The 57,671-nt window shown below is 47.0% G+C and carries 54 protein-coding genes (2 of these 54 only partly in view); 35 read left to right on the top strand and 19 right to left on the bottom strand.

All coding sequences use genetic code 11. The features are described from left to right. From Q1A23_RS07815 to Q1A23_RS07805, 3 genes are all read left to right on the top strand, one after another. A protein-coding gene (locus tag Q1A23_RS07815) for an outer membrane beta-barrel protein (RefSeq protein WP_299821728.1) crosses the window boundary here: on the top strand, positions 1 to 214 show its 3' portion. It extends 2,585 nt beyond the left edge of the window; the window shows 214 of its 2,799 coding nt (coding positions 2,586–2,799); its start codon lies beyond the left edge, outside the window; its stop codon occupies positions 212 to 214. Between the two features lie 118 nt (positions 215 to 332). Beyond that, entirely contained in the window at positions 333 to 1,469 is a 1,137-nt protein-coding gene (locus tag Q1A23_RS07810) for a helix-turn-helix domain-containing protein (RefSeq protein ID WP_299821727.1), read from the top strand. 96 nt (positions 1,470 to 1,565) lie between these two features. After that, positions 1,566 to 2,732, top strand: a complete 1,167-nt coding sequence (locus Q1A23_RS07805; protein ID WP_299821726.1) for an acyltransferase — start codon at positions 1,566 to 1,568, stop codon at positions 2,730 to 2,732. A 127-nt stretch (positions 2,733 to 2,859) separates the two neighbouring features. On the opposite strand, the gene Q1A23_RS07800 is transcribed toward Q1A23_RS07805, so the two are convergent. Together Q1A23_RS07800 and Q1A23_RS07795 are read right to left on the bottom strand one after the other, a co-directional pair. Beyond that, a complete protein-coding gene (locus Q1A23_RS07800; RefSeq protein WP_299821725.1) occupies positions 2,860 to 3,960 on the bottom strand; it encodes a DUF5694 domain-containing protein in 1,101 nt (366 codons plus the stop codon). Positions 3,961 to 4,115: 155 nt separating this feature from the next. Beyond that, the gene (locus tag Q1A23_RS07795) at positions 4,116 to 6,578 is read right to left on the bottom strand and encodes an outer membrane beta-barrel family protein (RefSeq protein WP_299821724.1); all 2,463 of its coding nucleotides are present in this window, start codon (positions 6,576 to 6,578) and stop codon (positions 4,116 to 4,118) included. Positions 6,579 to 6,792: 214 nt separating this feature from the next. Between Q1A23_RS07795 and Q1A23_RS07790 the strand changes: the two genes are divergently transcribed. Both Q1A23_RS07790 and Q1A23_RS07785 read left to right on the top strand, forming a co-directional pair. After that, the gene (locus Q1A23_RS07790; protein WP_299821723.1) at positions 6,793 to 7,806 is read left to right on the top strand and encodes a histidine kinase; all 1,014 of its coding nucleotides are present in this window, start codon (positions 6,793 to 6,795) and stop codon (positions 7,804 to 7,806) included. 58 nt (positions 7,807 to 7,864) lie between these two features. Then, entirely contained in the window at positions 7,865 to 8,614 is a 750-nt protein-coding gene (locus tag Q1A23_RS07785; RefSeq protein WP_299821722.1) for a LytTR family DNA-binding domain-containing protein, read from the top strand. 3 nt (positions 8,615 to 8,617) lie between these two features. Here the strand turns inward: Q1A23_RS07785 and Q1A23_RS07780 are convergent, their stop codons facing one another. The 3 genes from Q1A23_RS07780 to Q1A23_RS07770 all read right to left on the bottom strand — a co-directional run bounded on the left by Q1A23_RS07780 (position 8,618) and on the right by Q1A23_RS07770 (position 11,838). Next, entirely contained in the window at positions 8,618 to 9,574 is a 957-nt protein-coding gene (locus Q1A23_RS07780) for a multidrug resistance efflux transporter family protein (protein WP_299821721.1), read from the bottom strand. A 57-nt stretch (positions 9,575 to 9,631) separates the two neighbouring features. Then, the gene (locus tag Q1A23_RS07775; RefSeq protein WP_299821720.1) at positions 9,632 to 10,504 is read right to left on the bottom strand and encodes a helix-turn-helix transcriptional regulator; all 873 of its coding nucleotides are present in this window, start codon (positions 10,502 to 10,504) and stop codon (positions 9,632 to 9,634) included. Between the two features lie 224 nt (positions 10,505 to 10,728). Then, a complete protein-coding gene (locus Q1A23_RS07770) occupies positions 10,729 to 11,838 on the bottom strand; it encodes an AI-2E family transporter (RefSeq protein WP_299821719.1) in 1,110 nt (369 codons plus the stop codon). 132 nt (positions 11,839 to 11,970) lie between these two features. Here Q1A23_RS07770 and Q1A23_RS07765 point away from each other — a divergent pair, with 132 nt between their 5' ends. The 3 genes from Q1A23_RS07765 to rmuC all read left to right on the top strand — a co-directional run bounded on the left by Q1A23_RS07765 (position 11,971) and on the right by rmuC (position 16,393). Continuing rightward, positions 11,971 to 13,353, top strand: coding sequence for a DEAD/DEAH box helicase (locus tag Q1A23_RS07765; RefSeq protein WP_299821718.1), 1,383 nt, complete (start codon positions 11,971 to 11,973; stop codon positions 13,351 to 13,353). A 44-nt stretch (positions 13,354 to 13,397) separates the two neighbouring features. After that, positions 13,398 to 14,393 (top strand): zinc dependent phospholipase C family protein, encoded by a 996-nt coding sequence (locus Q1A23_RS07760; protein WP_299821717.1) that lies wholly within the window; start codon positions 13,398 to 13,400, stop codon positions 14,391 to 14,393. Positions 14,394 to 15,049: 656 nt separating this feature from the next. Next, entirely contained in the window at positions 15,050 to 16,393 is a 1,344-nt protein-coding gene (gene rmuC / locus Q1A23_RS07755) for a DNA recombination protein RmuC (RefSeq protein WP_299821716.1), read from the top strand. Positions 16,394 to 16,561: 168 nt separating this feature from the next. Here rmuC and Q1A23_RS07750 read toward each other — a convergent pair whose 3' ends face one another. Both Q1A23_RS07750 and Q1A23_RS07745 read right to left on the bottom strand, forming a co-directional pair. Then, positions 16,562 to 17,836 carry an APC family permease gene (locus tag Q1A23_RS07750; protein WP_299821715.1) on the bottom strand — a complete coding sequence of 425 codons (1,275 nt, stop codon included), beginning with the start codon at positions 17,834 to 17,836 and terminating at the stop codon, positions 16,562 to 16,564. 10 nt (positions 17,837 to 17,846) lie between these two features. Next, the gene (locus Q1A23_RS07745; protein WP_299821714.1) at positions 17,847 to 18,278 is read right to left on the bottom strand and encodes a DoxX family protein; all 432 of its coding nucleotides are present in this window, start codon (positions 18,276 to 18,278) and stop codon (positions 17,847 to 17,849) included. Between the two features lie 412 nt (positions 18,279 to 18,690). On the opposite strand from Q1A23_RS07745, the gene Q1A23_RS07740 reads away from it, so the two are divergent. Continuing rightward, a complete protein-coding gene (locus Q1A23_RS07740; RefSeq protein ID WP_299821713.1) occupies positions 18,691 to 20,520 on the top strand; it encodes a M2 family metallopeptidase in 1,830 nt (609 codons plus the stop codon). A 328-nt stretch (positions 20,521 to 20,848) separates the two neighbouring features. Here the strand turns inward: Q1A23_RS07740 and Q1A23_RS07735 are convergent, their stop codons facing one another. The 3 genes from Q1A23_RS07735 to Q1A23_RS07725 form a co-directional block, all read right to left on the bottom strand. Next, positions 20,849 to 23,176 (bottom strand): ABC transporter permease, encoded by a 2,328-nt coding sequence (locus tag Q1A23_RS07735; RefSeq protein ID WP_299821712.1) that lies wholly within the window; start codon positions 23,174 to 23,176, stop codon positions 20,849 to 20,851. Positions 23,177 to 23,613: 437 nt separating this feature from the next. Continuing rightward, entirely contained in the window at positions 23,614 to 24,207 is a 594-nt protein-coding gene (locus Q1A23_RS07730) for a hypothetical protein (protein WP_299821710.1), read from the bottom strand. 226 nt (positions 24,208 to 24,433) lie between these two features. Beyond that, on the bottom strand, positions 24,434 to 25,675 hold the full coding sequence (locus Q1A23_RS07725) for a pyridoxal phosphate-dependent aminotransferase (protein ID WP_299821708.1): 1,242 nt from the start codon (positions 25,673 to 25,675) through the stop codon (positions 24,434 to 24,436). A gap of 523 nt (positions 25,676 to 26,198) precedes the next feature. On the opposite strand from Q1A23_RS07725, the gene Q1A23_RS07720 reads away from it, so the two are divergent. The 6 genes from Q1A23_RS07720 to Q1A23_RS07695 all read left to right on the top strand — a co-directional run bounded on the left by Q1A23_RS07720 (position 26,199) and on the right by Q1A23_RS07695 (position 31,860). Next, the gene (locus Q1A23_RS07720; RefSeq protein WP_299821706.1) at positions 26,199 to 26,894 is read left to right on the top strand and encodes an NAD-dependent deacylase; all 696 of its coding nucleotides are present in this window, start codon (positions 26,199 to 26,201) and stop codon (positions 26,892 to 26,894) included. Positions 26,895 to 27,198: 304 nt separating this feature from the next. Continuing rightward, the gene (locus Q1A23_RS07715; RefSeq protein WP_299821705.1) at positions 27,199 to 29,472 is read left to right on the top strand and encodes a TonB-dependent receptor; all 2,274 of its coding nucleotides are present in this window, start codon (positions 27,199 to 27,201) and stop codon (positions 29,470 to 29,472) included. Positions 29,473 to 29,514: 42 nt separating this feature from the next. Further along, positions 29,515 to 30,054 (top strand): alpha/beta hydrolase, encoded by a 540-nt coding sequence (locus Q1A23_RS07710; protein WP_299821703.1) that lies wholly within the window; start codon positions 29,515 to 29,517, stop codon positions 30,052 to 30,054. 60 nt (positions 30,055 to 30,114) lie between these two features. Continuing rightward, complete coding sequence (locus tag Q1A23_RS07705; RefSeq protein ID WP_299821701.1) at positions 30,115 to 30,726, top strand: trimeric intracellular cation channel family protein; 612 nt, start codon at positions 30,115 to 30,117, stop codon at positions 30,724 to 30,726. Positions 30,727 to 30,805: 79 nt separating this feature from the next. After that, on the top strand, positions 30,806 to 31,252 hold the full coding sequence (locus Q1A23_RS07700) for an RDD family protein (protein WP_299821699.1): 447 nt from the start codon (positions 30,806 to 30,808) through the stop codon (positions 31,250 to 31,252). Positions 31,253 to 31,398: 146 nt separating this feature from the next. Continuing rightward, positions 31,399 to 31,860 (top strand): DoxX family protein, encoded by a 462-nt coding sequence (locus Q1A23_RS07695; RefSeq protein ID WP_299821697.1) that lies wholly within the window; start codon positions 31,399 to 31,401, stop codon positions 31,858 to 31,860. A gap of 208 nt (positions 31,861 to 32,068) precedes the next feature. Here the strand turns inward: Q1A23_RS07695 and Q1A23_RS07690 are convergent, their stop codons facing one another. Continuing rightward, positions 32,069 to 33,154: an o-succinylbenzoate synthase gene (locus Q1A23_RS07690; RefSeq protein ID WP_299821695.1), complete on the bottom strand. Its 1,086-nt coding sequence runs from the start codon at positions 33,152 to 33,154 to the stop codon at positions 32,069 to 32,071. Positions 33,155 to 33,398: 244 nt separating this feature from the next. Here Q1A23_RS07690 and egtB point away from each other — a divergent pair, with 244 nt between their 5' ends. From egtB to Q1A23_RS07665, 5 genes are all read left to right on the top strand, one after another. After that, on the top strand, positions 33,399 to 34,667 hold the full coding sequence (gene egtB, locus Q1A23_RS07685; RefSeq protein WP_299821693.1) for an ergothioneine biosynthesis protein EgtB: 1,269 nt from the start codon (positions 33,399 to 33,401) through the stop codon (positions 34,665 to 34,667). Positions 34,668 to 34,671: 4 nt separating this feature from the next. Further along, the gene (egtD, locus tag Q1A23_RS07680) at positions 34,672 to 35,679 is read left to right on the top strand and encodes an L-histidine N(alpha)-methyltransferase (protein ID WP_299821691.1); all 1,008 of its coding nucleotides are present in this window, start codon (positions 34,672 to 34,674) and stop codon (positions 35,677 to 35,679) included. Positions 35,680 to 35,739: 60 nt separating this feature from the next. Continuing rightward, positions 35,740 to 36,861 (top strand): aminotransferase class I/II-fold pyridoxal phosphate-dependent enzyme, encoded by a 1,122-nt coding sequence (locus tag Q1A23_RS07675; RefSeq protein WP_299821689.1) that lies wholly within the window; start codon positions 35,740 to 35,742, stop codon positions 36,859 to 36,861. A gap of 127 nt (positions 36,862 to 36,988) precedes the next feature. Beyond that, on the top strand, positions 36,989 to 38,338 hold the full coding sequence (locus Q1A23_RS07670) for an MATE family efflux transporter (RefSeq protein ID WP_299821687.1): 1,350 nt from the start codon (positions 36,989 to 36,991) through the stop codon (positions 38,336 to 38,338). 69 nt (positions 38,339 to 38,407) lie between these two features. Continuing rightward, positions 38,408 to 38,995, top strand: coding sequence for a DUF922 domain-containing protein (locus tag Q1A23_RS07665; protein WP_299821685.1), 588 nt, complete (start codon positions 38,408 to 38,410; stop codon positions 38,993 to 38,995). An 81-nt stretch (positions 38,996 to 39,076) separates the two neighbouring features. Here Q1A23_RS07665 and Q1A23_RS07660 read toward each other — a convergent pair whose 3' ends face one another. Continuing rightward, positions 39,077 to 40,606 carry an FAD-dependent oxidoreductase gene (locus Q1A23_RS07660; RefSeq protein ID WP_299821683.1) on the bottom strand — a complete coding sequence of 510 codons (1,530 nt, stop codon included), beginning with the start codon at positions 40,604 to 40,606 and terminating at the stop codon, positions 39,077 to 39,079. A 308-nt stretch (positions 40,607 to 40,914) separates the two neighbouring features. Between Q1A23_RS07660 and Q1A23_RS07655 the strand changes: the two genes are divergently transcribed. After that, complete coding sequence (locus Q1A23_RS07655; protein ID WP_299821681.1) at positions 40,915 to 41,250, top strand: tRNA-binding protein; 336 nt, start codon at positions 40,915 to 40,917, stop codon at positions 41,248 to 41,250. 6 nt (positions 41,251 to 41,256) lie between these two features. On the opposite strand, the gene Q1A23_RS07650 is transcribed toward Q1A23_RS07655, so the two are convergent. Beyond that, positions 41,257 to 41,607: a DUF4296 domain-containing protein gene (locus tag Q1A23_RS07650; RefSeq protein WP_299821680.1), complete on the bottom strand. Its 351-nt coding sequence runs from the start codon at positions 41,605 to 41,607 to the stop codon at positions 41,257 to 41,259. Between the two features lie 58 nt (positions 41,608 to 41,665). Between Q1A23_RS07650 and Q1A23_RS07645 the strand changes: the two genes are divergently transcribed. From Q1A23_RS07645 to Q1A23_RS07615, 7 genes are all read left to right on the top strand, one after another. Beyond that, positions 41,666 to 42,547, top strand: a complete 882-nt coding sequence (locus Q1A23_RS07645) for a DUF58 domain-containing protein (RefSeq protein WP_299821678.1) — start codon at positions 41,666 to 41,668, stop codon at positions 42,545 to 42,547. Beyond that, positions 42,540 to 43,454, top strand: coding sequence for a hypothetical protein (locus Q1A23_RS07640; RefSeq protein WP_299821676.1), 915 nt, complete (start codon positions 42,540 to 42,542; stop codon positions 43,452 to 43,454). Before Q1A23_RS07645 ends, Q1A23_RS07640 begins: the two co-directional genes overlap by 8 nt. Next, on the top strand, positions 43,435 to 44,487 hold the full coding sequence (locus Q1A23_RS07635) for a VWA domain-containing protein (protein WP_299821674.1): 1,053 nt from the start codon (positions 43,435 to 43,437) through the stop codon (positions 44,485 to 44,487). Before Q1A23_RS07640 ends, Q1A23_RS07635 begins: the two co-directional genes overlap by 20 nt. Positions 44,488 to 44,611: 124 nt before the next feature. Next, entirely contained in the window at positions 44,612 to 45,295 is a 684-nt protein-coding gene (locus tag Q1A23_RS07630) for a YggS family pyridoxal phosphate-dependent enzyme (RefSeq protein WP_299821672.1), read from the top strand. A 79-nt stretch (positions 45,296 to 45,374) separates the two neighbouring features. Next, the gene (locus tag Q1A23_RS07625) at positions 45,375 to 46,289 is read left to right on the top strand and encodes a glycerophosphodiester phosphodiesterase family protein (RefSeq protein ID WP_299821671.1); all 915 of its coding nucleotides are present in this window, start codon (positions 45,375 to 45,377) and stop codon (positions 46,287 to 46,289) included. Between the two features lie 116 nt (positions 46,290 to 46,405). Next, entirely contained in the window at positions 46,406 to 46,858 is a 453-nt protein-coding gene (locus Q1A23_RS07620; protein WP_299821669.1) for a DUF2750 domain-containing protein, read from the top strand. A gap of 15 nt (positions 46,859 to 46,873) precedes the next feature. After that, complete coding sequence (locus Q1A23_RS07615; RefSeq protein WP_299821667.1) at positions 46,874 to 47,251, top strand: DUF423 domain-containing protein; 378 nt, start codon at positions 46,874 to 46,876, stop codon at positions 47,249 to 47,251. Between the two features lie 97 nt (positions 47,252 to 47,348). On the opposite strand, the gene Q1A23_RS07610 is transcribed toward Q1A23_RS07615, so the two are convergent. The 3 genes from Q1A23_RS07610 to Q1A23_RS07600 all read right to left on the bottom strand — a co-directional run bounded on the left by Q1A23_RS07610 (position 47,349) and on the right by Q1A23_RS07600 (position 49,975). Then, entirely contained in the window at positions 47,349 to 47,795 is a 447-nt protein-coding gene (locus tag Q1A23_RS07610; RefSeq protein WP_299821665.1) for a DUF1573 domain-containing protein, read from the bottom strand. An 80-nt stretch (positions 47,796 to 47,875) separates the two neighbouring features. After that, positions 47,876 to 49,282 (bottom strand): AAA family ATPase, encoded by a 1,407-nt coding sequence (locus Q1A23_RS07605; RefSeq protein ID WP_299821663.1) that lies wholly within the window; start codon positions 49,280 to 49,282, stop codon positions 47,876 to 47,878. A gap of 222 nt (positions 49,283 to 49,504) precedes the next feature. Continuing rightward, the gene (locus Q1A23_RS07600) at positions 49,505 to 49,975 is read right to left on the bottom strand and encodes a PaaI family thioesterase (RefSeq protein WP_299821661.1); all 471 of its coding nucleotides are present in this window, start codon (positions 49,973 to 49,975) and stop codon (positions 49,505 to 49,507) included. A 37-nt stretch (positions 49,976 to 50,012) separates the two neighbouring features. Here Q1A23_RS07600 and Q1A23_RS07595 point away from each other — a divergent pair, with 37 nt between their 5' ends. The 3 genes from Q1A23_RS07595 (at position 50,013) to coaD (ending at position 52,042) form a co-directional block, all read left to right on the top strand. Next, complete coding sequence (locus tag Q1A23_RS07595; RefSeq protein WP_299821659.1) at positions 50,013 to 50,504, top strand: NUDIX hydrolase; 492 nt, start codon at positions 50,013 to 50,015, stop codon at positions 50,502 to 50,504. An 82-nt stretch (positions 50,505 to 50,586) separates the two neighbouring features. Then, positions 50,587 to 51,474: a DUF3822 family protein gene (locus Q1A23_RS07590; protein WP_299821658.1), complete on the top strand. Its 888-nt coding sequence runs from the start codon at positions 50,587 to 50,589 to the stop codon at positions 51,472 to 51,474. 88 nt (positions 51,475 to 51,562) lie between these two features. After that, positions 51,563 to 52,042, top strand: a complete 480-nt coding sequence (gene coaD, locus Q1A23_RS07585; RefSeq protein WP_299821656.1) for a pantetheine-phosphate adenylyltransferase — start codon at positions 51,563 to 51,565, stop codon at positions 52,040 to 52,042. Here coaD and Q1A23_RS07580 read toward each other — a convergent pair. After that, positions 51,996 to 52,679: an NUDIX domain-containing protein gene (locus Q1A23_RS07580; protein WP_299821654.1), complete on the bottom strand. Its 684-nt coding sequence runs from the start codon at positions 52,677 to 52,679 to the stop codon at positions 51,996 to 51,998. The two genes, coaD and Q1A23_RS07580, sit on opposite strands and share 47 nt — an antisense overlap. 108 nt (positions 52,680 to 52,787) lie before the next feature. On the opposite strand from Q1A23_RS07580, the gene pyrE reads away from it, so the two are divergent. Continuing rightward, positions 52,788 to 53,426 carry an orotate phosphoribosyltransferase gene (gene pyrE, locus Q1A23_RS07575; RefSeq protein ID WP_299821651.1) on the top strand — a complete coding sequence of 213 codons (639 nt, stop codon included), beginning with the start codon at positions 52,788 to 52,790 and terminating at the stop codon, positions 53,424 to 53,426. 447 nt (positions 53,427 to 53,873) lie between these two features. Next, entirely contained in the window at positions 53,874 to 54,371 is a 498-nt protein-coding gene (locus Q1A23_RS07570; RefSeq protein WP_299821649.1) for a metallophosphoesterase family protein, read from the top strand. 108 nt (positions 54,372 to 54,479) lie between these two features. Here the strand turns inward: Q1A23_RS07570 and Q1A23_RS07565 are convergent, their stop codons facing one another. After that, on the bottom strand, positions 54,480 to 54,668 hold the full coding sequence (locus Q1A23_RS07565) for a hypothetical protein (RefSeq protein ID WP_187065478.1): 189 nt from the start codon (positions 54,666 to 54,668) through the stop codon (positions 54,480 to 54,482). 79 nt (positions 54,669 to 54,747) lie between these two features. On the opposite strand from Q1A23_RS07565, the gene Q1A23_RS07560 reads away from it, so the two are divergent. After that, a complete protein-coding gene (locus Q1A23_RS07560) occupies positions 54,748 to 55,791 on the top strand; it encodes a GntG family PLP-dependent aldolase (RefSeq protein WP_299821647.1) in 1,044 nt (347 codons plus the stop codon). Positions 55,792 to 55,921: 130 nt separating this feature from the next. Continuing rightward, on the top strand, positions 55,922 to 56,551 hold the full coding sequence (locus Q1A23_RS07555; protein ID WP_299821645.1) for a DNA-3-methyladenine glycosylase: 630 nt from the start codon (positions 55,922 to 55,924) through the stop codon (positions 56,549 to 56,551). Between the two features lie 124 nt (positions 56,552 to 56,675). Here Q1A23_RS07555 and Q1A23_RS07550 read toward each other — a convergent pair whose 3' ends face one another. Next, positions 56,676 to 57,671 carry the 3' portion of a DNA topoisomerase IB gene (locus Q1A23_RS07550; protein WP_299821643.1) on the bottom strand. The gene runs 96 nt beyond the window's last position, so the window shows 996 of its 1,092 coding nt (coding positions 97–1,092); its start codon lies beyond the right edge, outside the window — the gene reads right to left on this strand; it ends in the stop codon at positions 56,676 to 56,678.

Genomic DNA, 57,671 nt, shown 5'->3' with positions numbered 1-57,671 from the left:
GGGTGAGATTAGCTTAAGTGTTAATGACCTGCTGAAGCAGAACCTGAGCATACAGCGTACTGTAGCTGCCGATTATGTGCAGGATGTACAGTCAACGGTATTGCAGCGTTACTTTATGGTTACTTTTAGCTATAACCTGCGCAAGTTCAAGAGCGGTGGCAACCAGCCAGACCCGGAGCAGAACCAGCGCGGCAATTGGGGACCACGCCGTTAAGCACACTTAACTTATAAGAGAAAAAGGCCTGCAGCATTGCAGGCCTTTTTTATTTGTGCCTGAGGCCAGGTAGATGGTAGGTATAAAAATTTGTATCTTGCTTTATACTTCGCGACACATGGTAACAGACTATTTCAGGTTTGATTGGTACACGGCCATACTGCTGGTGGGCGTGGTGCAGGGTTTTTTCCTGTCGCTGCTGTTCCTGGCTAAGCAGCCGCACAGGCAACCCTACCACCACCTGTTGCTGGCAGTATTTGTATTTTGCTTTGCCTGTCTCCTTCTCGAGATACTGTTGTGCTACTCCGGGCTTATGTTTCAGGTGTTGCAGCTAGTGGATTTCTCAGAACCCTTAAACTTTGCCATCGCCCCCCTCACCTATTTGCTTTTCCGGAGCCTTAGCGGCCAGCACCTTACAAAAAAACAATGGCTGCACTTGCTGCCTTTCGGCTTATACTTGCTCTACCACATGCTATTTATGCTTCAGCCAGAGGCGGTAAAGTACAACGGTTATATTAGTGCTTATTTTCCGGAGCTGGCTCACCTGCCTGTTTCCTATACGTATTCCCCCGATCCAATCCATCTATCTGACTATGTAAATGCATTAACGATACTGCACATTACTGTATACATGGGTTTGTGTTTCGCGCTTTTCCGGAGGCAGCGTACTGCAGAAAGCGCCAATCCATACTTCTATGCCTGGGCCAGGATGTTGCTATACTTCTTTGCTGCCACGCTGGCATTGCTCATACTTATAAAGCTTATTTTTGAGCGCGACCTTGGCGATCACTTTATGGCTGTTTTCCTGGTGGGGCAGTTATTTTACATAAGTTTTAAAATACTGACAGGCTCTGCCTTTTTTCAGCCGGTGGTGCAGGTTAAGTATGAGAAGTCGGCATTGAGCCATGAGGCAAAGCAGGACCTGCTGCAAAAGTTGAAAATGGCAGAGTCGGAGAAATTTTATATACAGCCTTCGGCTTCACTCCCGGTATTAGCTAAGCAGCTGCATACTTCACCGCATTACCTGTCGCAGGTGCTGAACGAGTGCCTGGGCAAAAGCTTTTTTGAGTATTTGGCAGCGCTGCGTATACACGAGGCAGAAACTATACTTGCCAACCCGGCGGCGCAGCACCTTAAAATTGAGGAAGTGGCAGAGCAAACCGGGTATCTTTCCAAATCGGCATTTAGCGCTGCCTTTAAAAAACACACCGGCCAAACACCCGGAGAGTACCGCAAAAAAGCCATTTCTAGTTAGTATGCGGTACTTCCCTATAAAGTAGCACCTCGTACTTACCGGCAGATTCCTGTTTTTTATACTTCCATGTTTAGGTTTGCATCAAAACAAACCGCTATGGAAAAACAAAATAAAATCAGACGCTACGAGTTCGATTGGCTGCGGGTGCTGGCCTTCTCATTACTCATCTTCTACCACACGGGCATGTTCTTCGTGAACTGGGAGTGGCATGTAAAAAACAACCAGTTAAGCGAGGCGTTGGAGGTACCCATGTCTTTTCTGAGCCAATGGCGCATGTCGCTTATCTTCCTGGTTTCGGGAGTGGGCGTATATTTTGCACTTGGCTACCGCAACGGCAGCACCTTTGCAAAAGACAGGCTAAAGCGCATCTTTATACCGCTGCTGGTGGGCATGCTTTTAATAGTGCCCCCACAAGTATACTTTGAACGCGTTGTGCAAGGTGCCGCTACAGATTACTGGAGCTTCTACCCCTCTATTTTTGAGTTAGTGCCCTACCCTGAAGGCAACTTTAGCTGGCATCACCTGTGGTATTTAGCCTACATTTTTACCTACAGCTTAGTGCTACTGCCTATCTTCCTGTACCTCCGTAAAGTAGATTTACAGCTGAAGAGGCTAAACAGCTGGCTTCTTCTTATACTTCCGGCGGCCTGGCTTAGCATGGGCGGTGTGCTGTTAAACCCATATTTTCCCGGCACCAATGCGCTGCTCAACGACTGGGCGAATCACTTCCTCTACATCACGGTTTTTCTGATGGGCTTTATACTAATGAAGGTGCCGCAACTGCAGGACAGCATCAGAAAAATACGCTGGTACAGCCTGGCTGCAGCTACTACACTTTACCTTATACTTTATACCTTCTACTGGAAAAACTGGGTGGACCTGGAGGGAATGGAGCTTAGCCTATACTTTATCCTGAAGCAGAGTAACCGCTGGTTTTGGCTGATGGCCATACTTGGGTTTGCCCTGCAGCACCTCAACATCAAAAACAAATACCTGGCGCAGGCAAACGAGATGGTGTACCCGTTCTACATTTTGCACCAAACTATTATTGTAGCCATGGGCTTTTACCTCCGCGATATGCCCTTAAGTATAGGTGTTAAGTTCGGCGTCATCAGCCTGGGTACTTTTATACTTTGCTTTATACTGGTGCGCTACCTCATTATGCCCATAAACTGGCTGCGGGTGCCGTTCGGGTTAAAGCCTATGCAAAAACAGGAGAAAAGCGCTTCTGCAGTTGCAGAACCTGTAACTATTGTCGGTTAAAAGATAAACGCCATATCGGTTAAGCTAAAAAACCTGGAGCTTTACGTTTCGTGAAAGGCTCCAGGTTTATACTTAAATTCCGATTATTTTTTCGAGAAAGCAATCTAGCATAAACTAAAATTGACAGTTAGGGCAGGTCGTTGTAGTTTACCACTTTCACGTTTGGCATTTTAGCAAAGATTTCTTCCATGCCTTTGCGATGTGCTGCCCCAACACCCATTACCACTTTAGAGGCGCCTTTCTCCTGTGCCTGCCGGATGATGTTTTCGCAGATGCCTTCGTTGCGCTTTTGCCACCAATACAGCATTTCCTGCACCGCTTCTTTAGGGTAACCAGGCTGATCAAAGAATTTCTGTCCACCGTAAAAGTTTACTACATCGCTGTACTCCGCATACAGGTCGGTGCTCATAAAGCCGTAGGTTTCAGTATCTATTTCTTTTGATTTCTGCTCTGCCCACTTATAGTAGTTCTGTATAGCTTTTACAGCCTGCGCCGCTTCCGATGCTGTGTCTGCTTTAGCCTCTGCGTACATTCCCTTGATAAGAGCGTCTGTTTTAGCCCAGGCTTTGTTCCAGTTTCCGTCATACTTCTGGCAATCAGCTGCGTAGATTTTATCGTGCCCTAGCTCCACCAGCAACGGAAAGTATATTTTCTGGTACTCGCTGTTATCCCGAATCAGCCCTACTTTACGCAACGAGTCCGCCCCGCCAAACATCTTATCAAACAAAGCCTGCTCGCTTTTGCCAAACCTGGGTTGCATTTCTTTCTCCAGCACATAAAACTGGTAGGCTGCATTTGCTTTGTCATAGTTCAGAAACAGGTTTTGGGCCAGTTCCATTCTTGTTTTGTGGTAATAGGCAAATTTGTTCAGCGAAGTATAAGCCTTATCAATTTCCTTTGCCCCGTTCCTGGGCGTTTTAGAAGTCCGCCGCAAAAGGTATTCCCGTTTCTTCAGGTCTCCTTTTGTGCCATAGTAGTTCTGCGCAAGCGCTTCTTTCAGATCATCAGGAGACAAATACTCTCCAAAAACCATATCAGGATTATACTTTTTCAGCTTGTCCACTACATACTTATAGCTTTCTGCTGGTGCTGGGTTATCATGCGACGACGCTACAATTACAACCTCGACCTGGTGCTGCGCCTTTACTGTGCCTGCTGCACAAAGAGTAACTGCTGCAAGTATAAACAGCTTTCCTGTAATGCTTTTTAGGGTAGAGAAGGTTTTCATAAGTATAGGTTTCTAAGTTTCTGTTGATGAATCAAAGGTGCAGCTTGTCCCGCTCCTTTGAAATAAAATGATACCAAGCCCTCCAAATATTATCCGAACCAGGTAAAAGAGCTGGTGAAAAGCCAAAGGCTGCTTAAAGTTCTGCTGGCTTAATTTTACAATCTGCCTTCTTCCTCACCAGTTCCTGTTTTGCGGTTACGGGCTGCTTTTACTTTATTGTTGCCAAACTTGTAACTGAAGCTAAGGTTAAGGCGACGGCTTTCCCATTGGTTTTGCCAGTACATGTTCACGTTGCTGTATGCTAAAGTAGCCCTGGTGCGACTGGTGTTAAATACATCGCGCAGCTTAAGACTAAGCGAGGCTTTACCGTCCATAAAGCTTTTTTGAACTCCTAAATCAACCTGGTAATTAGATTTTGTGCGGAACAGGCCCTGTATCCCAGAAGACATGTAGTAACCGGACAGCTGCAGTTTATAGTCCTTCGGGAGGTTAAAGCTCTCATCTGCGCTGGCCGACCAGCTAAAACGGGAGCTGTTGTAGTTGGTGCCTTGCAACGGAGAAGAAACAGTATTGTAAGAGCCTTCCAGTTGCAGGGTTGTTGTCCACCAGCTATTTACCGGTATGGTGCCGCCGCTGCTGGCATTCAAGTACGTTGCTTTGCCCAGGTTTTCAGGCTTGCTCAAACTCACCTTCGTTTCGTCGTTTTGCGCAATTACATCTGTTACAAAATTATCAGACTGGATATAACTCAGGCTCAGCAACTGGAAGCTTTTGTAGTTGTAGTTAAACTGAAACGAATTTGAGAAAGAAGCCTCCAGAAATGGGTTGCCTTGCAGCGCAGTATAAGGATCAGAATAAAAGGTAAACGGGTTTAGACTGCGGTAGGATGGGCGGCTGATGCGGCGGCTGTAAGAAGCTGAAAACTGGTTATTATCATTGGCGCTGTAGCTCACAAAAACGCTCGGGAAAAGCTTCAGATAATCACGGTTAACTATTTCGTTTGTAGTTACAGAATAACCTTTTGCGATGGTTTGCTCTGCCCTCAGGCCGGTTTTCAGGCTTAGTTTATCGCTATACTTCCTGCTCAGGCTAAGGTAACCGGCATTTATACTTTCGCTGTAAAAAAAGCTGTTCGTGCGTTTCGGGTCGTTTACCCATCCCTGCTCCTGCTGCTCTTCAAATTTAATGTCGCTATCGTTTTGCACTTTGCTGGTTTTTAAACCGGCCTCTCCTTTATAGCCTTTCCCAAACGGGTGCACGTAGTCTACCTTAAACGATTTTATACTTGCCTCAGCGTTGCTGAAACTGCGCAACTGAGTGGGTGCCTGCGTGGCTTCTCCGGAAGCCGCATAAAAGTTATTTGTGAACTGGTCATCGGCATTGCTGCTGAAGTTTACATAATCAGCATCAAAAGATAAGGTGCGGCCTGTGCTGTCAATCTCGAATTTGTAGTTCAGGTTAAGGCTGTAGTTGTCAGTTCCAGACTTCTTCGGGTTGGTCATATCCATACTTCCGAACTCCTTGCCGGCGGCATCATAATTTATAGAGTTGCTGGTGGTAAGCGTGTTTTCGGGTGAAGCGTATCCTTTGGCCATAATGCCCAAAGTGTGCTTTTTAGATATAAAATAGTCTGCTCCTGCCGTCAGGTTATAGCTGTTGGTGACCGGGTGCCAGTAGTTTACCTGATTGTACAGGCTGTCGTTTATGTTGCGCTTTAGCGTAAGGCGGTTAAACGAGTTGTAGTGGCCGGCATTCAGGCGCGTAAAGAAGCTAACTTTACCCGTATTGTAGTTCAGGTTAAGGCCACCCCATACTTTCTCATACTTGCCATACCCGGCACCCAGGTTTACAGAACCATTCATGCCTAAGGTCTCATCTCTTTTAAGGAGGATGTTGATGACGCCGGCTGTGCCTGCTGCATCAAAGGCGGCTGATGGATTGGCTATTAACTCTACTTTGCTAACCGCCGAGGCTGGCAGCGACTTCAGGTATCGCTGCAATTCATCTCCCGACATGTAAGTGGTTTTCCCGTTGATCATTACGTTCACGCTGCTGCTTCCTCTAAAGACAATATTATCGTCCTTGTCCAACCTAACGCCGGGCGCATACTTCAGCACTTCCAACGCATTGTCGCCAGCCGTGTTCAGCTGCTCCACATTCATCACCACACGGTCTGCCTCCTGCTCCAGCAGCGGCTTCTGCCCTTTTATGACTACCTCCTGCAGCGCATTTGCTTTTTCAACCATACCAATGGCTGGCACCTGCACTTCCTGCTGTCTTACCTCAATGGCCATACTTTGTGCCGGAGTAAACCCAACCATAAGTGCTTTTATAGTATACTTTCCGGGCTTCACCTGCGCAAAAGTATAACTTCCTGCTGCGTCTGTCATCTCGGAGGCTGCTACCGCTGAATCCGGTAACTGCAACAACACCACCGATACATAATCCAGGGGCTTTTGTGTGGCAGCTTCTCTAACTGCACCTTTAACAGTAGCCCCCGACTGCGCCCACGAAGCATAAGAAAATAAGTATAAGCCGATGGAGCATACTATGAGTATAATGCTTCTGCATCTCTTTCGTGCTTTGTCTTGTGTTGCTCTGGTAGATGTGTTTTTCATGGCTCAGGTGTTTTGTTTCGTTTAACTTGAGCCAAAGGTGCAGCAAGCGCTTTAGTATAGAAACTAAACTATCCGAACCCCCAGAAACATTATCCTAAGCCAAAAACCCAGTAGTTAGCGGGCTTGGGATAAGAAAGGCGGAGGTAGAAAGTATAAAGCAGCGGGTTGGGATAAAAAATTACCAGGTAAGCAGGTTTATACTTAGCTTTAAAACATGAACGCTACACAAAAAAAGATCGGGCTGCACTTACTGGGTTGGTCGCTTTATTTCACTTACACTTTGTTTGGATACTTGCTTTACACCTGGCGGTTTGAAGTTTTGTTGTTAACGTTTTCCCAGAATCTGCTGCACCTGGTGCAGTTTTATTTCTGCTATTTCCTGGTGTTCCCTATCTGGATGAAGTATAAGCAATGGTGGGTGCTGGTGCTGGGTATACTTAGCGTAATGTTTACCTACATTGTGCTGCGCTATATTATCGAAGAAGTACTGTTCCTGTCCGTTTTCGGGTTCAGTAATTATACTACGATTACATTCAGCTATTACATTTTCGATAACATTTACTGGTCTTTGCCGGGCATCTTTATGGGAGGAGTTGTGTGGGCCTTTGAATCCACCATTCAGAAAGAGCGCGAAAACCGCACCTTGAGGCAGGAAAAAACGCAAGCCGAACTCTCTTTCCTGAAAACGCAGATTAACCCGCATTTCCTTTACAACACGCTAAACTACATTTACTCCCTGGCTTACCCGGTATCAGATAAACTTGGCAATGCGGTAATAAAATTGTCGGAGCTGATGCGCTACATGCTTCATGAAAGCAAAGACGGCAAAGTAGAACTGCAGAAAGAAGTGGATTACCTGCAAAACTACCTCGATATTTACCGCCTCCGCTTTGAAGATAATTTCTTTGTGCACTTTACCTTGCAGGGCCATGTAAACGGGCAGCGGGTACCATCGCTGGTGCTTATTCCTTTTGTAGAGAATGCCCTTAAACACGGTGTGGTAGACGATGCAGCTACCCCCATAAGTATAAACCTGCTGCTGCAAAACAAGGAGTTATACTTTGAAGTGAGTAACCACATCAATAAAAACCAGAAAGACCAGACAACCGGAATAGGACTTCCAAACATCCGTCGCCGACTCGATCTGATTTACCCCGGTAAGTATGAACTGGAGGTGCAGGACGACGGGCAAATGTATAAAACTGTGCTGAGGCTGCAGGATGTATAAATTCGCTAAACTAAGCCGAATTTCTTACCTTATAACTAACAACTCTTAACTACACCACATGATTCGCTGCATTGCCGTTGACGACGAAGCTTACGCCACCAATATTATTGCCGATTACATAAGTAAAATGCCCTTCCTGGAATTGGTGGGCAAAACAACAAGCCCTATAGAGGCCATTAACTGGGTGCAGGAAGGCAAAGTGGATCTGGTGTTTCTGGATATACAGATGCCGGAGCTAACGGGCATACAGTTTATGAAAATCTGCGGCAGCAAATGCAAAGTTATACTTACAACGGCTTACCCCGAGTATGCCCTGGAAGGTTACGAGCACGATGTAGTAGATTACCTGCTCAAGCCCATCCCCTTCGACAGGTTTTACAAAGCAGTACACAAAGCCCAAAGTATGCTGCAGCTACAGGAAAGCACTACTGCTGCGGTTGCAACACAGATGCCGGCAACAGAACAAACTGCTGCATCAGCCCCGGGTTACATGTTTGTAAAAGGCGAAAGCAAAAACAAATTCCTGAAAGTTGTCTACAGCGATATCCTGTATGTGGAGGGACTGAAGAATTATGTGTCGCTATACCTGCCGGAGCAGCGACTGGTAACGTACCAATCGCTGACGGACCTGGCGGAACAGCTGCCGCAGCCACCTTTTTACCGCGTGCACCGCTCCTACATCATCTCCATAGACAAAGTAAGTATGATAGATGGCAATACTGTTTATATCAACGACAAGGAGATTCCTGTTGGTGAAACGTACCGGGAAGGCTTTTTGAGCATGATCCGGGATAAGAGCAAAGTATAAAATTTAAACCGTGCGCAGCACTTTTTTACGTGCAGGCATGCTATAAAGTATAAGTCCGCCGGTGATCAGGAGCATGCCTAAATTACCCGTTAAACTAGGCCAGGCAATTCCCAGCAGCGCCACCTCTCCTACCACGGTTGCTAAAATCTCTACAGACTGCGTAGCCTCTACAGCCGCCAGCGCAGCACCATCGGTGCGGGCCAGGTGAGTCGCTTTAAAAAACAGGATGGTACCGATCACTCCAGAGCTGATGGCAATTGCAAAAACTGCAGTAAGTTGCGTCTGGCCAGGTAAGCCGGCTTGGCTGTAGCCAAAACCCATCAGCAGGAAAAGTACCGGTAAGCTACCAATGGCTGTGCCTGCAACGCGCTGCATGGCGTTAAGCTGGTAATCATGTTCCTCTACAAAAAGCAGCAGTTTGCGGCTAGCCAGCGGCCAGATAACAGCTGCAAGCAAAACAAGTACAATGCAGCCCACTAGCTGTGCATCTGTGTAAGTTCCGTTTCGTTGGCTCCATTGCATCAGCGCTATCCCTACTAAAATCAGAATCGACAGTAAAAGTGCCCTTACAGGTATTTTGGCGCGGCCATCTTTATACAAAAACGGCGACAGCAAGATACCGGCAACAATAGTAAACTGGAAAACACCGGCTATAAGCCAGCCCGGCCCAAGCGAGGCAGCCGCAGTAAGCAGCACATACACCACGCCAAACCAGATACTGCCCCAAAACAGCCATACTTTAGGTTTATGCAGCATGATGTGCAGCAGCGGCTTTAGCTGATTCTTAAACTGAAGTATGCCAAGCAGGATGATAAGCAGAAAAAAAGTCCGTAAACTAACCGTCCAGGCCCAATGGCCGTTGCCCACCGAGATAAAGCTGTTCAGGACGTAGGTAGAGCTGAAAAAAACGGAAGCCACCACCCCAATACCTATTGCCCTCAAGTTCTGATTTGCCTGCATACGCTTAAATTTTAACAATGTAAATGTACGCGCAAGCAAGGGCAATGTGATGGTACATTAAACCTGAGGTATGGTACTTTCGGAACCACTTGCCCTGAACTGCATGGGCGTTGTGCCAGCCATACGCTTAAAGAACCGCACAAAATACGACGCATCCTCGAAACCCAGTTTGTAGGCGATCTCCTTAACAGATAAGCTGCTGAAGTGTAAAAGGCGCTTGCTTTCGAGCAGAAGGCGTGCCTGCTGCATGTCGGCTACGGTAGTGTTGAGGTATTGCCTGCAGAGGTTGTTCAGGTGTTTGGAGGTAATATCCAGGGCATCGGCATAAAAGGATATAGGTTTATGGCTGAGGTAATTTTCTTCTATCAGGCTGCTGAGCCTGAAAAGCCGTTCGCTGTGGCGGGCAGGGGTTAGTTTAGCGATCTGCACATGGCACTCGCGCAGCAGGTAGTTTAAAAGTATAAACAGGTACCGCGAAAGTATGGCCTGGCTTGGGTTCGGCTGTTGCTGCTCATAGGCAATCAGCTGTGTTAGCTGCAGAAACAGCTGCTGCAGTTCGGGCCTGAGGTCGAGGTACGGGTGCTGGTACACGGCACCGAACAGCACCAGGGCATCGTGTGCGGTAATACCGGTTGTCTGCAGAAAATTATCCGAAAACGAAAGCAACACCCCATGCTCCTGCAACGACTGCCGCTGGTGCGCCTGCCCGGGCCCAAGCAGAAACAGCCGTCCGGCCACCATGTCATACCTCCGGAAGTCGATCAGGTTGTTGCCTCCTTTTGTTTCCTGCACAAACAGCAGCATGTAGGCACCATGGCGATGGGGAACCTCCGATATATCACTCACAAATGCCTCCAGCTGCATGACAGCAATGTCGCGCTCAAAGAGCAGGTCCTGGGTGGGCAGCGAATCCGGGGTGCGTAGTTTCATGTGGGTAAAATCAGGGCCTAAAATAAAGATAAAAGAACCAGTTTATACTTCCGCACAGCAACAATTTATACTTGTAAATGCAGCACCTATACTTTGCCATAGAAGCTAAGCCGTTAGAACAGGTACGTTAAATCAGCGCTAATCATGATAATACCCACACGTTCAACCTAAGGATAAACCAGATAAAGTTTATGTGGCAGACTGAAATCCCAAAGTCAGAAAAGCTACTTCCTCTCGCCTATTCCAAACAGCCGCTTCAGTTTCTCCAGCGTAAAGGCATGTTTTTCGGTGCCCCTGGTGCCGAGCAAAAAGGAGAAAGCGCTTAATTCCGGTTTATTGTCGCAGTAAATCTTTACTATGCCCATAAGCGGTATACTTACAAACATACCCGGCAAACCCCAGATCATTCCGCCTATGATGATACTCAGGATGGTGAACAAAGGGTTTATATTTACTTTACTGCCTGTGATGTTCGGGGTTAGGATATTGTTCTCGGTGAACTGAATGATAATAAACAGCACCACAACCCCAAACGCTTTATTTGGATCGCCTTGTATGGTTAAAGTATAAAGCAGCGGTATGGCCCCGCCTATTAAGGTGCCGAAGTAAGGTATAAAGTTCATGATGGCAGACAGGATACCGAGCAGCAAGGCGTACTCTACCCCAATAATCAACAGCCCGCCTGTATTGATAAAACAGAGGATCAGGATAACGATAACAACTCCGGCCATGTAATGCCTAGTGACTTCAGAGATCTGAATGATGATCTTTCGGGTTTGAGAATGCTTCGGTGTGGGCACGATCCTGAAAAGAAATTCCTCAAACTTATTTCTGTAGTAGAGCATCAGAAAAATATAAACCGGCATGAGGCCGAACTTGGTAACAGTATTGGTGGTGGCCATAAACGCCTTGCCTATAAACTCCCCGCTAAACTGGAACGCCGCCTCTACCTGCTCGCGCAGCCAATGGTCATCCTGCTCGTTTCTGACTCCAAACTTTTGCTCCAGGCTGTGCTGTAGCCCGTCCAGGTTGCTTAGTGCCTTCTCCTGCAAACCCGGCAAATCACCCAGAAACACCCCCAACTGTTTGTACAGCAAAAGCAGCAAGCCGATAAATGCAGCCATTGCAGTAAGTATGACAAACAGGTTGGCTATGATACGGGGCACTCTCCATTGCTCCAGCTTTTTTACCACGGGGTATAGCAGGTAGGCAAAAAGCAGCGCCATCACCACCGGGTACAGAAAATCCCTGGCAGAGATCAGCACATACACCAGTAAAATGCCGAATAGAAGTCCGACAGTCATTTTTTTGAGGGTGGCATACAATTTTCCCATACTATGGCATACTGCAAGGCTCCTGTGTTAAGTTGTACAAATAATTAAAATCTGCCGTAACAGCAGTTTATTAGGGCAATAGCACAGCTTTGCCTCAGGAAACCGTACCTTTGCAGAAATTATACATTTGCCATGGCCACATTCAAAGACCTGAACCTGCACCCTTCGCTTCTGGAAAGCCTGCAGGAGTTAAACTACACAATTCCTACTCCTATACAAGAAAGTGCCATTCCCTTGCTTTTGCAGGGCCAGGATGTGGCCGGCCAGGCAGAAACAGGAAGCGGAAAAACTGCAGCATTCGGTTTGCCTATCCTGCAAAGTATAAACCCTGAGCTGCAGCATGTACAGGCTGTGGTAATTGTGCCTACCCGCGAACTGGCGGTGCAGGTGCGCCAGGAGCTAAAGCAGTATGGTAAAAAGATAAACAACCTGAAGGTAAGTGCTTTTTACGGAGGCCACTCTTTTTCGCAGGAACGGGCCTCGCTGTCGCACCCGCCGCAGCTGTTAGTAGCCACACCCGGCCGCCTGACTGACCACTTAAACCGCCGAACCGTTGATTTAAGCAACGTGAAGCAAATTGTTTTAGATGAGGCGGATAAGCTGCTGGAGATGGGCTTTGAAGAAGAGGTAGACAAGATACTTGCCAACCTGCCACATAAGCGCCAGACGGTCCTTTTCTCGGCCACCATGCCCGACGATGTAAAAGAACTTATCGCCAACTCGCTTAAAAACCCACAATTTGTAAAGGCATCGGCTAATGCCATACCCGATAAGGTAAGGCTGGTAGGCATCAAAGTTGATCATGAAAAACGGAAGCAAACGGTAGGGCAACTCCTGCAAAGTATAAACCCGATGGGTACGGTGGTATTTACCAACACCCGCATTGCCGCCGACGAGCTGGCGGCGCAACTGCTGGCAGACGGACTGGCTGCAAGAGCCTTGCACGGTGGTATGGAACAAAAAGACCGCGACAAAGCCATGATGCTTTTCCGGAACGGTACTACGCAGGTATTGGTAGCCACAGATGTGGCAGCCCGTGGCCTGGATATCGATAAGCTACAGAACATCATCCATTACGAACTGCCCATTGATGCGGCCGCTTACCTGCACCGCAGCGGGCGCACCGGCCGCGCCGGCAAAAGTGGCACCGTTTATACGTTAGCTACTCCCCGCGACGAGAAACAGCTACGAGACTGGGAACAGGTACGCATGGATGAATGGCGGCAGGCTGACAACTTAACGGCACAAACACCTGCCAAACAAACGGCTGTTCAATCCGCTTTTGCCACTATTTACATCAGCGGGGGCCGCAAAGACAAGATCAGCCCAAGAGATATTGTGGGAGCCCTGATAGCAGAAGCAGGCATAAAAGCAGACCAGATCGGTAAAATAGAGGTGCAGGACCGCATGAGTTTTGTAGCCGTGCCCGAAGATCAAAGCAAAAGTATAGCCACCAAACTCGCCAACGGCAAGATCAAAGGCAGAAAGTATAAGATCGAAATCGTAAAAGACTAACCTGATAATCTGTTTACCTTGCACCCTTATAGTATAAAGTATACATGAAGAAAAGAATTTCATTGCTCTTTTTAGCGCTTATAGCTTGCAGCATTTTATCCTACGGCTGGGGATTTTTCGGCCATAAGGTTGTACACCAACTGGCTATCTACGGCTTGCCCAAACAAATGCAGGGCTTCTTCTACAAAAATCAGGATTACCTTGTGCAGCAATCGGTTCGCCCTGACGAACGCCGCAGCCACGACCCGGAAGAGGCACCGCGCCACTTTATTGACGTGGATGTATATGGTGAGGACGCTGTTTATACGATGCCGCAATCTTGGAAGGCAGCAGCAGAAAAATACCCGGTTGATACCCTTAAAAAGTATGGCATTGTGCCCTGGCACGTAATGGTGATGAAAGAACGCCTGACAAATGCTTTCCGCCAGCAAAACGCAGACAGCATCCTGTTTTACGCTGCTGACCTGGGCCATTATATTGCCGATGCCCATGTTCCGCTTCACACTACCCTTAACTACGATGGGCAGTTAACAAACCAGAAAGGCCTGCACAGCCTGTGGGAGTCTAAAGTACCGGAAATGCATGCCCAGGGCTATAAATTGCAGAACAAGAAAGCGGTATACTTAGCCGATACCGAAACTGCCATCTGGGAAGTAGTGCGTGCTTCGCATAAACTGTTTCCAGGCGTGCTGGCGCTGGAATTAGAAGCATCAAAGGCTTTTACCCCGGAAACAAAGTATGTAACCGTAGAGCGAAACGGCAGAACAAGACAATATTATTCAGATGAATTCGCTAAAAAGTATGCAGCGCTGCTTGGCCCAACCGTAGCGCAACGCATGCAGACCTCTGCTGAGGTGGTTTCTAACTTCTGGTATACTTGCTGGGTAGATGGTGGCAAACCTGACCTGGATAAACTGATGGGTGGTAAAATTGCCAAAGATGAAAAGAAAGCGCTGAAGCAGGAGAAAAAGTCCTGGAAAAAGAACACGCTTTTCCAGGAGAACCGGGTGATTGCTACTCAGAAGAAAGCAAATAGCTAAGAATTTATAATTTAAAGTGAGCGGCTATACTTGCACAGGCAGGTATAGCCGCTTTTTGTTTAACACCTCACGCTGCTTTACCGAGTCCAACCACCCCTTCCCCTCTTTGCCTAAGGCGGCGAGCGCTGTACTGCTGCTATTTAGCTACGTGTTCTATAGCAAAAGTATAAGCATACCCTTCGCCCGCTTCAAAAGGAGACTTTCTGCCAATGCCTTAGCCAAAGTATAAATTTCATAGTTACTGGCATCCTACAGACAGGTCGCGACCTGTCCCTACGAAAGTGTAAACCCTCCCCAGTCCCTCCGAGGACGGAAATTACACTTTGTCTCCAGTTACAACAGCCGCCTGCGAAGAATTCACAATCCCAGCCTTTGCGTTGAGCGCCTTCTATTGTTGCGGTGCCCGGAGGGCAGCCGTTAGGCAGCTTTCAATAGACAGCGCGATACACAAAGGCGAGGCCTCGCGGCCTAGGAGCGCACCAAAGCCAGAGGTGAAGCAACAGGCATGTAAGACTAAGGAAGGACAGCAGCTCGATAAAAAGCAAAAAAAACGGCAGCCTAAATATCAATCGGAAACTTCAAGTATAAAAACCCCTTTAACTAATTTCATTAGCAAAACGATTGCTGCAATTGCTAAAATCCTTTACCTTTACCCTATGGAGATGATCGTAGGAATAGCAGCATTTTTAGCAGGATTGGTAGTTGCCTTTCTGGCGCTGAGGGGAAAACTGAATGCCTTGCAACAAACAGCCAACCAGGCTGCCATTACACAGGGCGTACTGGAGGCGCAGGCAAAGCAGAAAACAGAAGAAACAAACCAGTTGAAAGCACAGCTGCGCGAGGCACAAACAGAAACGCTGGAATTAACCAATGCCCTTACCAAAACAGAAACCGACTACGAACACCTGAACAAACGCCTGCAGGAGCAGAATAAAGAGCTGGAGCAACTGCGCGAAAAATTCCTGCAGCAGTTCCAGAGCATCTCCAACCAGGTGCTGATGACAAATGCCGAGCACTTCAATAAAGCATCATCTGAAAACCTGGAGCGCATACTTTCTCCGCTTAAAGAACGCATCAAGGAGTTTGAATCAAAGGTGGAACAAACCTACGATAAAACCCTGAAAGACAGCATATCACTTAAAGAACAAATTACACAACTGGTTTCCCTTAACCAGAAAATGAGCCAGGATGCAATAAACCTGACACGCGCCCTGAAAGGCGAAAACAAGACCCAGGGCAACTGGGGTGAATACCTGCTGGAGAGCCTCCTGGAAAAATCGGGCTTGCGCAAAGGCGTGCATTACGAGCGCGAGGAAGTACTGCAGAACGATGATAAAAAAGTATACCGCCCCGATGTGATTATTCGCTTGCCGGAGGGCAAACACCTGATCATCGACTCTAAACTTTCGTTGGTGGCTTACGAGGCCTACTGCAGCTGCGAAGACGATAACCAGCAGGAAGTATACTTGCGCAGCCACATTAACTCCATCCGCACGCACTTTACTGATCTGGGCCGCAAAGACTACCACCGCTTGAATGGGGTAAACTCGCCAGACTTCGTGATGATGTACATACCCCTGGAGCCTGCCTTCAGCCTTGCCCTGCAGCACGACCACGATCTATTTACCGATGCCTTTGAGCGCAATATCGTGCTGGTGACTACCTCTACCCTGCTAGCCACGCTGCGCACCGTTGCCGGGGTGTGGCGCCAGGAAGACCAGAAACGAAATGTTATCAAAATTGCGGATGAGAGCGGCAAACTTTACGACAAGTTTGTTGGCTTCGTAGATGACCTGAAAACCATTGGCAAGCACCTGGAGCACAGCCAAAGCTCTTATAACGCTGCCATGAATAAGCTAACAGAAGGCAAAGGCAACCTTGTCCGACGCGTTGAAATTTTGCGGGAGCTTGGCGCCAAAACAAGTAAAACCATCGACGATAATCTGCTGCAGGAAGCGCAGTTGCCAGAAAGTATAGAAGAACCAAACCCTGAAGTATAACTTTATACTTGCCTTTAAACCGCTTACTGGTATTTCGCCATACTTGCATGGTAAAGGATTGCCGCTATATTCGATACTGTTTTTACGTTCGTAGACTACTCAGAATCTGGTAAGCTAATTTATACCTTCCGGATGTAAATGCACCGGCATACCACAGCTAAACAGGGCTTATTTTACGCTACCGTATACTTTACGAAAGGCCTTCCTGAAAACATATCCGGTTAAAAGCAACCCGATACCGGATGCTATTACTTCCAGGGGCAGCGATACAGACATGGCAAGGCAGCCAATCAACCCAAGCACAGGCACTAGTTTACCGTAGATCTGCTCAGAGGCAGGCTGCTTTAGAGCCGCTATGTTTGTAATGCTGTAATAAAGCAGGATAGTGAATGATGCAGCCCGAACGATAAACTCGAAAGACCCAACTATAGTTAGCACCAATATTATCGCACCTGTCACGAAAATGCCCAGATGCGGTACTCTGTGCTCTTTGTGGACGCGCTCGAAGAATGGCGGAAGGTCGTGCCTCCTGCCCATAGCCAGCAACATCCTGCTTATCCCGAGTATCTGACTTAGCAGCACGCCCAACATGGCAGTAGAGGCCCCTATCGTAATAACGGTACTGATGGCAGGCGTGGTTAGTGCATCAGCCACCACTTGTAACGGAGATTTACTTCCTGCCATCAGCTCAGCACCTACCACGCCCACAGCTATATAAGAAACAGCGGCATATAGTATAATGGCACTAATGATGGTAATTATCACAGCCCTTGGTATTGTTTTCTCTGGTTCGCTGACTTCTTCTGCAAGTGTGGCAATTCTGGCATAGCCCGTAAAGGCAAAAAATAACAAGGCAGAAGCCTCAGCGATGCCTGTTATGCCGAAGGGGGCAAACGGTACCATGTTTTCCATTTTAACAGCAGGAAAACTACTAAACACCAGGTACAAGAGAGAAAGAATGGTAACAGATACGATAGCAAGGTTAAGCGCCCCCGCCTTTTTGATACCAAAGTAGTTAGCAACCGTCAGTAAAACCACAGCCAGGACAGAGAGTGCCAACGGAGAAAGAACAGGTACAAGCTGATAGAAGTAGCTTCCGAACCCGATTGCCACCACACCTGCCGCCGTAAGCTTGCTTACTAGAAACATCCAGCCGGCAGAGAACCCATACCACGGGTTGAGAAGCCTGTATCCGTATTCGTAGGTACCGCCGGAGCTTGGGTAAACCGCTGCAAGCTGCGCTGATGACAAACCATTGCAGGCTGCTATCAAACCAGCAAAAAGCAAAGCTACCAGAAAAGCGGGCCCTGCTACGCCTGCTGCCACACCAGTAACCACAAATATGCCGGCCCCGATAATAGCTCCCAAACCAACCCCCACAGCATCTTTTAACGTGAGGGCCCTTAAAAGTTCTGGGTGCTTGCCTTCGTTCTTGTTTTCCATGGCCACAGGGTTAATTTTTTTTATCCCTGATGCTATGATCCACCGAGTATAGCCCTGCTCCTTTTATCAGCAGGAAAATACTGCCCAGAAGCATAGACCAGTCTGTTCGGCTGCCATGCAGCATGGCCCAAAAACCATCGTTTGCCAGCACCTCGGTTTTGGTAGTGGCGATGGCCACCAGCATGATGATGATCAACGGCATACTTGCCACACGTGTGAGCAGACCCAAAAGTATAAAAGCTCCGCAGAGCACCTCAAACGTACCCACAAATGCACCCAGGAACTCCGGTGCAGGTAAGCCAATCTTTTCGAAGCGGCCTGCCCCACGAACATCCGGAAAAAGAAACTTTTGTATGCCCTCTGACAAGAAAACAGCCCCTACCATCAACCTGATAAGTATGGTCGTATGGGCGTTGTCTGTTGCTGATAAACGTTTAATCATGCTATCTTATAGTTTGGGTTTGACTGGTAATTGATGGCTTCGCAAGCTACCTGCATCAAAATTTAATTACTTTAAAAGAAGTAAAACGTACGGCCGGTGTAACAAAAATAGAAAATCTGACCAAAGGTAAAGATAACGTAAGTCAATCTTCCGCTAAAACAGTATACACATGTCAATTACATTTAATCTAATTATTAAGCTGGCATTTATATGCTTACTTGTGCCGCTGATGGTAAAAGCAGTATTGGCGTGGTAATTACCTTCATACATGAGCTCAGCACGTTAGAAGCTACTTGGTTACTAAATTGAAGCCTATACTTTAAAATAGTTACGCGCTCCGTTTGCAGTTGCCTCGCTATTGTTTATGCCTTTGCTACTTAGTACCTTAGTAAGATAACGACGAACTAACCTTATGAAAAAACTCATCTTTACGGGCTTAACCGCCGCTATACTATGCAGCGCCTGCTCCAGCCAGAAAACCGAAACGGCAGAGACTGCAACTACCACAGAAATGACCCAGGTGCAAAAAGAAGCACAGGCGTTTCTGGACCAGTACTCGGCGCAGTATCAGGATTTATACACGAAATCAGCAGAGGCTGAGTGGGCATCAAACACAAAGATTGTAGAAGGCGACTCTACGAACGCTGTGGCAACCCGCCGCGCAAACGAAGCTTTTGCAGCTTTTACGGGTAGTGTCGAGAATATCAACACAGCCAAAGCCATGCTGGAGAAAAAAGACCAGTTAACCCCGTTGCAGGCAAAGCAGTTTGAGGCCATACTTTATACAGGAGCCAACAACCCACAAACGATTCCGGATGTTGTAAAAGCGCGCATTAAAGCAGAAACAGAACAAACTGAAAAACTGTACGGCTTTAACTACCGCATTTTTGAGAAATCCGTCTCTACAAACGAGATCGACAATATTCTTAAAAACGAAACAGACCTGAAGAAAAGACTGGCCGCCTGGAACGCAAGCAAGGAAGTTGGTCCAGGTCTGAAAAAGGGGCTGCTGAACCTGCGCGACCTGCGCAATAAAACGGTGCAAAGCCTGGGTTACGACGATTACTTTACATACCAGGCTTCTGACTATGGTATGACGCGTGAGGAAATGATGACGCTGATGAAGCAGATAAACGAGGAACTGCGCCCGTTGTACAGAGAACTGCATACTTATGCCCGTTACGAGCTTGCTAAAAAGTATGGGCAAAAAGAAGTGCCTGACTTTTTACCTGCCCATTGGCTGCCTAACCGGTGGGGCCAGGACTGGAGCGCGATGGTAAATGTAGAAGGCATTGATTTAGATGCTGCGCTAAAGCCCAAAGGCGCTGAGTGGCAGGTAAAGCAGGCAGAGCGGTTCTACACCAGCCTTGGCTTTGATCCGCTTCCGGAGTCGTTCTACACCAAATCTAGCTTGTACCCGTTGCCGGCAAACGCCAATTACAAAAAGAACAACCACGCCTCTGCCTGGCACATGGACCTGGACAAAGACGTACGCAGCCTGATGAGCGTGGAGCCCAACGCAGAGTGGTACGAAACCACACACCATGAACTGGGCCACGTGTATTATTACATGACCTATACCAACCCGGATGTTCCGGTGCTGTTGCGTGGCGGTGCTAACCGTGCCTACCACGAAGCTATTGGTAGCTTAATGGGCTTGGCCGCTATGCAGAAACCGTTCCTGGCAGAGCTTAAGCTGATTGATAAAAATGTACAGACCGATGAAGTACAGACCCTGCTGAAAGAAGCGCTAAGCTACGTGACGTTCATACCATTTGCCGCTGGGGTAATGAGTGAGTGGGAGCATGATTTCTACGCCAAAAACTTATCAGCAGACGAGTTGAATAAGCGTTGGTGGGAGCTAACCAAGAAATACCAGGGAATGGTGCCACCAGCTAACCGTGGCGAAAATTACTTGGATGCAGCGACCAAAACCCACATCAACGACGATGCAGCACAATACTACGATTATGCCATGAGCTACGTAATCCTGTTCCAGTTGCACGACCACATCGCCAAAAATATCCTGAAGCAGGACCCGCACGCCACCAACTACTACGGCAGCAAAGAGGTAGGTAACTTCCTGCGCGACATCATGTACCCGGGTGCCTCTGCCGACTGGCGCCAGATGCTGAAAGAGAAAACCGGCGAAGAGCTTAGTGCCCGCGCCATGATAGATTACTTTCAGCCGCTGATGGACTACCTGAAGGAACAGAACAAAGGCCGTAAGTATACTTTATAAATTAGATTACTGCCTGATGCATTTGGCAAGTATAAAAAAGCCGCAACAGTTAGCTCTGTTGCGGCTTTTGGTTTAGAAGGCTTTCCCAGGTTAGTGTATCTGCAGTAGTGCGCTTCCTAGGCCGCGTACTGCCCCACAAAACAAAAGGAAAAACTAAGCTAAAAACTTATAGCTTCCACCTCGCGGCACCATTGCGGAGACATTCAGTCAGCAACATGTGCCCTTCATCCTGCGTCTTGTAGCGGTCGTTACATTGCACGATGGTATCGCGGAATAGAATAGTTTAAAACGCCATCGTCATAATCTGCCAATGAATACTTTACCTTTTCTACTCTACTTTCAGGACTTTTACAGGTTTAACATGCGCTGCTCTAATGGTTTGGGATAGGACAGTCAGTAGCCCGACTACGGCAACCAAACCAAAGCCTATGCTTACACTTGTAAAACTTAAATTAACAAGTTTGCTGCCTAAATCTTGTCTAACTAAATCACCGCCAAACAAGCCAGCCGGAACGCCAATAAGTCCGGCAATTAAAATTAGAATGGCAAAATTTCTGGTAACTATCCATACCAATTCATTGTTGCTTGCTCCCAATACTTTTCTTATACCCAGTTCTTTAACACGTATTTCTACGGAGTAACTGGCTATACCTAAAATGCCCAAACCAGCTATAATCATAACAATAAGGGCTAAACCTCCAAAAAAACCTATTCTATCTCCAATTCTTGAATACCCATCTTTTAAATTTTGAAGATTTGCTGTTTTTTCAGGAAAATGGTTTTCCCATAAGATTTGAATAGCTTTGGTAGCTTCCAATTCTGCATTTGGATTTATTTTTATGGTTAAGGTGGCTATTTCGTTTGGCAAATACCGATACATTAATGGATTTGTTTCTCCAATAATTTCATTGGGCATGATGCCAATTACTTGTACATAGACAGAATCCAGAGATAGCGTTTGTCCCACTAAAGTCTCCGATTCGGATTGCAATAATTTTGCGGCAGCTTCATTCACCAACACATATTGCTCCACATTTCGGGGCATATTTTCAGGAAAACTTTGTCCGGATTTTAAGCTGATACCTTCTGTTTCAAATATTTTAGGGTCAATACTGACATAATACATTTCCAGGGTTTTGTCTTTTAACGTTACAGAAGACTTGCCCTTTAGCATCGGTTTATAATACCAGTTAGTCGCCAAAGTCGTTTCTACCTGGCTTAACTGGCTTATTTCGTTTTGCAGGTTTTCATATTTTTCACCTTTCAGATCAAGTGTCAGGATATTAGGTGACACGGTTGAGTTAATGACTGCATGATGTTTTATTTCATAATCGGCTAATATAACAACCAATATCATCAGCATGATGGTCACTGAAAACTGCACGACAATCAAAGCTTTGTAAATAGCAATACTCCGGAAAAGCTTAATATTCTTCATTTTACGCAGCACCTGTATGGGCTGAAATGCTGACAATAACCAGGATGGAAGTGCCCCAGCGACCAAGCCTGTGATAACTGCGTAGATTAACAAGCCTAAAATCAGGGCTGTATCATAGGAAAACGCCATTTCCATATCGGGTATATAGTGCGCTAAAATCTCAACACAGGGCATTGTGAACAACAAAGCCAAAAGGGAAACAAGGATCGACTCCATCAAGAACTGACCAATAATTTGTCTTCTTGTCGCGCCTAAGGTTTTGCGAATTCCTACTTCCCGCGCTCGAGAGAAAGCACGCGCCAATGTCAAACTGATATAGTTGAAAGCAGATAAAAGAGTTAAGGCTAGAATTAAAAACAACTGTATTTTTATGCCCATCCAATCGGTGCCCGCATCGCGGTCATTCTGAATGTCATTGTTTCGAGGGGTAATCTCTTCTATGGGTTGTGCCAAAAATTGGAGATTGCTCTTATCCAATTTCTGATTATAGTTTTGTAAAGTTGTATGGAGCTGCGCTAAATTATCTTCTGATTTTAAACGTGCGTAAATTGCTGCACTCTTGAAGTCTCCCCAATTTTGTGCACTAGTACTCAGTGCTCCTTTTTTTTCAAGCACTTCGCCAGCATTTAAAGAAAGCATGGCCTCAATGGGTAGGTGTGTTTCTAAAGGCGGGTCTTGGATAATTCCCCCAACGGTATAAGCTCCTAACTTTTCAAATTGAACCGTTTGCCCTAAAGCATTGGCGTTGCCAAATATCTTTTCAGCTGTTTTTTCGGTCAGAAAAAGGGAAGTGGGATTATCGGTAAGGCTTTGTGCATTGCCTGATAGCAATTTAAAGCCAAAGACATCAAAAAAAGAAGGCTCAGAAAATTTGATGTCAATCGGCACATCACCTCCGTCGGTTTGCAAGTTATGTTTCCCTGCCAGACGCACTTTCACCGTTTTTTCAACAAAGGATATACTTTCAATTTGAGGCGCCAAAGGCAAGGGAGCCGTTGCCCATTTGGTTTGTTCCCCCTCATGAGTTTCCTGCGTGAGTATACGTACTATTTGATTTAACTGTGGATGAAAATGGTCTGTGTCGTGATTGGCTTTCAGGCCTGTAAAAAGAATAACACCAACCGCCATACTCAGTGATAAGCTCAATATATTGACCAATGAAAAAAGTTTGTTTTTCCAGAGTATGCGTATAGCGATTTTAAGATTGTTCTTTATCATGGCTAGAACCGTTGATTTTTAATGAAAAACAGGCCATCTAATAAATGGAGGTCCCTCTCGATTCTATTGCCAAAGTTGGTGCCAACATACAACTAATTATTTATCAACATTTTAAATAATATTTCAGATAAATATTTATTAAAGCCTGTTCGATTTCGGACACTTTTTGTATCGATTTGATACAGTCAAGTATAAAAACTTTTAAACCCAAATCAGACTGCTACACTTACTTTTATCTTAGTGAGAGTTTGCCGTAGAGAAGTTTATTGGTAGGATTTTCAAACATTTCTTTGTTGTCACGGGAGAGCTCTATTGCTAACGTACTGGTGTAGACGATGTGCGAAGCATAAAGTATACACGTGGTTGTATGTTCGTAGTTTTCTTTGTTTCCTACGGGTAGTTTAGAGAAGTATACCTGTCACATATACACTTGACAATTACTTCTTTTTGAGTTTCTCTTCATGCCACTCATAAGACAACGGTACAAATTCTTTAAGAACCTGTGCTTTGTCAGTTTTGGACTCTACTTTAACAGGAACAAGTAAAGTGTCTGAATGTGATAGCATTCCAACTGTGTTTACATTTTGAAGATAGTCCTTACTGAATCTGTATACCAGTTTTCCGTTTTTAAAAGCAGGCTCAATATCTTTGATGGAGTCAAAATGCTTTTCCCCATGCCAAATGTATCCCCAAGCTAGAAAAGAAGTGGTGGTACGTTCATTAAATACAAGGTAATTTTCTGAAGTTTTTACTCCAATAAAAAATGTATCTGCGTCAACTGTCAAATACAAGTTTCTGACTTGCCCTTCATAAACATCAGTTATTGTATCAAAGACAAGAACTACTTTATTATCAGCAAAGTTGGTGAGTTTAACTCTTATTGGGAATAAGGCCAGTTCGGGCAACGCAACACTGTCAATCTCTATCTTCACATCCCCTTCTTCGGCTTTTAACAGAAGTCCTTGCTGCGGCTTATTGCAAGCAACTAATACTATCAAAAACATTATGGAAAAAATTACCCTGATCATCATTTGTTTCTGGAAGGCTCTCTTTGTTTTGTCAGGTTAGAAGGTTTATTCTGGATTTATATAGCATACAACTATAGTGTATAAGGAGCAGTTCCGGTTATTGGCCCTATGGTTGGAGTACCTTTGGCTCCTTTCATGTTTCATTATGGATACATTTAATTTTTATAATATCCATAGCGCAACACCAATATAGCTTTTTCCTGAATTTTTTCAAGCAGCGTAAACGAATTTAAGCAATAACATTTACCTGCCTCTGTACCTTCCCCTGCTGGTAATAACCCAGGAAAGACGCTAACCTGTCTAAAGTATAACTCAGCTCCGTCGGCTCTGGCAAGTATACCACCCTGAAGTGGTCGTGCTGCTGGTAATTAAAGCCTGTGCCCGGTACAAGTAGCACATGCTGTTCCGTAAGCAGGTCCAGGGCAAACTGTTGGTCGTTTGTAACGCTAAACTTCTTCATGTCCAGCTTCGGGAACATATAAAAGGCACCCATCGGCTTCACACAGGTAATGCCCGGTATGGCTGTTAACTTCTCGTAGGCGATGGCGCGCTGCTGGCCCAGCCTTCCGGTTGGCAAGGTCAGGTCAAGTATAGATTGTTCGCCTTCCAAAGCTGTTTCTATGGCAAACTGGGCGGGCACGTTGCTGCACACGCGCAGGCTGGCCATGGTATTTAAGCCATCTAAATAAGAGGTGGCTTTATACTTTGCTCCGCTTACCAGCATCCACCCTGCTCTAAAACCTGCCGCCAGGTAATTTTTAGACAAGCCGCCAAAAGTAACACAAAGCACCTCCTCCGAAACAGTAGCCGTGGAAGTATAAACTGTTCCGTCGTACAGAATCTTATCGTATATCTCATCCGAGAAAACCACCAGGTTATGCTCCTCGGCCAGCTGTACAAGTTGCTGCAGCAGTTCTTTTGAGTACACAGCCCCGGTTGGGTTGTTGGGGTTAATGATAACAATGGCGCGCGTACGGCTATTGATTTTACTTTTGATGTCTGCGAGGTCAGGGTACCAGTCCGCTGCTTCGTCGCAGCGGTAATGTATGGCCTTTCCACCTGCAAAACGCACAGCAGCTGTCCATAGCGGGTAATCCGGTGAGGGCACCAGTACCTGGTCTCCATCGTTCAGCAGCGTTTGTACTGCCTGCAGAATAAGCTCGCTTACGCCGTTGCCCAAAAATACGTCCTCAGTATGAATGGCTGCTACCCCTTTGCTTGTATAATACCGTTTTATGGCCTCGCGTGCGCTTAGCAACCCTTTGTGGTCGGAGTAGCCTTGTGCCAGCCCCAGGTTACTGATGATCTGGGCTGTAACGGCTGCCGGTGCTTCAAACCCAAAAGGTGCCGGGTTGCCGATGTTTAGCTTGGTGATTTTATGCCCCAGCAACTCCAGTTCTTTGGCTTTCTCGTATAAAGGCCCGCACAAGTCATACGACACATTGTTCAGGCGCTCGCTTCTCTTAATCATGCGCATTAAATTTAGCGAATATACAGCACCGGAAAGTATAAACCGATAGGCCTCTGAACTGAATTTATTTTAAACGGAATTAGCTGCGGGTGCAGTACAGTTACCCAATCATGGTATAAGCAAATGTGTGTACCTCAGGGGTGTAAGGTTCCCGATAAATAAGCTGGATAAGATTGGTGCGGTCCGTTAAAGTATGTCGATCACAAATCTTCACACGCTCATCTCCAGCAAAAGCCTCTTCCGATGCCGGTTGAGTAAAAAATCCAGGCTGGTGCGCAGGTGCGTAGCAAAAAACCGCTCTTTATAAAAAGTAGATTTACCATTACCCTGCATACCACGAAAGATGATTGCCTGCATGTATACCTGATTACCCGGCCAAGTATAAGTTGAGCCAGCGGAAAGGTTTTGGCTGTGTTTACACTTTGATGGCCTTTTCGTATTTTAGTGTTCAGGCGCCAGCAAGCGTGCGCCATTGTGTTACAGGCAGTATGTAAGCAAGTGCCAAAGCAAAACAGAGGAACCTATGAAAAAGAAACTTGTGGTTTTAACCGGTGCCGGGATAAGTGCCGAAAGCGGTATCGCTACGTTCAGGGATGCAAACGGACTTTGGGAAGGACATGATGTAATGGAAGTGGCTACCCCACAAGGCTGGCAGAAAAACCCGGAACTTGTACTTGACTTCTACAACCAGCGCCGCAAAAATGCCCACACAGTTAAACCCAATGCCGGCCACCTGGCCCTGGCCGACCTGGAAAAAGACTTTGATGTACGCATTATCACCCAAAATGTAGACGATTTGCACGAGCGCGCCGGCTCAAGCAATGTAATACACCTGCATGGCAAACTGTTTGAGAGCCGCAGTACGTTAGACCCCTCGCTTATTTACCCCATTGAAGGCTGGGAACTAAACGTCGGCGATAAGTGTGAGCGTGGTTCACAGCTACGGCCAAACATTGTATGGTTCGGAGAGGCTGTACCCATGATGGAGAAAGCCATGGAAGAAACCGTGCAGGCAGATATTTACCTGGTAGTGGGTACTTCTCTGGTTGTTTACCCCGCTGCCAGCCTGGTTGATTTTGTGGACGATGGTGCACCCATATTTGTGGTAGATCCTAACCTGCCGGAAATGCGAAAACGCGAGAACCTGTTTTTGTTTGAAGAAAAGGCCTCTACAGGCATGGAGAAAGTAGCCCAGCTGCTCCGCGAAAAATACCGGTAGCCATACTTCATCTTTGATAATTACCCAATCATAAAAAGGTGCTGCTAGAGCAAGAGCAGCACCTTTTCTGTTTAGGCTGTCTAAATTTTATCTCGCTAAAGCCTTTACAGGCTTAACAGCAGCCCTACAGCCATAGGCCACTACGCGCCTGCTCTTTAAAACCCCGCACAGGCAAATTATACTTTATACTTAACGCTAAGCAGCGCTACTGCAAATACAAAATTTAAATTTTTATTTTTAGATGAATCTAAATTAATAATTTAGCGTTTCTAATTATTTAGTTATAACAAGTATAATTTAAAAAATGGCACATCGTATACTTTTACTTTTGTTCTTATTGCCTTTACAATCTTTTGCACAAACAGCAACAGTTAAAGGCACCATTACCTCCGGTTCAGGAGCAGTAACTTATGCTACTGTTATGTTAAAAGATACAAAGTGGGGGGCTTCTGCAAACGAGGCCGGGCAGTTCGAGATAAGTGGCATTGCGGCAGGCAGCTACCAAATGTATGTTTCTGCCATCGGTTACCGGCCCTATACTGTACATCTAGCCCTGGAGTCCGGAAAAACAGAAACAGTAAGTATACAGCTCACAGAAGTAGATGCCACTCTAAACGAAGTCGTTGTTACAGGTACCCGCACCAGTCGCCGTCGCCTGGAAAGCCCTGTGGCAGTAAACGTACTCGATAGCCGGACATTTAATTTAACGCAATCCAACACTTTATCAGAAGGGCTTTGCTTTCAGCCGGGGCTGCGCATGGAAACCGACTGCCAGACCTGCAACTACACACAGTTGCGCATGAATGGCCTGGGTGGCTCTTATTCACAGTTGCTGGTAAACAGCAGACCCGTTTTCACATCACTAATGAGCTTGTATGGTTTAGAGCAAATACCAGCCAACATGATTGAGCGCGTGGAAATTGTTCGTGGCGGAGGTTCGGTGCTGTACGGATCCAGCGCCATTGCCGGTACTGTAAACATCATCACCAAAGAGCCTCAGGAAAGCGCTTATACTTTATCTGCCAACTCTGCTGTTACGGGCGGCCAAGCCTGGGACCAGGTACTGAATGCAAATGTAAATGCGGTTAACGAGGATAAGAATGCCGGCATCTCCTTTTTCGGGTCGCACAGGGACAGGGAGGCTTATGATGCAAACCAGGATGGCTTTTCAGAATTGCCCAGGCTAAAAAATAACTCCTTCGGGTTTAATGCCTACTTTAAGCCAACAGCGCAAAACAAACTTGAAATAAACGGCTGGAGCATACACGAACTGCGCCACGGCGGAGACAAACTAGATAAACCCGCTGACCAGGCCGACCAATCGGAGTACCGGATACACGACATTATACTTGGTGGCTTTAACTACGAGCATCACGCTAAAAACGGTAAAACCTATTACAGTATATACGGGGCAGCCCAGAATACCAAACGGGTGCACTACACCGGCATAGACCAGGCCGACGGATGGGGCAACACCAAAAACCATACCTTGCAGGGAGGCTTGCAATTTAATTTTACTTCGCACAATTTTTTAGGCGGCTCCAACACATTTACCACCGGTGCAGAGCACATGTATGATTATACGTTTGACCAGATCGAGGCATATAATTTTCTGGTTGATCAGAAAACTAACCTGAGTGGCTTTTTTCTGCAAAGCGACTGGGATGTATCGCCGGCTATTACTATACTTTCCGGCATCAGAGCCAACAAGCACACCCATGTAAACAGGCTGGTATTTACTCCTCGACTAAGCGGGGTTTACAAATTGGGCAGCACCACACAGTTCAGGGCCTCCTTTGCCCGCGGCTTTAAGGCTCCACAGGCTTTCGAAACCGATCTGCACATAGCTTTTGCAGGCGGCGGCATCTCCCTTATACAAGTAGACTCAAACCTGAAGGAGGAAACATCGGGTAGCGTAAACGCTTCCGTGGATTTTAACAAACCAAGCGAGCACATGATCTTCGGGTTTACGCTAGATGCTTTTTACACCCGCCTGCACGATGCATTTGTGCTGGAAGAGACCGGCACAGATGAGAATGGAAACCAACAGCTGCTCCGCAAAAACGGCGGCAACTCAACGGTAAAGGGCATTACCATGGAGGGCCGCATTAACTACGATCAGGTTTTCCAGCTGGAGTCTGGCATAACGCTGCAACGCTCCCGCTACGACAATCCTGTTGCCTGGTCATCATCGTTTCCCGGTACCCGTACTTACCTGCGCACGCCCGATACCTACGGCTATTACGTAGTTACGCTGCTGCCGCAGCACCGCTTTACCACGGCTATCTCGGGGGTAATAACCGGCCCGATGCTGGTGCCTCACTTCGGGGGTGCACCCGGGGTTCCGGAAGATGTGCTGCACACCTCCCCTGTTTTTGTCGAAAATAATCTGAAGCTGGCTTATCGCTTTACCATCAAAAGTATAAACCAGGACCTGCAACTGAGTGCCGGCGTGCAGAACATGTTTAATCAGTACCAGAAAGATTTTGACATTGGCAAGAACAGAGACAGCAATTATGTATACGGCCCTGCCCGCCCCCGCACCTTCTATGTTGGCCTAAAGTTTAGGCTGATGTAATTTAAAATTATACCTTTATACCTTCACCAGTAACGCTAACGCATGTTCTTTACCGTACCCGGCCTGCACAACTCAGGCGAAGACCATTGGCAGACCATTTGGGAGAAAACCTATCCGCAGCATTTCCGGCGGCTGCAGCAACAGCGCTGGGACACCCCAGACAAAGACACGTGGGTAACTGCCATGGAAAAGCAACTTAACGCGTACCCTAACGAAGAAATAGTGCTGATGGGCCATAGTGTTGGCTGCGCCGCCATTGCGCATTGGGTTGCCGCCTACGGAAAACAGATAAAAGGTGCTTTGCTTGTAGCGCCCAGCGATGTTGACCGGCCTAACTACCCGAGCTACATTACCGGCTTTGCCCCTATGCCCCTGCAACCCTTGCCGTTTAAAACTATTGTCGTGGCCAGCACAAACGACCATGTGGTGGACCTGGATCGCGCTGCCCACTTTGCCTCCTGCTGGAAAAGCAGCCTACACGTGCTGGAAAACGCAGGACACATAGAAGGCAAGTATGGCTACGGCACCTGGCCCGAAGGATTGGCGCTATTGCAGCAACTCGACCCTGAATTTATACTTTAGCCTGCCGCATTTTCTTTTAAGCAGCAGGAGGCCTATCTTGCCCCGCAAAAACACCATACTTTGAGCATACAATACATACTTGAACTGCTGGGCACTTTCTTTTTTGCCGTTTCCGGGGCACTTGCCATGAGCGAGCAGGACCGGGAGCAGGATTGGTTTGGAGCAACGTTTACAGGCTTTGTAACCGCTATCGGAGGCGGTAGCCTCCGCGATATGCTGCTGGGCAGCTACCCGTTGGTTTGGATTGACGATGTACGATTTCTCTACATTATACTTGTAGCGATTATCTGTACCGGCCTGTTCTATAAATGGATGCAAAAGTTACGCCGCACCCTGCAGTTGTTTGATACCCTGGGAATTGCACTTTTCACCATTGTAGGCACCGAAAAAGCATTAAGCTTAGGTGTCAGTCCTGAGATTGCAGCCATCATGGGAATGTTTACGGCTGTAATGGGCGGCGTTATCCGTGACATGCTTACAAACGAGGTGCCGGTGCTTTTTAAAAAAGAGATCTACTCCAGCGCCTGCCTGTGCGGCGCAACTTTATACTTAATCATGTACGGGCTTAATGTAGAGCGCAATACGAGCTTCCTGGTGGCTATTGCTTTTATTATTGTATTGCGCCTGCTGGCAGTAAAGTATAACGTAACGCTCCCTAAATTCCGGAAATAATAACTGGGGCTTTCTGAATGCTTTGCTATATTTGAGTTGAAATTTAAATAAACAGCTTAAAATTACCCTTACTGCATCAATGAGTTACACCGATTCCAGGGACTTCGAAACAAACGATCCTTTTCTTTTTGATGATGAAGCAGAGCCGCTTTACGAAGTAAGCAAAACCAGGCGTTTCCTCAATTACCTGATCGATGTTGTAGCCTTTTATGCTCTCGCACTGATAATAGGTGTTGTACTTGGCCTTACAGGCATGCAGTTTATACTTGAGGCCATAAACGAAACTGTTTTGGGCATCATTATCATTTTTGTTTATTTTTGGGGGATGGAAAGCATTTTCGGCCAGACAATCGGGAAAATGTTTACGGGCAGTATAGTGGTTACGGAGGACGGCGAAGAGGTAACGACAATGCATGCATTTAAAAGAACGCTGTGTCGTCTTATACCTTTCGAGCCCTTATCGTTCCTGGGTTCAGGGCCGGGCTGGCACGACACCATTTCCAAGACAAGAGTAGTAAGAAAATAACGTTCAACTTTTAGCCGAGTTGTAAACAGGGAGCCTGGATTTTATCCGGCTCCCTGTTTTGTTTTACAACCACCCATAACTATAACCGATAAACAATCGAATACAGGCTGTTATCCGTAGAAGCTTATAGCTGTAAAAATGAAACTATGAACTTAAAACACAAATTGTTAACTACCCCCGACACCTGGAGCCTGACCATCATACGGGTGATGCTGGGGCTGGTGCTATGGCCGCATGGTGCTCAGAAACTACTGGGTTGGTTTGGAGGCAACGGACCTGCCGGTTTTGTAGCTGGCTTCGAGCAAATGAGTGGTTTACCCGGCTTTATGGCCTGGCTGGTAATAATAATTGAGTTTGTGGGGGCTATTTGCCTTATCGTTGGTTTCTGGACGCGCTTCTGGGCCTTTTGCGTAATCGGCCTATTTACCGGCATTATCCTAACCGCACATTTATCCAACGGCTTTTTTATGAACTGGGGCGGCAACCAAGCAGGCGAAGGCTATGAATATCACTTGCTGGTGATAGGCATGGCCTGGGCATTAGTTGTGGGCGGAGCCGGTTTGATGAGCGTAGACAAAGCAATGTACAATAACCAGAGAGCCTTTTAGATAGCCCTGAAACAAAAATCAGTCTACGGCCATTTGTGGTGCTGTATAGTAGCTGTTTAACACAAAAGTGTAGGCTGCTTTATTTAGTATGAAGGCTGCTTTTCCGAATAGGCGATGTCAGGTTCATGCCAAAGTGCTAAACTATACTTTCTTGTAGTATCCGGAACTGCTTTAATGTATACTTATTAAGGCGAAGCAAACAAGTAAATCAGCTTTGTGTTTCTGGGAACTTACCCCAATCCTGCTGCTGGTCATACCACAGCTCGCCGTTGTTTATCTGTAGCGGCGATGCCAAGTTGTTATGGTAAAGCAGCCCGGTGCCCAAGCCCTGCGGTAGCGTTATGTCGTGCTGTGCTGTAAACTGGCTTATCGCATTCAACCCTATATTCGACTCCAAAGCCGATGTCATCCACCAATCTATACTTCGTTCCTCGGCCAGCTTAATCCAGTCGGTACTTGCGGCTAAACCACCAACTAGCGTGGGTTTAAGTATAATGTACTGCGGTTTTATTTGGTCCAGCAGCTGTTCTTTTGCCTCTTTTCCTGCAACTCCAATCAGTTCCTCGTCCAGGGCCACCGGCACCGGCGAGTAGGCACAAAGCTCAGCCATCTGCTCCGGCTGCCCCTGCCTGATGGGTTGCTCTATGGAGTGTATCTCATACTTTGCCAGGCGTTCCAGTTTTTTATAGGCTTCGTCAACAGAAAAGGCACCGTTTGCGTCTACGCGTATGGTCAGGCAGTCAGCGGGGGTGCGTTCACGGATGCTCTGCAAAATCTCCAGTTCCTTCCCAAAGTCCAGGCCACCGATTTTCAGCTTCAGGCAAGTATAGCCCTCTTTCAGTTTCTTAGCTATCTGCTCGCGCATAAACGCTTCGTCCCCCATCCAGACCAAACCGTTTATAGGTATTCCGGCCTCTCCGTTGCTAAAACTGTTTTTGTAAAGTATACGCCTGCCACCGTTCTCTAAATCCAGCATGGCAGTCTCCAGGGCAAAGTATAAGGCGGGCCAAGCATCTAGTTCAAGCGCTTCCGGTAAAGGCGCACCAGCCTGCAGGCTTACCTTTTGCTCATTAATCAGCTGTATTACCTCCTTTATTTTTGCCTTCAGCGCTGGCTTGTGGTCTATGCTTAAACCTTCCAGCGGAGCGCATTCTCCAACGCCAACGACTTCGGGCTGGGCTGTATCAAAAACGCTGATGTAGTATACGTTATGGGTTTTGATGGCACCGCGCGATGTGCGGGCATCAAACTTAAATTGTAACGTATGGGGCGTATAATGCAGTTTTAAAGACATAGAATAACGGTTTCAAATCTGTGGCAAGTTAAACCAATAAAGCCAAAAATGACGTAAATAAGGAACTACGTACAACTATACGTTAGCGAGTGAAGTACATGTTCGGGGAGTACAGCATTTAAAAGAGCAGCTTACATACTATAGCCCTATCACCGTACAGCGCTATTTTATCGTTCAAACTAACAGCGCTCCCACTTGTTTTTAAGCATACAGTAACAGTTCCGGCACCCAAACCAACAGCACCATGAGTATAGCCTTAGCCGCTGCCACACAAAACATAGCACAGCAATTCACACAGATAAGAGCTCAGACGGAAAAAATTTGCAGGCCCTTAGAGCCGGAAGATACTGTTGTACAGCCAATGGTAGATGTAAGCCCTCCAAAGTGGCACATGGCACACACCAGCTGGTTTTTTGAAGAATTCCTCCTGAAGCCACACTTACCGGGTTATAAAGCGTTTCATCCAAAGTATGGCTACCTGTTCAACTCTTACTACAACAGCGTGGGCAGCAGGGTGCTCCGCGATCAGCGTGGCACACTTACACGACCACCGCTGCGCGATATCTATACTTTCCGGCAGCACATTGACGAGCATATGCAGCAGCTTCTGCAAAGTATAGATGAGGCTAAACTATCGGAGCTGATGCCTGTACTGCAGCTAGGCCTGCAACACGAGCAGCAACACCAGGAACTGCTCTTAACCGACATTAAATTTATACTTAGTACAAACCCCTTGGTGCCCACTTATACGCCGCTACCTGCCAGTATGCCATCTACTGCAACTAAGGCAAACTTTATAGAGGTGCCCGGAGGCGTTTATACGATCGGGTACCAGGGCAACGACTTCTGTTTTGATAATGAGCTGGGCGTGCACGAGGTACTGCTTGATGACTTTACCATAATGAACCGCCTGGTAACTAACGGCGAGTACCTGGAATTTATGCAGGACAACGGTTACCTGGACTTCAGGCATTGGTTGGATGAAGGACTGGCGCTGGTAAAAAAAGACAACCTGCAAGCGCCCCTTTACTGGTTGCAGCAAAACGGAGAATGGCACCGCTTTACCCTGCATGGCCTGCAAAAAGTAAACTTGAATGAGCCCGTTACCCACCTCAGTTTTTACGAGGCCGATGCCTATGCCAACTGGGCCGGTAAACGCCTGCTCACAGAGTTTGAGTGGGAGGCAGCAGCACAGGTTTATCCTCCTGCTAAAGGCAACTTCGTGGAGAGCAACGTATTGGAGCCAACTGCCGCAGCCCCGCAGAAAGCAGGTGTGCAGCAACTTTACGGCGATGCCTGGGAATGGACTTACAGCGCCTATCACCCCTACCCAGGCTTTAGGAAAGCGCCGGGTGCCATTGGCGAGTATAACGGCAAGTTTATGCTTAACCAGATGGTGCTGCGCGGTGGCTCCTGCGCAACACCCGAAAGCCATATGCGCCCTACTTACCGTAATTTTTTTCATCCTGACAAACGCTGGCAGTACAATGGCATACGGCTGGCCTCAAAATAACCCAATGAACCTGAACTCTACCCTTACCTCCATGATAGACCTGAGCCGCAAGGAAGACGGCACAAACGATACAGCAGCTTTTGCAAAAGATGTGGCAGCAGGCTTAAGCCTGAAGCAAAAAGATTTACCCTCGCGCTACTTTTACGATGGCAAGGGCAGCCAGCTTTTTCAGCAAATCATGAACCTGCCCGAGTATTACCTTACCCGCGCCGAGCATGAGGTGTTTACCACAAACAAAGATGCCATTTGCAGCCGCTTTGCCGGTGAGGGCTTTTTTCACCTGATAGACCTGGGTGCAGGCGATGCCTTAAAAACTAAAATCTTGCTGCGCCAACTGGCCCGCCAGCAGGCAGACTTTGATTATGTGCCGGTAGATATATCTGGCGATGCCATGCAGCAGCTTACCCAAAGCCTGCAAACCGAATTACCCGAAGTAAATGTGCAGGCCGTGGTGGGCGAATATTTTAAAGCGTTGCAATGGCTGCAAAAGCATAAATCAGAGCGTAAGGTGGTGCTGTTCCTGGGGTCCAATATCGGAAACTTCGAAAAGCAGGATAGCATTGAATTCCTTAAAAGCGTTCGCGGCTACCTTAGCCACGGCGACAGGCTTTTGGTAGGCGTTGATTTAAAGAAAAACCCGGATGTTATATTGCCAGCCTACAACGATGCAGCTGGTGTAACGGCTGAGTTTAACCTAAACCTGCTCAGGCGTATAAACCGCGAGCTCGGCGGCGAATTTATACTTGATCAGTTTCGCCACTACGCCATGTACAATCCTTTAGAGGGTGTAATGCGCAGCTTTCTTATCAGCTTAAAAGAGCAGCAAGTATACATAGGCGCTACAGGCAAAACATACCATTTCGCAGCCTGGGAGGCCATACATACCGAAAACTCGCATAAATACGCTGTGCAGGAAATTGAAGAGCTTGGTGGCTTATGCGGCTTTGGTACAGAAAAAGTATACTTTGACAAAAGCAAAGGTTTTGCTGATGTGCTTTTCTATGTAGCTTAGCAAACAAAGCTTTTTATACTTGCAGCTACAACTCCACCTTTCCAACTTTTATACTTGTCTATGGATTTGATCTCCCTTGCTTCCGGTGCCAGTTACTTTGCAAGCCCTGCTATGGCTACAGCAGCGGCTATAGCGGCTTTGCAGGCCGGCCACACCTCCTACGGGCCAACTGAAGGAACACCTGGTTTGCGCCAGGCTGTAAGCCAAAAGTATAAAAGCATGGGACAAGATGTGGAGCCGGAGCAGGTAATGATCACTCCCGGAAGCAAACAGGCACTTTTTAACCTTTTCACGGTGCTGTTGCGGCAGGGCGATGAAGTAGTGGTGCCTACCCCTGCCTGGTTTGGTTTCCATGAGTTGATGAAGTATAGTTGCGGTACGCTTGTGCCGCTGCCAACCAAACAGGAAGAAGGTTACACGCTTACTCCGGATATGCTGCGGCAGGCGCTTAACGAAAATAGCCGTATACTTTTATTAACGAACCCAGGTAACCCAACAGGGCGCATCTACACAAAAGAAGAACTGGAAGCGCTGCTACAGGTAACAAAACAGTTTCCGAACCTTTACATTATTTCTGATGAGATTTACGACCATATTACTTACAGCCAGCCTTATACTTCTCTCCTATCCTGCATGGGGGCAAAAAAAGAAAACACGATCCTAGTTAACGGCTTCTCTAAGAATTTTGCCATGTCGGGTTGGCGAATTGGCTATATTCTTGGTCCGCAAGAGCTGGTAAATAAATGCATCGATTTCCAGGCAAGTACCTTCTCCGGTGTAAGTGTATTTTTACAGGAGGCAGCGCAGGCAACCCTGGAACAAAGCGATAATGCACTTAAACAGATGTTGCCCGTCCTCTCAGAGAACCGGCACCTAATGGCTGATGCGCTGGATAGTATGGCTGGTGTAAGCTACCATCTACCAGATGGTGCTTATTACTTCTTCCCTGATTTTAGTGCCTGCCTGCAAAAGAAAACACCCCAGGGAAAACTCCTGCAGTCAAGTATGGACTTGGCAAATTACCTCCAGGAAAACTATAAGCTAAGTATAGCCCCCGGCGAAAACTTTGGTGCACCCGGACATGCACGCTTATCTTTTGCCGTGGAGAAAAACAAACTGCAGGAGGCCATGGAAAGGCTTAATGATGCCTTGGTATCATTAAGCCTAAACAGAAGCGTATGATGCTATGGTAGCCTTAGCGTGTGCCTGCAAATACATACTCCAATTACTGCCACACACCATTCTATCCCGGATAGCACCAGCCTATCCAAATAAAAAAGTTAATTTTGCGGCTCATTTAGGTTAACTCATGAATACCGCTGAATATAAAGAACACTTTTCCAAAAACTTCACACTTGCTTACCCGGTAGTACTTAGCCAGTTAGGGCACATTATGGTTAGCGTGTTCGATAGCCTGATGGTGGGCCGCATTGGTACGCTACCTCTTGCAGCGGCATCGCTGGGCAACAGCATCTTCATGATCACCATGGTGTTTGGCATGGGCGTATCCTTTAGCCTGACTCCGCTTATTGCCGCCGCTGATGGCCGAAAAAACTATACCCGCATCTCCCTACTCCTGCTTAATGGATTGGTATCAAACGTGTTGCTTGGTGTACTTCTGTTCATAGCCGGCTATTTTCTGTCACCTTACATCTCCTACTTAAACCAACCTGAAGAGGTGGTAAAATTGGCTATTCCGTACCTCAATATCCTCTTCCTGTCTATGGTTCCGTTAATGGTGTTCCAGGCATTCAGGCAGTTTGCCGAAGGGCTTTCGCTTACGAAGCAGGCCATGTATATTACGCTGGTAGCAAACACGCTAAACATTATACTTAACTATATCCTGATTTACGGTAAGTTTGGTTTTGAGCCGATGGGCCTGGTAGGTGCTGGCTGGGCTACTTTAATTTCGAGGGTAGTAATGGCTTTGATGATGGCAGGCTACGTGCTGTTTGCGAAGCGTTTCGAGATTTTCCGTCATTTTCTGCGCCTGCGCCACTTTTCGTTTTTGCATGTGTACCGCATCTTTAAACTAGGGCTACCAATCTCAGGGCAAATGATTTTTGAAATGGGGGCTTTCAGCTTTTCGGCTATCATGATTGGCTGGCTGGGCGCCAAACAACTGGCAGCACACCAGATAGCCATTAATGTGGCCTCTGTAACGTATATGATGGCAAGCGGCATTGCGGCAGCGGCTACGATACGGGTAGGCAACCAGAAAGGCATGGGCAACTTTAGAGGCATGCGCGTGGCCGGCTTAAGCAGTTTTGCCATGGGTGCCCTTTTTATGATGGCTAGTGGCTTGCTCATGGTGGCCGCCAAAGACTTTATTCCGATGCTTTATATTAACGACCCGGAAGTGATTCAGCTGGCGTCAACGCTGCTCATTATTGCGGCGCTGTTTCAGATATCAGACGGCGTGCAGGTGGTTGGCCTTGGTGCGTTGCGCGGCCTGGAAGACGTGCGCATTCCAAGCCTTATTTCGTTGGTGGCCTACTGGGTAATTGGTTTGCCAGTCGGGTACCTGCTTTGCTTTAAATTAGGCTTTGGCGTTAACGGTGTCTGGATGGGCTTACTGGTAGGTTTATCGGTGGCCGCAATTTTGTTATTCGTTCGTTTTAAGGCACTTAGCAATCGCTACCGAAAAATTGTACTATAACTTGGCACTAAAAGTTTATGTGTCGCGTTCGGCAAATATAAGAGATTCAACTTTTTAGCCGAAGTTAACATGTTTATTGCCACATTAATCTTGTCGTTATGGGCAGGCATTCTATCGCCTGCCCTAACGACAACCGGTATTGCTGTGCCCCCGCCAAAAAATACGCCCGGAAAAACAGCAGAAACCAAAAGTACCGAAAAATTAACCTGGTCAGACTCCCGCAGGCTTACCTGGGATGATTTTAAGGGTGCCCCTGAATCTGAAAATCCACACCATGCTTTAACAGCGGCCAACCTTGCCGTAGATGCGAAGTGCAGCAGCAATAGCTTTACTTACGACGTTAAATGCGTGTTTTTACCTGAGCAGTCCTGGTCTAAAAACAAAAAGTCTGCCTCGCTTCTAGGGCACGAGCAATTGCACTTTGACCTTACAGAAGTGCATGCAAGGCAGCTTCGCAAGAAGCTGAAAGAGCTTGGCAGTAGTTGCAGCAATCTTAAAGGGAACCTAAGTACAACAGTTAACGATGCTTTTAAAGCCTGGAAAGCTGAGCAGGATCTTTTTGATAAATCCTGTAGCCACGGCCTGAACAAAGCAGAAGAAGCCGCCTGGGCCGAAAACATAAACCATCGCTTAGCTAAATTAGAAGCATATAAATAGCCTCCTTACGCAGCAAAGCCCGGTATACTTTAAAATATGCCGGGCTTTGCTGCGTATTACTTGTTTATACTTAAAAGCACGCTATAGCTTTTCCAGGTTTTTGGTTGCGGGGCCTGTTACCACCCTGCCATAAGGGTCGAAGCGGGAGCCGTGGCAGGGGCAATCCCAGGAGTTTTCTACGTTGTTCCAGCTTACGATGCAGCCCAGGTGCGTACAAACTGCCGAACACTCGTGCCGCACGCCCTCAGCATCGCAGTAAACAGCTACTTTGGTAGTACCTTTTCGCATCAGCCTGCCAGTACCTGGTAGCACCTCCGATGGGTCTTCCACCTCACCTGGCGTTACGTAATCCTTCATCTGGGCTGCTACGTTCAAATTTTCTTTTAAAAACTCGCCCGCTGACTTTAAGCTAATCCTGGCAGGGTCGTAAATTTTTGTCCACTCGTTTGGCCGCCCCATAATGAGGTCGGTTAGAAGCATACCCGCAATAGTACCGTGGGTCATGCCATGCCCAGAGTCTCCTGTGGCAATGTATACATTATCAGCATCCCCGGGATTGCGCCCGATAAAAGCAAGCCTGTCAACGGGTTCGTATACTTGCCCCGACCATCTGTATTCTACCTCCCCAGCCATCGGGAACTTAAGCCTTGCCCAACGCTCCAAAGCATAATAGTGTTTGTCCGGGTGTGCATCCTGCCCGGTTTTATGGTCCTCACCGCCAACTATCAGCAGATCAGTAGCGGCTCCCCTGTCTTCTGCGGTCTGCAATCGGATATAGTGGTAAGGGTTGTCCATGTCCCAGTACAAGGCATCGGGCACAGCCCCTTTCGGTACAGACAAAGCCACTACATACGTGCGGTACGGTGCCTGCTTGGTGTGCATGGTAACCATATCGTTTACAGGAGTGTTAGTGGCTACAACCAAATGGTTCGACGAAACCGTATGCCCATCTTCTGTTACCACCGTTGCTACATTACCGCTCTTAAATTCCACCACTTTTGTTTGGGTAAATACCTGCCCTCCCTTCTCTGTGAAAGCCTTCAGCAAGCCCGCCAGATACTTTAAAGCATGAAAACGGCCTTGCTCAGGAAACTGCAGGCATGGCAAGGCAGTTAAAGAAACCACAGGGCACTCTTTACGCATCACTACATCGCGCCAGCCAATCTGCTGCACCGCCTCCAACTCTTTCATCAGTTCGTCCTGCTGCTCACGGTTATTGGCAAACAGGTATCCGTTTAAACGGTGAAAAGCAGCGTCTATATTTTCTTCTTTGGTTATTTCCTCGATCTTATCGATGGCTCGGGCATGGCTCAGGCAGGCAAGCCGGGCGCCGTCTTTCCCGAACAGGTTTATCAGGTTAGCGTAGCGATCATCCAAGGCATTAGAGAGATGTGCTGTGGTACGGCCAGTTTCGCCGCCACCTATCGCTTTGGCCTCCAGCAGTATAACCCGCTTGCCTTCTTTTGCTAATAGGTAGGCTGTGGTAAGGCCCGCTATGCCGCCTCCTACCACGCATACATCGCAAGTCAGGTTGTTAGTTAATTTCTGCGTGTCCATAACCGACACATCCTTTACCCAATAAGGTACGCTAGCTCCAGATTCGTTTTTCATAGTATTTTAGTTTGCGCATTTGGCTGCCCTCAACAAGGCATAGCCGATTGCTTTGGATTACGGTGTAGGCTTTCTTTAGTTTCTGAAGCATATTACCAAAGGCAATGCAGGATAATAAACGGCAGTAATGCAGCAGCAGTTTGTTTGATTACATGAACCATAGAATTAGCTATACCCCTGCCCTCAAAAACACATTGGCTACCTTTCATTTTGATTTGAAATCAAGATAATTTATACTTGGCATTTAATCAGGAAACCAATTAAGCAGTAACCTTAACGAGTAAACAATGCATGCACCCTCCCAAACTATGGAAACCATAAGCTGGCAGCACTTCGAGCAAACCGATATCAGAGTAGGAACAATTGTAGAGGCCGAAGACTTTCCGGAGGCCCGCAAACCGGCCTTTAAGTTAACAGTAGACCTGGGCCCGCTCGGCCTGAAAAAATCAAGCGCACAGATAACCAAGCACTATACCAAAGAGGCTTTAGTGGGCCAGCAGGTGCTTTGCGTAGCCAACCTGGGCAAAAAACAAATAGGTAAGTTTATGTCGGAGGTGCTGGTTACGGGCTTTGCCGACGAAAACGGGGATATTATACTTGCCCAACCATCCAGAAAGGTACCTGACGGCAGCAAGCTGATGTAACCAAAATTACTTTCCTGCAGCTCTGAGTTTTGTTTCGCGCAGGCTTAGGGTATCCACTATAATCTCGTAAAGCGCATCCATCTCCTTCAGGTTATCCTTGTAGTAACTATAGGTATCCCGGAACTGCTGCTCGGTTACTCCGTGCTTTTTAAATACTTCCCTTTCCTGGTAAGTAAAAGCCATCAAGGCAGTATCCGGATACACTACCCTCGATTCTACCTGGGCCTCAGCAATATGAATATCCGCCAGTATCTGCACCATCTTATCGCGGGGAACCAGATCAGCTGGCGCTTTTGACTGATTATTGCCGCAGGCAAACAAGCTGAAGCAAAAAAGTATGTAGAAAAGTCTTTTCACGGATGAAATTTAAGAGAATATATCATAATTTTAAAATCTGAGGCCAAGGTAATTATCAATGAAGGAGCTTGTACAAAAGCTACGTAAGTATGAGATACGCATTCGCAAGGCGATAACCACGCAAATGCAAGGCGATTTTCACTCTGTTTTTAAAGGAACAGGGCTGGAGTTCGACGATGTGCGCTCATACCAATATGGCGATGATGTACGCTCCATTGACTGGAATGTGTCTGCCAAAGGCCATGGAACCTTTGTAAAAACCTACCGCGAGGAAAAAGAACAGTCGGTGTTTTTGATGCTTGACGTGAGCGCTTCGCAAAGTATAGGCACCGGCAAACAGCAGAAAATTGATGTGGGCAAGGAGATTTGCGGCGTATTGGCTTTATCGGCGGCGCAGCAACAGAGCCAGATCGGGATTATCTGCATATCAGACCAAAAGGAAAAGTACATTAAACCCGCCAAGGGCATACAGCAGGCTTACACCATTATCAAAGCCTTAAACGAGTTACAGCCAAAATCAGGAAAGACAAACCTGGCTGCAGGAATCAAGTTAACCCTCGACATCATTAAGCGGCGCAGCATCATATTGCTGATTTCAGACTTTATAGATGTAGACTATGAAAAAGAACTGGGCATGCTGGCCAAGCGCCACGACCTGATCGTGATGCAGTTGCAGGACGTGCGGGAGCAGAAAATTCCGCCGATGGGGATTGTGCCGATACTCGACAAAGAAACCGGGAAAACGATTTGGCTGAACACTTCCGGCGCCGAATTTCAGAAGCGATACATTGCGCAATACTCCGAAAACCAGAGCAAAGTAGAACGCATCTGCCAGAAGTACCAGGCAAATTACCTGGCTATACAAACCAACGAGGACTATGTGCCGCAGCTGGTAAACCTGTTCAGGCTCAGAAACAGAACAACAAAACGAAGTGCGTAGCTTATACTTATTTATACTTCTGTGTTTCCTGCAGGGGCCTGTATGGGGGCAGCAGGCGCGTAAGCCCGTGGGTGGCTTTGCACAGGATACCGCTAAACTCGGGCAATTACTGCAGTACACGCTGATTCACCAGCACCCTGCCTCACAGGAAGTTATACTTCCCGACTCAAACTACAACTTCTCCCCTTTTGAATTTGTATCCAAGGCATACTTCCCGACCTACACCAAGGCGGGCATCAGCACCGATAGCGCCGTTTATACTTTGCGCACCTTCGATACCACGCCTGCACAACAACTGGCCCTGCCGGTTTACATACTGCACGAAGAGGACACCTTGCGCGTGTTTGCCGATACAGACGCCGTAACGGTGCTGCAGCTGGTAAACAGCGTACAGGAGCCGCTTGTTATTAAAGACGACGTTGCGCTGGCTGCCGTGGCAAAGCGTTTTAACTGGCCTTTGCTGCTGCTCTACATTGTGGCCGGCCTTATCTTTCTTAGCCTGGTCTGGTTTATTTTCGGGCAGGCCATCATCCGGAAGTATAACCTGTACCGCCTCCGAAAAGACCATTTATACTTTGCCTCCCGCTACAATTCGCACCTCGACAGGTTTGTGAAATCCGGTGCCTCGCAAAGTATGGAGAAAGCCGTTTCGCTCTGGAAAAATTACCTGACCAAGCTCGAACGCAGCGCCATCAACTCCTTTACAACAAAAGAGATTGTAGAGTATTACCACGACGATGAAAATGTAAACACAGCCCTTCGCGTTTGCGACAGGGCAATTTACGGTAACGCTGCAGCCGAGGCCGACACCGAAACAAAACAGGCCCTGAACATGCTGCGCCGCTTTGCTAAAAGCCGTTATAAAACACAACGAGAAGTAATCCGAAATGCTAAGAATGCCCGATGATTTCTGGGATTGGCTAAGCCTGGAATGGTTTAGCTACAGCACGCTGCGCTCCTTTGACTGGGTGTACCCGCTGGTGCTTTATGCATTGCCTGTGGTATTGCTGCTGTTTATACTTAGGTGGCTGTTCTCTTTAAACCAGCGAAACAAACTGGACATGGCCCTGTTTGCGGGAAAAGCAGACTGGCAATGGACAAGCCTGTTACGGCACCTTCCCACGCTGGTGTTCATGCTGTTTATCATGCTGGTGCTGGTGGGCTTGGCAAGGCCACAGCGCGTAAACGAGCAAATAGAACAAACTGCAGCCGGCATAGATATTGTGCTGGTAATGGATGTTTCCGGTTCGATGGAGCTTACTGACATTAAACCAAATCGCCTGGCTGCCGCCAAAGAGGTGGCCACAGATTTTATTAAAGGCCGCGTGCAGGACAGGATTGGCCTCGTAGTTTTTGCCGGAGATGCTTACTCCCTTGCCCCGCTCACTACAGACTATAATCTGCTCCGCGAAAGTATAAACTCCATCGGGTTTAAGATGATACCAAACGACGGCACCGCCATCGGCAGCGCCCTGGCGGTGGCCATAAACCGCATGCGCGACTCAGAGGCTAAAAGCAAGGTTATCATACTTGTAAGCGATGGTGAGAACACAGCCGGCAGCCTGGACCCTGAGCTGGCAGCACAACTGGCCTACGCCTATGGCATTAAGCTGTACACCATCGGCATTGGCCAGGACGGACAGGTGGCCTACGATGTAGACGATACCGGCAAAACACTATACGTGGAAACGCAGCTGGATGAATCGAGCCTGCGAAAGATTGCGGAGATTGGCGAAGGCAGCTTCTTCAGGGCAGAGTCTAAGAGTGTACTGCAGGATATATTCCAGAACATCAACAGGCTGGAGAAAACCGAGATAACCGAGAGGCGCTTTAGGGATACCAAAGATTATTACCAGGTATACTTAAAGTGGGCGGTGCTGCTGCTGCTGTTCTGGATGCTGCTGAAGAATACTTTTATAACGAACGTGCTGGAAGATTAAAACAAACAAAGTATAAAGCTTATGGGCTTTTTATACGTACTGGTGCACCAGCCGCCGCAAAGCATTTTGGTAAACTTACCCGTATAGTACCTTTACACCTGAAACTGGCAAAAACACACAAACTATGAGCATTAAAGACAACATTTTATACTTTGACGAACAGTTAAGAAACACGCCATGCCGCCTGGTAGCCGTTTCTAAAACGCACCCCGCTGAAACTATTAAAGAAGCGTACGATGCCGGACACCGGTTATTTGGCGAAAACAAAGTGCAGGAGCTTGTAGAAAAACGCGACCTGCTGCCCCACGACATTGCCTGGCACCTGATCGGGCACCTGCAGACAAACAAGGTAAAGCAAATTGCCCAGTTCATCGATACCATTCAGTCAGTAGACAGCCTGAAGCTGCTGGTAGAAATAAACAAACGCGCAGAGCAATTTAACCGCACCTTGCCAATAAAGTGCATGCTGCAGATTTCGATAGCCGATGAAGAAACAAAGTATGGCATGACGATGGAAGAAGCAGACGCTTTACTTCAATCGGAAGAGTACCGTTTGATGAAGTTCGTACAAATTACGGGCGTAATGGGCATAGCCACCAACACCGAAAACCAGGATAAACTGCGGGGCGAATTCCGTTACTTGCGCGAGTGCTATAGTCACCTTAAGGAGAAATTCTTTTTTACTAATAACGACTTCAAGGAAATCTCAATGGGCATGACTTCTGACTGGAAATTAGCAATAGCAGAAGGAAGCACCATGATTCGTGTGGGCAGCGGCATTTTTGGCAACAGAAACTATAAGCAGTAAGTATAAACAGCTGTTAAGCAAAGTATATATTTAGATTGAATGCGCCTACAGCTTACCTAATGTAAACGCAGGTAAACCGATGTACAAAATATTTTGCCTTTACAGTATACTGTTGCTGCTTTGCTTACCAACTAAAAGTATGGCCCAGGATGCAACCGACCAAAGTATAACCCGCTTACCTGCTTTTGATAAAGAAGGGCACAGAGGCGCGCGCGGCCTTGCCCCCGAAAATACCATACCCGCCATGCTAAAGGCGCTGGAGCTTGGCGTAACAACACTTGAGATGGATGCACACATCAGCAAAGATGGCCAGGTGCTCCTCTCCCACGACCCCTACTTTAACCGGCAGCACGAGCTGCTGCCCACCGGAGAAGAAATACCGACTGCCGATGCCAAAAAGCACATACTTTACCAACTAGACTATTCTGAAATCAGAAAATATGATATAGGCTCAAAGTACTACAAAAATTTTCCGGAGCAGGAGTTACAGAAGGCATACAAGCCCCTGTTAGAGGAGGTGATAGACACCACGCAGGCCTATTTGGCAGCACACAACCTGCCGCAGGTATTTTACAACATCGAAATAAAAACCAAGCCCTCCGGTGACGGCATTTACCACCCTGCCCCCGAGGAGTTTGTAGCTAAACTGATGGCTGTTATACTTGATAAAGGCATGGCCCCGTATGTTATAATTCAATCGTTTGATGTGCGCACGCTGCAGGTGCTTAAAAGGAACTACCCAGGCATCAAAACTTCGTTGCTTACTGAAAATCTGCAAAGCCTTGCTAAAAACCTTGAAACCCTTGGCTTTGCACCTGATATTTACAGCCCATACTATAAATTGGTAAATGCAGGCCTTTTAAAAGAGGCGCATGCCCGAAGTATAAAAGTGATACCCTGGACCGTAAATAACCTGCAGAAGATAAAGGAGCTGAAAGAGTTGGGAGTAGACGGTGTCATCACAGATTATCCTGATTTATTTAAGCAGCTGTAATTGAGCATATAGCACACCCAATTCGCTTTAAACAGATAAATAATCAAAAGCATATCTTTCTTAGGCGCTCAAAAGTATACACCTTTGTATCTATAATCATATAAAAAAGCAATAACATGACGCAAAGTGCAGCCGACATCGAAAAAAGCTACAAGACTTTTGTAAAAAAGATAGTAGACACAAACAAAGTATGGGGCCTGGCAAAGGACGACACATGGGCTACGTCCAGCTCTGCTGAGTTTGAAGATACCGAAGTTATCTTGTTCTGGTCTGATGAAGCCGGTGCAAAAGCATGTGCCGAAGACGATTGGGCTGAGTATAAACCTGAGTCTATTACGGTAGTTGAGTTTTTGGAGAACTGGTGCGTAGGCATGTACAGCGATGCTTTGCTTGTTGGTGCTAACTGGGCATCAGACCTTTCGGGCAAAGAAGTGGAGCCGCTGGAGGTTGCGCTGGAGGTAGTACAAGAGTTGAAAGCACAAAACAAAACGCTTGAATTTACGCAGTATGATAGCCAGCAGGAATTTGAGGAGCAGGTAATCGAGGCGTTGGAAGGCGAAGGAGAATAGCGCACCCGAAAGTACATGACACAAAAAGCAATATTATTGATAGCTAGTGCGCTCGGTGCACTTACCGTGGCCATTGGCGCTTTTGGGGCACACGCCCTTGCAAAAATGCTGGAAAGCACCGGCCGTGTAGCCACCTTCGAAACTGCGGTTAAGTACCAGATGTATCATACATTGGCGTTGCTTGCCGTAGGCTTACTGCTTTTCAGGGTAGAGCACCCGGCATTGCAAGTGGCAGCATGGTGTTTTTTCCTCGGTATACTTATTTTCTCAGGCTCGCTGTATGTACTTTGCGCTTCGGGTATAACCTGGCTGGGCGCAATTACTCCTATTGGCGGTACCCTGATGATTGTAGGATGGGGCGCACTGTTCTACGCAATTCTGAAGGCTTTGTAAAAAGTATAAACTACATAAAAGCAAAGGGCTTCCATAAAAGCAAAGGGCTTCCAGCATGCTGGAAGCCCTTTGCTTTTATGGAAAGATCAGTTAGAAGCTATTGCTTGGCACTAGCACTTGTTTTCTCTTTGATGTTAGTTACAATGTACACATACTTTACGCCATCGGCAGCGTTAGAGTGAATTGTAATTGGTTTCTTTTGCTGGCCTAATTTGCCTGCGCTGTTAAACTTGGCCACTACTGTACCAGTCTTGCCCGGCATAACTGGCTCTTTTGTCCAGGATGGGGTTGTGCAACCACAGGTTACGTCTACGCGCTCAATAACAAGCGGCTGGGTACCTGTGTTTTTAAACTTAAAGGTATGCTCTACCACATCACCTTGCACAATGTCGCCAAAGTTAAACTCGCTCTCCTCAAAAGATAGAGCTGGTCCGTTAACGGCTTGCTCTTGTGGAGCGGCAACTTTAGTTTTTGCTCTCTCCTGAGCCACAGCACCGCCTGCAACTAAAGCAGCAAATGCGAAAGAAAGAAGTATTTTTTTCATTTTATAAAGGGATAAGGTTATTGCGATAGCTATTATACTCTAATTGCATCTAAAACGATGCAAAATACATTTTTCTTTTGTCAGCTAACTAATAATTGTTGGTTAAAGTTCAGGAGGTAAAGTTCTTCCGATGATCTGGTAAGGGCTGTGTAGAGCCAACGGGCAAACTCTTCGTTTACCATATCGTCCTTCAAGAAACCCTGATCCACGAAAACTGCTTTCCATTGGCCCCCTTGCGCCTTGTGGCAGGTTAAGGCATAGGCAAACTTTACCAGCAGCGCATTTAAGTAAGGGTTCTTTTTCAGTTCTTTATAGCGTTCCTTCTTGTTCGGGATATCCATGTAGTCTTTCAGCACTTCTTCGTACAGTTTTTTATTCTGCTCTGCAGGCAAAGCGGGCGCATCGGTGTAAAGCGTGTCCAGCATAATCTTCACCTCCTCCTCCGGCGCATCCGGGTAGTCCACAAAGCGCACACGCACGTCTGCAAACCGAAAGCCATACATGTCTTCGTCGCGGATGATCTTGGTTACCTCCACAAAATCGCCATTGGCCATAAACCCGATATCAGAGTCTTTTGCAAGCCAGAAGTAATTGTTGCGCACGATCATGAGGTAATCACCGACTCCTATTTCTTCTTCGGCAAAGAATATTCGCCTGCGGATGTGCTGGTTGTACATGTTCGCCATCTTGTTTGACCTGCAGATGACAATGGTGCCCTCCACCCCAAACTTATCGTAGGCGTAACGCAAACCGTCTTCCAGCTTCTCGCCGGTCATCTGGTAAATGTCGCGCCAGCCTTTGGTAAACAGCTTTATCTCCAGTTTCTCCTGTTTCATGCGGTCGCGCAGCTGCGTGGCGTTCATCAGAATACCCGATGCTTCGGCCTGGCGCATCACTTGCTTTAGCTCCATCTCCTGCACATGGCACCTGAAATTGCTTTTCATGTACTCCATGTCAAGCGATGGGCTTAGGGTCTGGCCAACCGGCGGCAACTGGGCCGTATCACCGATAAGTAAAAGCTTGTTGTTCTTTTTGCAGAATACAAACTGCAGCAGGTCCTGCAATAAGCCATTCTCACCAAAGCCGCTTTCATCTGATATCATAGAGGCCTCGTCGATGATGTAAACGGTGTTATCGGCTTTATTAGGCATGCGGCTAAACGATAGTCCCTCTGAAAATGGATTGGCTGTTTGCCGGTATATCTTTTTATGAATTGTATGGGCAGGTTTGCCGCTGTAACTCGACATTACTTTGGCAGCGCGGCCCGTTGGAGCCAACAACACATACTTATACCCAAACTTATTCAGGATTTTAACCAATGAGGTTACAACCGTTGTTTTACCTGTACCGGCGTACCCTTTCAACAGGAAGACCTGGCGTTCCTGGTCTTTTGTAAGTATAAACTCATCCAGTTTTGTAAAAAGCTTCGCCTGGTCCTCGGTTGGCTCAAATGGAAAACTTGATCTTAAGGCTTCTACTGGACGCATTTTATATTTGTATCAATGTTTAATTCAGAATGATTGGGTAGCCGGACCGTTTGATTGCTTCTTAGCAGGTAACTATAATCAGCTTTTCTTGGGGCACTTCAGCCCAGAATAATTCATACTTACCACTCCGGCTACACAACAGAAAAAGCCTCTTATTAAATCCGTTTAAATAATTTAAAGTATGAGAAGCCAATGCGCCTGTGCGTTAAAACGCGGTAAGCTTTAACGCTCCGCCTCCTCTACCCTTCCCGAAATATCCTCTGGCGTAATGGTAGCCATACTTGTTGTAGCTTTGGCAATCAGCAGCGGTTCTGCATCACCTTTAACTACATATACCTCAGCCTCGCAAAAGTTAAGTTTACGCCCCTGCTTTAGCACATAACCCTTAGCCAGCAGTTTATCGCCAACCCCCGGGTGGAAGTATGAAACCTTGATTTCGGCAGTCACCACATGATGATCTTTGGGTACAAGGCTAACGGCTGCAAAGCCGGCCACAATGTCGGCGAGCGTAGCAATCAGGCCACCGTGGGCAAAACCTTTGTGTTGTTTGTGTATTTGTTCAAGTATAAGTTCGCCTTCTACCCTGCCAACTTCTATCTTTGTCACGTTAAAGCCCATGAGCTTCATAAAACCTTGTCGCTCCAGCTTTTCGCGTATGTCCTGTTCAAAATCAGGATTAAACGTTTGTATCATTCTGTAAATTTACGACCATTGCCCTTGGTTAACAAGCATGAGAGAACTAAATCCTAATGCTGCTGCCTACGCCGAAAAATTAAGAGTACGCGTATGTGGCATCTGCATAAAAAACGATAAACTGCTACTCGTACAGCATGACCATACTATCGGGAACAAGGCTTTATGGGCACCGCCGGGAGGTGGGCTGCATTACGGAGAAACCATGCAGCAATGCCTGAAACGAGAGGTGCTGGAAGAAACCGGCCTGCAGGTAGAAGTAAACCGTTTCCTGTTTATGAATGAGTTTCTGCAGCCCCCTTTGCATGCCCTTGAGTTCTTTTTTGAGGTAAGTATAACAGCCGGCGAACCTGTTACCGGTACAGACCCTGAGGCACCAGCAGACCAACAGCTTATTAAGCAGGTAAAATGGCTGCCTATAAAGGAAATACTGGCTATACCTTTACAAGACAAGCACAAGGTGCTGCAATACCTTATATCCCTGGACGACCTGCTGGGCCAGGACCATTATTTTATAACTGGTAAATAGCCTTGCTGGCAATTGCTATATTTTTTTTATACTTGCATAAGCAGTTAAGCCAACACACGGCGGCGCTTTATAAAACCATACTTTGAACGTAACAAGCATACACTTCCGGCTGTCCCATAAAATACAGGACGAGGCATTTTCGCTGACCCATGCGGCAACCTGCAATTTATACATTGCCGTAGGGCACAAATCTATACGCCTGGCTGTAGTTGACACCAACCGTAACAAATTTGTGGTGCTGGAGGATTATGAGTTACTTTCTGTTTTTACGCCGGTGCAGGTGGCAGAGCAACTACGCTTGATAGCTACTGAAAACCCGTTACTGCAGGAAAAAGGATGGAACATCATCAGGGCCTCTTTTAGCAACCTGCACTTTACCTTGGTACCCGAAACCTTATACGACCAGGAGCACCAGACGGATTACCTGCGGCTGCACAGCCAGTTTAACCCGCAGCACGATGTTGTTTTATCTTACCGCCATAGTGGCTTAGAGGCTATTAATATATTTGCAATTGATGTGGCCCTGCATGATGCCCTGCGGCAGGTGTTCCCGGACAGACCGGTACAGATGCTGCACCAGACCAGCGCGTTAATAAAAAGCACGCTGCACCAGGCCAACCGAATAACAGAACGCAAGCTATATGCCTTTGTTGAGCGCAACTATGTTACGGTAATTATAGTAAGCCAAAGCGGACTGGAGTTTTGCAATATATTCCATTACCTGAGCCCCGAAGACTTTATTTATTACATCATTTTTGTGATGCAGGAGCTAAAGCTGAACCCGGAGCAGGAAACCATTACCGTTTGGGGCGATATAACACACGACTCTACGTTGTTTACGACATTGCAGAAGTACATTCGCCACATTAAACTGGGCAAAAAACCTGCTGACGTAGCGTATAGTTATAAATTCCACGACCTGTTTGAGCATCGCTACTTTGAGTTGTACAGCATGCACTTGTGTGAGTGAATTGTTTTACCTCACTAGCAATTAGTGTATTCACTAATCTAACAAGTATAAAATCACTCCTTCACTCCACCACTCATTCAAATTTAATATGAAACGCATAGCCCTTTTTCCCGGATCTTTTGACCCTTTCACGAATGGCCATTACGATGTGGTGATGCGTGGCGCAAAATTGTTTGACGAGGTGATTGTGGCTATTGGCAATAACAGCAGCAAACAGCGCTACATACCCGTGGATAAGATGTTTGAGGTAATGACACGCCTGTTTGCAGACCAGCCAAACATAATTGTAGATACCTTTAAAGGGCTTACGGCAGAGTATGCCCGCGAAAAGGGGGCGCAGTTTCTGCTGCGCGGCTTACGAAATACCACCGATTTTGAGTATGAGAACACGATTGCACAGGCCAACAAGCACGTAAACCATGACCTGGAAAGTGTGTTTTTAATCACATCACCGCAACTTGCAGCGATCAGCTCCTCCATTATCCGCGAAATTCACCGGTTCGGAGGCAATGTAGATGAGTTTATACCTTTCCGGTTTTCAGAGATTGCAGATAGTGCTTCACTATAAAGGCAATGGAAGTATAGGCGTTAGGCAGCACTTCCTGCACCTCTTCTGGCGTCATCCAGCGCACTTCTTCGATAAACTCCTCGGCTTGTGGCTTCATCAGGCTGTCGTCTGTGCAGCTCATCAGAAACCAGCTGGTTTTCTTTAGTATTTTCTTGCCTTTAAAAGCATAGGAGTGCCAGGTTTTAGGCAGCTTCTCCAGTATTTCTACCTGAATGTTGCACTCTTCCTCCACCTCACGCAAGGCACCTGCCTTCACTTTCTCCTTCTTGTCCAGCTTTCCTTTCGGGAGGTCCCAAACACCCAGGCGGTACATCATCAGAATTTTACCGTCCTTTATAACCAATCCGCCGGCGGCCTTTACAATTTTAAACTGGTCTTTGAGGTGCTCTATCATCAGGCGCTTCTTTTTTTCGGGCACCAGCGTCAGCGATTTCAGCTTCTTCAGCCTCTTCACTTCCATCAGGCGCACCAGCCGGTCAATCAATGCAGCATCGGCTTCTTTAATAAGCACATCTCCTACCAGGTCTTTCGATGTAAAATGATCCGATGCCTTCAGAATAAGATCATACTCATGCTTATACACCTTTTCAGATGCTTTTTTCAGGACCAGGGGAATATCGTTAATAAAAACGTTCATGCAGTAGGATACGTCAGATGAATGCGAAATTTACACAAATAGATAAAAAAACCACGTTAATCAAAACCCGTCAAACAAAAAGGAAGAATATTTACGTAAATTCGACCCATGGATTCTACGAACACAGCACATCAGGTAGCCTCGTACTTACTAGAGACAGAGGCTGTAAAACTAAGGCCAGAGCAGCCGTTTAAGTGGAGCAGCGGCTGGAATTCGCCTATCTACTGCGACAACCGCGTCACGCTATCCTTCCCCTACATCCGCAGCTACATAAAGCAGGAGTTGGCTGAGCTAATCAAACAAAAATACCCCGATGCCGAGGCTATAGCCGGTGTTGCAACCGCTGGTATTGCGCAGGGTGCCCTGGTGGCAGAACTGCTGGAGATGCCTTTCCTGTACGTGCGCCCAGAGCCTAAAAAGCACGGCATGGGCAACCAGATAGAAGGCCGTTTGCTTGAGGGCCAAAAAGTGGTTTTGGTAGAAGATCTGATATCGACAGGCGGTAGTTCTTTAAAGGCAGCCGAGGCTGTAAAAGCTGCTGGTGCCGAGGTGGTAGGTATGGCCGCAATTTTTACCTATGGCTTTGCCCTGGCTGAAGATAACTTTAAAAATGCCGGTATACCGTTGCATTGCCTGAGCAACTACAAGGCCTTAACCGAGGCCGCGCTTGCCAATGGATACATTGCTGAGAGTGCCATGGATGCTTTGGCTGACTGGAGAAAGTCGCCGGAAACCTGGGGAAAATAGCAAGTATGCGTGGCTGGACAAGTTGTAAGCAATACCGTGTCCAACCACCCCAGCCCCTTTCTTACCAAAGGCGGTGAGTAGCGGCCGTTGCTTTCGCATAAGCTTATACTTTGTAGCAGCGGCCATTGCGCGGACAGGTCGCGACCTGTCCCTACGAGGGGGCGTTTTATTCCAATTACTACAATTTACAACACCAACCTCTTTGAAGAGCACCTGCTATTGTTGCGGTGCCTGCAGGGCAGCCGGAGCAGCGCGGAGGCAGTATTCAATAAACAACCCGATACCCAAAGCCAAGGCTTCCCGGCCTTGAGGGCACCAAAGCCAGAGTAAAAAGTATAGGCTTGTAAAACTCCGGACGAACAGGAACCAGATAAAACAGTATAAACAGCATTAAGTTATACGTTACGTTTATCGCGCGTAAACCTTAAACCAACAACAACTACAAGTATGAAAATAGGCCTCCTCTCCGACACCCACTCCTACCTCGACGAGCAGATCATCCGTTTACTATCCGACAGAGACGAGATATGGCATGCAGGCGATTTTGGAAGTATAGATGTATCAGACAGGTTGGCCGAAATTGCGCCGCTACAGGGTGTTTACGGAAATATTGACGATGCAATTATACGCCAGGTACACCCAAAAGTAAACCGCTTTACCCTAAATGGCCTTGATGTGATGATGACGCACATTGGCGGTTACCCTGGCAAGTACCACCCGGATGTGCGCCAAAGTATAAAAGAGAACCCGCCGCAACTGTATATAACGGGCCATTCGCATATACTAAAGATAATGCCTGACAAAAGCCTGAACAACCTGTTGCACATTAACCCGGGCGCGGCTGGCAAACACGGGTTCCATAAGGTGCGCACAATGGTAAGGTTTGATATTGAAGCGGGGCTGATCAAGAACCTGCAGGTAATAGAACTTGGCAACCGGGCATAAAAAAAGTGTGCCTGCTACTGCAAACACACTCTGAAGTCTTTCGAAAACCCGCCAACCGAAGCTTTCACAGCGTTGGCAGGCAGATGGTTTTACTTTGCCGTATAAAGACTACTCAGCTGAAGTTTCTTCAGTTGTTTCTTTCTTGTTTTTTGGCGCTTCACCGAACTGAGCTCTTAGCTCGTCCATATCAACGTTCTTGATAACTGGTGTTAACAACAGCTGCTTAATTCTGGCAACCTTGTTGTTTGCTCTCGCCTTATTCTTACGGTCTTTTCTTTTAAGTCTAGTAACTCCCATCGTTGCAAAATTTTAATTTGAAGGGCAAAAGTAAAATATTATTTTTACAAAGTAAAGAAATTTTCTGAATCAAATTGATATGACCCTAACTGACCTTCGTTCCGATACCGTTACAAAACCAACTCCCCAAATGTTGCAGGCCATGTTTGCAGCCCCTGTTGGAGATGATGTTTATGGCGAAGATCCAACGGTAAATGCCTTGGAAGAAAAAGCTGCAGCCATGTTCGGGATGGAGGCCGGCCTGTTCTGCCCTTCCGGCACCATGACGAATCAGATTGCCATTAAAGTGCACACACAACCGCTTACAGAGGTTATCTGCGATATTACCGCCCACATACACCAGTACGAAGGTGGCGGCATTGCCTTTAACTCCGGTGCCTCTACAGCGCTGGTACACGGCAACCGCGGCAAAATGACACCGGCTCAAATTGAGGCTAACATCCGCCCGCTGGATAACATCCATTTTCCGGAAACAAAGTTAGTTGCCCTTGAAAATACCTGCAACAAAGGCGGCGGCACTTTTTATACGTTAGACGAGATTGCAGCCATTTCAGAAGTATGCAAGCGCCACAGCCTGGCCCTGCACTTAGATGGCGCGCGTGTTTTCAATGCCCTTGTTGCATCCGGCGTTGACGCTAAGGCTTATGGTTTATACTTTGACAGCATTTCTATCTGCATCTCCAAAGGCTTGGGTGCACCGGTTGGCTCTGTATTATTGGGCAGTAAAGAATTCATCAAGAAGTCGCGCCGTGTACGCAAAGTGTTTGGCGGCGGTATGCGACAGGCGGGCTACCTGGCTGCTGCCTGTATTTATGCGCTAGATAACCACGTGGAGCGCCTCAAAGAAGATCAGGAAAAAGCAAAAGCCCTGGAAGAGGTGCTGCTGCAAACCGATTATGTAGAGAGCGTTTTACCCGTAGAAACGAATATCGTGATCTTTAAGCTGAACGAACAGTATACTGATGCTGCCTTTGTAGCAGCCTTACGCAAAGAAGGAATTCTGGCCGCCAGCTTCGGGCCGCAGATGATCCGCTTTGTAACGCACCTGGACGTGACAGCAGAAATGATGCAACATACTATTGAAGTGTTAAGGTCTTTGAGCAAGCAACAGGTAGAAGTATAGAATCAGGAAGTATACCTAAATCCATAGTTCCGTTTCGGGTGCGATGATAAAGAAACATCGTACCCGAAATAAAGGCCTTACGCTCTTAGCCTTACACCCATCCCTTGCTTAATTTTACCACTATAAAACTATGAGTTCTATCCCCCACTACCCTGCTTCCGAAGCAATGGCTGTTCTAGCCAAAGACCCCATCATGGCGGCCATCGTTGGCCAGGGACAACCGCTGCAATCTTCTAAATCAGAGGATTTATACTTTAAACTACTTAGCTCCATCGTTTCGCAGCAGTTAAGCACCAAGGTTGCTGCTACTATTTTCAGGAGGTTTACGGAGCTGTACCCCGAGCAATACCCGCACCCGCACCTGGTACTGGAAACACCCGATGAGGCACTCAGAAGCGCAGGACTTTCTTTTCAGAAGATCGGGTATATACGCAATGTAGCAGCCTTTGCTACTGACGGAAACCTGGATCACGCTACTATAGATGCTATGCCGGACGAGGAACTGATAAAGCACCTGACACAAATTAAGGGCGTTGGCCGCTGGACGGTAGAAATGCTGCTGATGTTTGCCCTTGAAAGACCTGATGTACTTCCTTTGGATGACCTCGGTATTCAAAATGCTATGAAACGACATTATGGCCTCGAAGAAACCGGCAAGGCGCTGAAAATCCGTATGCAGGAAATAGCAGAAGTATGGCGCCCTTACCGCACCATTGCCAGTAAATACCTGTGGCAGTCGCTGGATAACATGCCCAAGTAGCTTTTTTATACTTTATACTTTATCCAACTCCCCCTACCACTCCCCGCCTTAAACAAGGAGGAGCCGGGCGTGGTTGGATTCGGTACTAAACAAGATTCTTTAGTTATGATGTAACCAGCAACCGCTAAGCAGCCGCTTTTTTCTCCTGTTCTTTGGCTACTTTCTGCAGCATTTTTAGCACTAGTTCTTCGGTACCTGACAAGTTCTTCGTTTTAGGAGTTTCGGCATCGTGCTTTTGCAGGTACCTTAGCAGCTTATCTTCTCTGAATAGATTGACAACCTCTGGGTGTATATAATATTTGGTGCAAACGCTTGGCGTGTTTCCTAAGCCCTTGGCTACCTGCTTTACGGCCTCTCTTATACTTTTCTCTTTGTCAAGGTCAGGGTTATCTTCGATCACGTTTTCGAGGCATTCGACCATGCGCACCGTACCGCCCCAGGTCCGGAAATCTTTGGCTGTGAAATCATACTTAGTGGCTTCGCGCAAATACTCATTAACATCACCCGACTCCAGCGTTTGTCGCTCCCCGTTTTCATCGTAGTACTGAAACAGGTCGTATCCCGGAATATCGCGGCATTGTTTAACTAGCCGCGCCAACCTGCGGTCTTTTAAATCAATGTCGTGCTCCACTCCTTTTTTTCCCTTAAAGGCAAATTTTATACTACTGCCATCAATCTTCACGTGCCTATCGCGCAGCGTAGTAAGGCCATATGATTGATTTGATTTGGCATAATGGCGGTTACCGATCCGGATAAGCGCATTATCCATCAGCGAGAGCACAAGTGCGGTAACTTTTCGGCGGTTCAGTTGCCGGGAGCTAATATCTTTTTCTATCTGTTCGCGCAAAACCGGCAGGCTTTTGCCAAACGAAATCATGCGGCCAAATTTCGTAAGGCTGCGGGCTTTCTGCCATTGCGGGTGGTAAATGTATTGCTTGCGCCCTTTATCGTCGCGGCCAGTTACCTGCAGGTGCCCCTTCGGCGATTTGCAAATCCATACTTCCGTCCAGGCCGGCGGTATAACTAGTGCGTTTAGGCGCTCTAATGTTTTTTCATCTGCTATCTTCTCCCCGTTCTCATCCAGGAACTGAAATCCTTTTCCGGCTTTTTTCCGGCTATA

The organism is uncultured Pontibacter sp. (genome assembly GCF_947492645.1).
Taxonomy (GTDB): Bacteria; Bacteroidota; Bacteroidia; order Cytophagales; family Hymenobacteraceae; genus Pontibacter.
This window is presented reverse-complemented; position numbering and strand designations above follow the sequence as displayed.

Bases quoted from the DNA above. Each gene is read 5' to 3' on its own strand.
- Q1A23_RS07620 (WP_299821669.1), top strand. From the start codon at position 46,406: ATGACGCAAAGTGCAGCCGACATCGAAAAAAGCTACAAGACTTTTGTA.
- Q1A23_RS07740 (WP_299821713.1), top strand. From the start codon at position 18,691: ATGAAAAAACTCATCTTTACGGGCTTAACCGCCGCTATACTATGCAGC.
- Q1A23_RS07665 (WP_299821685.1), top strand. From the start codon at position 38,408: ATGTTTATTGCCACATTAATCTTGTCGTTATGGGCAGGCATTCTATCG.
- rmuC (WP_299821716.1), top strand. From the start codon at position 15,050: ATGGAGATGATCGTAGGAATAGCAGCATTTTTAGCAGGATTGGTAGTT.
- Q1A23_RS07595 (WP_299821659.1), top strand. From the start codon at position 50,013: ATGAGAGAACTAAATCCTAATGCTGCTGCCTACGCCGAAAAATTAAGA.
- Q1A23_RS07795 (WP_299821724.1), bottom strand. From the start codon at position 6,578: ATGAAAAACACATCTACCAGAGCAACACAAGACAAAGCACGAAAGAGA.
- Q1A23_RS07695 (WP_299821697.1), top strand. From the start codon at position 31,399: ATGAACTTAAAACACAAATTGTTAACTACCCCCGACACCTGGAGCCTG.
- Q1A23_RS07635 (WP_299821674.1), top strand. From the start codon at position 43,435: ATGCTAAGAATGCCCGATGATTTCTGGGATTGGCTAAGCCTGGAATGG.
- Q1A23_RS07630 (WP_299821672.1), top strand. From the start codon at position 44,612: ATGAGCATTAAAGACAACATTTTATACTTTGACGAACAGTTAAGAAAC.
- Q1A23_RS07720 (WP_299821706.1), top strand. From the start codon at position 26,199: ATGAAAAAGAAACTTGTGGTTTTAACCGGTGCCGGGATAAGTGCCGAA.
- Q1A23_RS07615 (WP_299821667.1), top strand. From the start codon at position 46,874: ATGACACAAAAAGCAATATTATTGATAGCTAGTGCGCTCGGTGCACTT.
- Q1A23_RS07730 (WP_299821710.1), bottom strand. From the start codon at position 24,207: ATGATGATCAGGGTAATTTTTTCCATAATGTTTTTGATAGTATTAGTT.
- Q1A23_RS07555 (WP_299821645.1), top strand. From the start codon at position 55,922: ATGAGTTCTATCCCCCACTACCCTGCTTCCGAAGCAATGGCTGTTCTA.
- Q1A23_RS07790 (WP_299821723.1), top strand. From the start codon at position 6,793: ATGAACGCTACACAAAAAAAGATCGGGCTGCACTTACTGGGTTGGTCG.
- coaD (WP_299821656.1), top strand. From the start codon at position 51,563: ATGAAACGCATAGCCCTTTTTCCCGGATCTTTTGACCCTTTCACGAAT.
- Q1A23_RS07610 (WP_299821665.1), bottom strand. From the start codon at position 47,795: ATGAAAAAAATACTTCTTTCTTTCGCATTTGCTGCTTTAGTTGCAGGC.
- Q1A23_RS07735 (WP_299821712.1), bottom strand. From the start codon at position 23,176: ATGATAAAGAACAATCTTAAAATCGCTATACGCATACTCTGGAAAAAC.
- Q1A23_RS07645 (WP_299821678.1), top strand. From the start codon at position 41,666: ATGAAGGAGCTTGTACAAAAGCTACGTAAGTATGAGATACGCATTCGC.
- Q1A23_RS07785 (WP_299821722.1), top strand. From the start codon at position 7,865: ATGATTCGCTGCATTGCCGTTGACGACGAAGCTTACGCCACCAATATT.
- egtD (WP_299821691.1), top strand. From the start codon at position 34,672: ATGAACCTGAACTCTACCCTTACCTCCATGATAGACCTGAGCCGCAAG.
- Q1A23_RS07565 (WP_187065478.1), bottom strand. From the start codon at position 54,668: ATGGGAGTTACTAGACTTAAAAGAAAAGACCGTAAGAATAAGGCGAGA.
- Q1A23_RS07605 (WP_299821663.1), bottom strand. From the start codon at position 49,282: ATGCGTCCAGTAGAAGCCTTAAGATCAAGTTTTCCATTTGAGCCAACC.
- Q1A23_RS07765 (WP_299821718.1), top strand. From the start codon at position 11,971: ATGGCCACATTCAAAGACCTGAACCTGCACCCTTCGCTTCTGGAAAGC.
- Q1A23_RS07745 (WP_299821714.1), bottom strand. From the start codon at position 18,278: ATGATTAAACGTTTATCAGCAACAGACAACGCCCATACGACCATACTT.
- Q1A23_RS07715 (WP_299821705.1), top strand. From the start codon at position 27,199: ATGGCACATCGTATACTTTTACTTTTGTTCTTATTGCCTTTACAATCT.
- pyrE (WP_299821651.1), top strand. From the start codon at position 52,788: ATGGATTCTACGAACACAGCACATCAGGTAGCCTCGTACTTACTAGAG.
- Q1A23_RS07570 (WP_299821649.1), top strand. From the start codon at position 53,874: ATGAAAATAGGCCTCCTCTCCGACACCCACTCCTACCTCGACGAGCAG.
- Q1A23_RS07625 (WP_299821671.1), top strand. From the start codon at position 45,375: ATGTACAAAATATTTTGCCTTTACAGTATACTGTTGCTGCTTTGCTTA.
- Q1A23_RS07780 (WP_299821721.1), bottom strand. From the start codon at position 9,574: ATGCAGGCAAATCAGAACTTGAGGGCAATAGGTATTGGGGTGGTGGCT.
- Q1A23_RS07770 (WP_299821719.1), bottom strand. From the start codon at position 11,838: ATGGGAAAATTGTATGCCACCCTCAAAAAAATGACTGTCGGACTTCTA.
- Q1A23_RS07725 (WP_299821708.1), bottom strand. From the start codon at position 25,675: ATGATTAAGAGAAGCGAGCGCCTGAACAATGTGTCGTATGACTTGTGC.
- Q1A23_RS07660 (WP_299821683.1), bottom strand. From the start codon at position 40,606: ATGAAAAACGAATCTGGAGCTAGCGTACCTTATTGGGTAAAGGATGTG.
- Q1A23_RS07710 (WP_299821703.1), top strand. From the start codon at position 29,515: ATGTTCTTTACCGTACCCGGCCTGCACAACTCAGGCGAAGACCATTGG.
- Q1A23_RS07655 (WP_299821681.1), top strand. From the start codon at position 40,915: ATGGAAACCATAAGCTGGCAGCACTTCGAGCAAACCGATATCAGAGTA.
- Q1A23_RS07600 (WP_299821661.1), bottom strand. From the start codon at position 49,975: ATGATACAAACGTTTAATCCTGATTTTGAACAGGACATACGCGAAAAG.
- Q1A23_RS07750 (WP_299821715.1), bottom strand. From the start codon at position 17,836: ATGGAAAACAAGAACGAAGGCAAGCACCCAGAACTTTTAAGGGCCCTC.
- Q1A23_RS07670 (WP_299821687.1), top strand. From the start codon at position 36,989: ATGAATACCGCTGAATATAAAGAACACTTTTCCAAAAACTTCACACTT.
- Q1A23_RS07805 (WP_299821726.1), top strand. From the start codon at position 1,566: ATGGAAAAACAAAATAAAATCAGACGCTACGAGTTCGATTGGCTGCGG.
- Q1A23_RS07800 (WP_299821725.1), bottom strand. From the start codon at position 3,960: ATGAAAACCTTCTCTACCCTAAAAAGCATTACAGGAAAGCTGTTTATA.
- Q1A23_RS07580 (WP_299821654.1), bottom strand. From the start codon at position 52,679: ATGAACGTTTTTATTAACGATATTCCCCTGGTCCTGAAAAAAGCATCT.
- Q1A23_RS07810 (WP_299821727.1), top strand. From the start codon at position 333: ATGGTAACAGACTATTTCAGGTTTGATTGGTACACGGCCATACTGCTG.
- Q1A23_RS07700 (WP_299821699.1), top strand. From the start codon at position 30,806: ATGAGTTACACCGATTCCAGGGACTTCGAAACAAACGATCCTTTTCTT.
- egtB (WP_299821693.1), top strand. From the start codon at position 33,399: ATGAGTATAGCCTTAGCCGCTGCCACACAAAACATAGCACAGCAATTC.
- Q1A23_RS07775 (WP_299821720.1), bottom strand. From the start codon at position 10,504: ATGAAACTACGCACCCCGGATTCGCTGCCCACCCAGGACCTGCTCTTT.
- Q1A23_RS07690 (WP_299821695.1), bottom strand. From the start codon at position 33,154: ATGTCTTTAAAACTGCATTATACGCCCCATACGTTACAATTTAAGTTT.
- Q1A23_RS07560 (WP_299821647.1), top strand. From the start codon at position 54,748: ATGACCCTAACTGACCTTCGTTCCGATACCGTTACAAAACCAACTCCC.
- Q1A23_RS07675 (WP_299821689.1), top strand. From the start codon at position 35,740: ATGGATTTGATCTCCCTTGCTTCCGGTGCCAGTTACTTTGCAAGCCCT.
- Q1A23_RS07760 (WP_299821717.1), top strand. From the start codon at position 13,398: ATGAAGAAAAGAATTTCATTGCTCTTTTTAGCGCTTATAGCTTGCAGC.